This window comes from Blastococcus sp. TML/M2B (assembly GCF_016612865.1).
In the GTDB taxonomy this organism is placed as follows: domain Bacteria; phylum Actinomycetota; class Actinomycetes; order Mycobacteriales; family Geodermatophilaceae; genus Blastococcus.
Genome location: NZ_JAENZZ010000002.1, coordinates 736,158 through 791,292, shown reverse-complemented (window position 1 = coordinate 791,292; position 55,135 = coordinate 736,158). Strand labels below are relative to the sequence as shown.

Below are 55,135 nucleotides of genomic sequence, written 5' to 3'. Positions count from 1 at the left end.
CTCCGGCCGCGGGCGGCCCGGGATCACCGCCCCTGGGGCAGAAACGGCCCTTTCTGCCCCCGAGGAGGCGGGCAGAACGGGGGCGGCGGGGTCGGGTCGGAAAAAAGTTCGCGCGCCGTGTCGATCCCGCCCGCGCCCGATCGACGGAAGGGTGGAGGGGAGCTCGCGCCGGCCCACCGGGACCGGCCTCCACCTCCGCCGACAAGGGAGAACTCCGATGCGCTTCATGGTGATCGTCAAGGCGACCGAGGACAGCGAGCGGGGCGCGCTGCCCAGCCAGGAGATGCTCGAGGCGATGGGCGCCTACAACGAGGAGCTGGTCAAGGCCGGCGTCATGCTCGACGGCGACGGGCTGCGGCCCAGTTCCCACGGCGCCCGCGTGCGGTTCGACGACAAGGGCGAGGCCACCGTCGTCGACGGCCCGTTCACCGAGACCAAGGAGCTCGTCTCGGGCTACTGGATCTTCGACGTGTCCTCCAAGGAGGAGGCCGTGGAGTGGGCCCGCAAGGCGCCGTTCCGCGGCGGTGAGCTGGAGATCCGCCCGTTCTCCGTCGCGGAGGACTTCGGCGAGGCGTTCACCCCCGAGCTGCAGGAGAAGGAGAACCAGCTCCGGGAGCAGAACGCCCAGCGCCAGGCGTGAGCACCCCCGGGACGGCGTCGACGGCCGCGGACCTGCACCGCGTCGTCGACGCCGTCTGGCGCATGGAGTCGGCCCGCATCGTCGGCGCCCTGACCCGCGTCACCGGCGACGTCGGGCTGGCCGAGGAGCTGGCCCAAGGACGCGCTGGTCGCGGCGCTGGAGCAGTGGCCGGGGACCGGCGTCCCGGCGCGGCCCGGGGCGTGGCTCATGGCCACCGCCAAGCACCGGGCGGTCGACACCTTCCGGCGGGCGCAGAACCTGCGCCGCAAGACCGAGGAGCTGGGGCGCGGGCTGGTGCAGGAGGAGGGCGCCGAGGAGGACTGGGCCGCCGCGCTCGACGAGGTCGTGGAGGACGACGTCCTGCGGCTGGTGTTCATCGCCTGCCACCCGGTGCTCTCGCGCGAGGCCCGGGTGGCGCTCACCCTGCGGCTGGTCGGCGGGCTGACCACGGAGGAGATCGCGCGCGCCTTCCTCGTCCCGGAGACGACGCTGGCGCAGCGGATCGTGCGGGCGAAGCGGACCCTGACCGCCGCTCGGGTGCCGTTCGAGATGCCCACCGGCCCGGACTTCGCCGACCGGCTCTCCTCGGTGCTCGAGGTGCTCTACCTGGTCTTCAACGAGGGGTACGCGGCGACGGCGGGGGAGGACCTCGTCCGGCCGGCGCTCTGCGCGGAGGCGATGCGGCTCGGGCGCATCCTGGCCGGGCTGGTGCCGGAGGAGTCCGAGGTGCACGGCCTGGTCGCCCTCCTGGAGCTGCAGGCCTCCCGGCTGGCCGCGCGCACCGGACCGGACGGCGCGTCGGTGCTGCTCGCCGACCAGGACCGCAGCCGGTGGGACCGCGTGCTGGTCACCCGAGGGCTGGCGGCGCTGGACCGGGCGCACGGGACGGCGCGGGGCGGCCTCGGCCCCTACGCGCTGCAGGCGGAGATCGCGGCCTGCCACGCCCGGGCGCACAGCGTCGAGGAGACCGACTGGGCGGCGATCGCCGGGTCGTACGAGGCGCTCGCCGCGCTCACCCCCTCACCGGTGGTGGAGCTCAACCGAGCGGTGGCGGTGTCGCGCGCGTACGGGCCGGCGGCGGGGTTGGAGCTGGTCGACGCGTTGCTCGACGTCCCGGCGATGAGCGGGTACCACCTGCTGCCCGCCGTCCGCGGGGACCTGCTGGTGTCCCTGGGCCGGGCCGAGGAGGCCCGGGGCGAGTTCCAGCGGGCCGCGGGGCTGACGCGCAACGAGCGCGAGCGCGCCCTCCTGCTCGGCCGCGCCGCCGACTGCGGGGCACGGGCGGTGCCGCCCGGCGCCTGAGCGAACTCCCGGCCGGCGCCGGACCCGCGACCGCGCCCGACCGGCGCGCCCCCGGCCGTGCCTATCCTTAGGTGTGCCTTGCCTACCGGCGGGGTGCGGAGCCGATGCAGGAGGACCACGTCCGTGACCACGCCGCGCCGGGCGCTCCCCGGGCTGTTGACTGCTGCCGCCGTCGTCGCCGCCCTCGCGGGCTGCGGCGAGTCGGAGGCGTCGGGGGCCGACACGCTGACCGTGTACAGCGCGCAGCACGAGAGCCTGGTCCGCACGATGCTCGAGGGCTTCACCGACGAGACCGGCATCGAGCTGGAGTTCCGCGACGCCAACGACTCCGAGCTGGCCAACCAGATCGTCCAGGAGGGCGACGCCTCCCCGGCCGACGTCTTCCTCACCGAGAACAGCCCGGCGATCGACGTCGTCGACGACGAGGGCCTCCTCGAGCCGGTCGACCAGGCGACGCTGGACCAGGTGGAGGCGGCCTACCGGCCGGGGTCGGGCAACTGGGTCGGCTTCGCCGCCCGCTCGACCGCGCTGATCTACAACCCGGCCGAGATCGCCGAGGACGAGCTGCCGGCCTCGATGCTCGACCTGGCCGACCCCGCCTGGGAGGGGCGGGTCGCGATCGCCTCCGGCGGTGCGGACTTCCAGGCGATCGTCAGCGCGGTGCTCGCGCTGGAGGGCGAGGACGCGACGCGCGCCTGGCTGGAGGGCCTGCAGCGCAACGCGGAGGTCTACGCCAGCAACACCGCGATCATGAAGGCCGTCGACGAGGGCGAGGTCCCCCTCGGCATCACCTACCACTACTACTGGTTCCGCGACCAGGCGCAGAACGGCCTCATCGGCGACGACGCCCGGCTGCACTGGTTCCGCCATCAGGACCCCGGCGCCTTCGTCAGCGTCTCCGGAGCCGGCGTGCTCGCCTCCTCCGACCAGAAGGACGACGCACAGCGGCTGGTCGAGTGGCTGACCAGCAGTCAGGCCCAGGAGCGGCTGGCCGACAGCAGCGCGCTCGAGTACGCGGTCGGTGTGGGGGTGGCGTCGGCCGACGCCCTGCCGCCCCTGGCCGACCTCCAGGCACCCGCCGTCGACCCCGGGGCGCTCGACGCCCCGCTGGTCACCCGGCTGATGCAGGAAGCGGGCCTGCTCTGACCGCTCCTCCGCTGCCGGGCCCGGGCCCCGGGGCGCCGGTCCTCCCGGCGGCCCGGGGCTCGCGGGCGTCGGCATCGCCCCGCCGCCGGCTGCGCCGGTCGCCGGTGACCCTGGCGCTGGCCGTCGCCGTCGCCGCGCTGGCGCTGCTGCCGCTGGGCTACATCGCCTGGTACTGCGTGGACCTCGGCTGGGCCGGCATCCGCGAGCTCGTCCTCCGGCCCCGGGTGGGGGAGCTGCTCTGGAACACCGTCCGGCTGGTGGCCGGCACGGTGCTCGTCTGCGCCGTGCTGGGCCTGGGAGCCGCCTGGCTGGTCGAGCGCACCTCGGTCCCGGGCCGGCGCGTCTGGCACGTGCTGCTGGTCGCCCCGCTGGCCGTGCCGGCCTTCGTGAACAGCTACGCGTGGGTCTCGCTGCTGCCCGGCCTGGACACCTACGCCGGCGCGCTGCTCGTCGTCAGCCTGTCCTACTTCCCCTTCGTGTACCTACCGCTGGCCGCGGCCTTCCGCGGGCTGGACCCCGCGCTCGAGGAGACCGCCCGGGGGCTGGGGCTCTCGACGTGGTCGGTCTTCCTCCGGGTCCAGTTGCCGCAGCTGCGGGTCGCCCTGCTCGGCGGCAGCCTCCTGGTGGCCCTGCACCTGCTCGCCGAGTTCGGCGCGCTGCAGATGCTCCGCTACCCGACGTTCACGACCGCGATCTACGACCAGTACCGCGCCACGTTCAACGGACCGGGCGCCACGATGCTGGCCGGCGTCCTCGTCGTCCTCTGCCTGGTCCTGCTGCTCGCCGAGATCCGGCTGCGCGGGCACCGGGGCTACGCCCGCGCCGGCCGGGGTGCCCCGCGTCCGGTCCGGCCGGTGCGCCTGGGCCGCCTCACGCCGCCGGCGCTCGGCGGGCTCGCCGTCCTCGTCGGTCTCTCGCTCGTCGTGCCGCTGGGCAGCCTCGGCTACTGGGTGGCCCGCGGGGCCGGTGCGGCCCTGGACGGCGCGGCGCTGCTGACCACCACGGGGACGACGCTCGCCCTGGCCGCGGTGGCGGCGGCGCTGACCACCGCGATGGCGCTGCCCACGGGCTGGCTCGCCGTCCGGGCCCGGGGCCGCGTCTCGACCCTGCTGGAGCGCAGCACCTACGTCGGCAGCTCGGTGCCCGGCATCGTCGTCGGCCTGGCGCTGGTGACCCTCAGCATCCGGGCTACGCCCTGGCTCTACCAGACGGTGCCGGTGCTGCTGGTCGCCTACGCGATCCTGTTCCTGCCCCGCGCGATCGTCACCGTGCGCTCCGCGGTCGAGCAGTCCCCGGCCCTCTACGACGACGTCGCGGCCTCCCTCGGCGCCTCGGCGCCGGCGCGGCTGCGGCGGGTGACCCTGCCGCTGCTCGCCCCGGGCATCGGCGCGGGTGCGGCGCTCGTCTTCCTGGCGGTCGTCACGGAGCTGACCGCCACGCTGCTGCTGGCCCCCACCGGGACGACGACGCTGGCGACGGCGTTCTGGTCGGCGAGCAGCGCCCTCGACTACGGCGCGGCAGCGCCCTACGCGGTGGTCATGGTGCTGCTCTCGGCGCCGGCGACCGTCCTCCTGTCCCGAGACGCCCGACGAGGACTGACCCCATGAGCTCCCTGACCGTCACCGGCCTGACCAAGGCCTTCGGCGCCACCCCCGTCCTCCGGGGGGTCGACCTGCACGTGCCGACCGGAACCCTCACCGCGCTGCTCGGGCCCTCCGGGTGCGGCAAGACCACGCTGCTGCGGCTGGTCGCCGGCTTCGACGACCCGGACTCCGGCACCGTCGCCGTCGGCGACCGCGTGGTCGCCGGTGGACCCGGGCGCGGTGTGCCCGCCCGCCGCCGCGGCATCGGCTTCGTGCCGCAGGAGGGCGGTCTCTTCCCGCACCTCACGGTGGCGGGCAACATCGGGTTCGGTCTGCCCCGGCACGAACGCCGCGACGGGGGCCGGATCCGGTCGCTGCTCGAGATCGTCGGGCTGGACGCAGCGCTCGCGGCCCGCTCCCCGCACCAGCTCTCCGGTGGCCAGCAGCAGCGCGTGGCGCTCGCCCGGGCGCTCGCACCGGCGCCCTCCCTGGTGCTGCTCGACGAGCCGTTCTCCTCCCTCGACGCCGCGCTGCGCGAGGAGACCCGCGCCGCCGTCGCCACCGCCCTGGACGCCACCGGCGCCACCGCGGTGCTGGTCACCCACGACCAGGCCGAGGCGCTGTCGATGGCCGACCAGGTGGCCGTGCTGCGCGAGGGCCGGCTGGTGCAGCTGACCGATCCGCAGACCCTCTACCGCAGCCCGCAGGACCTCGACGTGGCCACCTTCGTGGGCGAGGCGGTCGTGCTCACCGCCGACCTCCGCGCGGGGACGGCGCACTGCGCCCTCGGGCCCGTGCCGGTCGACGGGGCGCCCGCGGACGGCCCGGCGCGGGTGCTGCTGCGGCCGGAGCAGCTCCGACTGTCGGCCCCGGGCCCGGTGCCGGGGGAGCTCCTGGCCCTCGTGGGCGCGGTCGACTTCTACGGCCACGACGCCCGGGTCGGGCTCACCCTCCCCGACGGCACGGCCGTGACCGCCCGGCTGGACGGCGCCGACCTGCCCGCGGCCGGTGCGCAGGTGGCGGTGACCGTGCGGGGCTCGGCGCTGGCCTTCCCGACGTCGGTGGGCACCGGGCAGCCGACGTCGGTGCCGGCCTGACGTCTGCGCCGCACCGCGCCGCACCCCTGCCGGGACCGGGGATTAGGAGAGCCTAAGCTCACGTCCCGTGGATCTCCTCCTCTTCACCGTCGACCCGTCCTGGGGGCGCGACGTGGTCGCCGCCGGAGCAGCCGGCATCGTCGTCGACTGGGAACGGCGGGGGAAGGCGCGACGCCAGCTCGGCGAGAACACGCAGATCAACGAGGACACCCCCGAGGACCTGACCCGCATGCGGTCCGCTGTCGACGGGCTGCTCGTGTGCCGGATCAACGGCTACGGCCCCTGGACGCCCGACGAGGTGGACGACGCCGTCGCACGCGGCGCGGACGAGATCCTGCTGCCGATGGTCCGCACGGTCGAGGAGGTGGACCGGACGCTCGACGTGGTCGCGGGCCGGTGCGGTCTCGGCATCCTCGTCGAGACGCAGCACGCCGTCGACCGGGCGGTCGACCTGGCCCGCCGGCCGCTGTCGCGGATCTACGTGGGGCTCAACGACCTGCGCATCGACCGCCGGTCCACCGAGCTGTTCCGCCCCCTCGTCGACGGCACCGTCGAGGCCGTGCGGGCGGCGACGGTCAGCCAGCCGTTCGGCGTGGGCGGCCTGACGCTGCCCGGCGGCGGGTTCCCGGTGAGCGCGGACCTGCTCGCCGCCGAGCTCGTCCGGACCGGCACCGAGTTCACCTTCCTCCGGCGGTCCTTCACCGCCGACATGGCCGGGCGGGACCCGTTCACCGAGGTCCCGCGGCTGCTCGGATCCCTCGCCGAGCTCCGCGGCAGCGCCCCGGCGGCCGTCGCCGAGAACCGGTCCCGGTTCGTCGAGGCCGTCGACGGGCGGCCGCTCGCGCTGGCGTCGGCCCCGCCCGCGTGAGGGCCGTCGTCACCGGTGCCGGCGGCTTCGTCGGCCGGCACCTCGTCCGGCGGCTGCAGCTCGACGGCTGGGACGTCGCGCCGTTGGGCCGCGAGCAGGTCGACCTCGCCGACCCCGTCGCCGCCGCGGCGGCAGTGCGGGCCGCGGATCCCGACGTGGTGTTCTCGCTGGCCGCCGGCCGCGCGAAGGCGACCGCTGCGGAGCGGGCCGCGACGGTGGCGGTGAACACCAGCCCCTGGCTGGTGGACGCGCTGCCCGACCGGTGCCGCACGGTGGTCCGGCTGGGCTCCTCCACGGAGTACGCCGCCTCGCCCGCGCCGCTGACCGAGCGGGCCGCCCTCGAGCCGAGGGGCTTCTTCGGCGCGACGAAGGCCGCCGGGTCCCTGCTGCTGCAGGCCGCCGCGGCCGAGCGCGGGATCCGCGCGGTGGTGCTCCGCGCCTTCCAGGTTTACGGCCCCGGCGACCACCCGACGCGGCTGGTCCCGGTCGTCCTCGAGGCGGCCCGCACCGGGGGCACCGTGGCGCTGCCCGCGCACGTCAGCCGGCGGGACTGGGTGTGGGTCGGCGACGTGGTGGACGCGTGCCTGCGTGCCGCCGGCCGGGAGGACCTGCCGCCGGGCGTCGTCCTCAACATCGGGACCGGGGTGCAGACCAGCACCGAGGAGCTCGTCGAGACCGCCGCCCGCGTGACCGGCCGGCCGATCGCCACGGCGCCCGGCGCGCACCCGGGCCGGCACTGGGACACCGCCGACTGGGTCTGCGACCCGACCGCCGCGCGGCGGCAGCTCGGGTGGGCACCGACCGTCGACCTCGCCGAGGGGCTGGCCCGCACCTGGGCGCGCTCGTGAGCACGCGGGTCGCCGTCGTCGCGCCGGTGTACGGGAACGAGGCCACCCTGCGCCCGCTGGCGGAGCGGCTGGCCGGTGCGCTGGTGGGCCGGGACTGGCGGCTGCGGCTGGTCGTCGACGCCTCGCCGGACGGCAGCGCCGCCGTCGCGGCCGCCCTGGAGGCGGAGGACCCCCGCATCGGCGTCACCGTCCTCGCGGTCAACGGCGGCCAGCACGCGGCGCTCGCCCGCGGCCTGGCCGACGAGGGGTCGGCCGAAGCCTGGGTCGTCCTGGACGCCGACCTCCAGGACCCGCCGGAGGCCGTGCCGCTGCTGCTGGACCGGCTGGCCCGGGGGGACGTCGCCGCGGTCTTCGCCGGCCGGCGGGGGCGCTACGAGTCGGCGGCCCGGCGGCTCACCGGCGGCCTGCACCGGTGGGTCGCGGCCCGGCTCACCGGCCTGCCGGCCGACGCCGGCGCCTTCTTCGCCATGGACCGGGCCGTGCGGGACGCCGTCGTCACCGCGGTGCGCGACGGCGGTGCCCCCAGCGTGGTGCTGGCGGTCGCCGCGGCCCGGCGGCCGGTCGCGAGCCTCCCCGTCGAGCGGGACACCCGCCCCGAGGGCCGGTCGGCCTGGACGACCCGCACGCGGCTGCGCCAGTCGGCCCGGTCGCTGCACTGGGCGCTGCTGGCCCGTCGCTGACCCGACCGGTCAGGTGCCGGCCTCCCAGCGCTGCAGCACCAGCCGGGTCTGCGTGCCGCGGAAGTCCTGCTCGTCGCCCAGCCGGAGCCCGGCGGCACGCAGGATCTCGTCGTCGTCGGTGGGCTCGGGTACGCCGTCGATGAGCCGCCGGACCAGCCAGACCCGGTCCGCGTCGGCCGGGGCATCGTCCGGCGGCAGGACCAGGTCGGCGCGCAGCCGTGGCGCGAGCACCCGCACGTAGTGGTCCAGCCCGATCGCCGAGCGCTGGTCGGCGGCGACCACCGGCTCGCCGGCGACCTGGGCCGCGGCGAGGGCGCGCACGAGGTCGTCGGCGCGCTCGCGGGGCTCGCGATCGAGCAGCGGGGTGCTGGCGAGCAGCGCGCACACCAGCAGCACCGCCGCCAACGGCGCCCGTCCCACGCGCGGCACGGCCAGGGCCCCGACCGCCGCCAAGACGGCGAGCCCGAGCAGCCCGGCCAGGAGGTACCGCGGGTGGTAGACGGGCCGGAGCAGCTCGGCGCCCACCAGGAGCAGCAGCGGGACGCAGGTCCACGCCAGCCCGAGCACCCGCAGCTCGCGGGTGCCCCGCACCGCACCCACCACCGCCAGTCCGACGACGAGCCACAGCAGGGGGGTGCGCCCGCCGGCCCAGGCCTCGACGGCGTAGCCCAGCAGGCGGCCGTCGGTGTCCCGGAGGTGCTCGGCGTTGCGCGACCCCGTGCCGTTGAGCAGGTTGACGCCGACCAGCAGGCCGACGGGCAGTGCGGCCGCCGCCCCCACCAGGACGACCGGCAGCGCCCGGCGCCCGCGCAGCACCACCGCGGCGACGACGAAGGCCGCCAGCACGGTCACGGCGTACCAGTGGGCCAGCCCCATGCCCGCGCCGGCGAGCCCGAGCAGCAGCAGCCCCCGCGGCGGCTCCTGCAGCCACCGGACGAGGCCGAGCGCCGTCGCCCCGGTCGCCAGCACGGCCAGCCCGTAGCTGCGGGCCTCGACCGACTGCTGGAGCAGCAGGGGGCCGGCCGCCATGAGCAGCCCGGCGAGGACGCCGGTGGCGGTGCCGCCCAGCCGGGCGACGGCGCGGGTGGCCAGGGCGAGGCCGCCGGCGGTGGCGACGAGGGACAGCACGCGGAGCGCGGTGTCGCTGCCGAGGCCGGGCACGGACATCCACGCGTGCACGACCACGTAGTACGGCGCGTTGTACGACGGGGGGACGCCGGCGAGGTAGCTGGTCACGCCCTCGCCGTCCCGGATGGCGGCCAGGATCTCGCCGAGCGGCCGGCGGCCCACCTCGGCGGTGAACAGCTCGTCGAACCAGAGCCCGTGCCCGGGGAGCAGCAGCAGGATCCCGAGCGCCAGCACCAGCGCCGGCGGCAGGAGCTCGGCGAGGGACCAGCGCGGCGACGGGCCGCGGTCGGCCTGCCGCGGCGTCGCGGGCGCGTCGGTCTCCCGGGTCGCCGTCACGGCCCGAGGCTAGGCGACGACCGGCCGTGCCCTGGACGGGGCAGGCGGTCGAGGAGGGCCCGGGCGAGGGCGACGGCGGCGGGGTCGACCGGGTCGCGTTCCGCGGCGGCGCGCAGCACCCCGGCCAGCGGCCCGGCGACAGCGGGGGAGAGCGCCGTGATCCACGCCGCCGACGCAGCCCGCGCCTCGGCCACGTGCTCGGTGCCGCCGTCCGGCAGGTGCGCGACGACCTCGGGTCGGGACGCCAGCAGCCCGGCCGGGCGCCAGTCGCCGGATGTCGTGCGGGCCGCCAGCTGCTCGAGCCGGTCGGCCGCCGCGCGGAGTGCGGTCGCGTCGTCCACCCGGGCATCGTGGCGGGTCGCGGTGGTGCCGGCTCGTGGGGGGTGGGCGGCGGCCGCGCGAGAGCCCCCACCTGGACCCGGAGCACGGGAGCGACGTGCTCGCCGGCACCCGGCGGATCCCCCGCCCCGGGCTCAGGCCGGCTCGCGGCGCATGGGCACGTGCGGGATGCCGTCCTCGTCGTAGCCCGGGCCGCTGCGCCGGAAGCCGAACTGCTCGTACCAGGACTCCAGGTGCGCCTGGGCGCCGAGCGTCATCGGGCCGTCGCCGTGGTCGGCGACCGCGAGCTCGATCAGCCGGGCGGCGAGCCCCTGGCCGCGGAAGGCCGGCGCGGTGACGACCCGGCCGACCGCCCGGCTCCCCCCGTCCTCCAGGACCCGGATCAGCGCCGCGACCTCGCCGTCGGCGGTCTCGAACCACAGGTGCTCGGTGCCCGGCTCCAGGTCGCGGCCGTCCAGCTCGGGATACGGGCAGGCCTGCTCCACGACGAAGACGTCGACCCGCAGCCGGAGCAACCGGTACACCTCGGACGGGGACAGCTCGGCGAACCGGGCCCGGCGCAGGACGGGGTCGCCGGAGGAGGACGTCATGCCCCATTGGTACCGGAGCCCCGACGGCCGGCCATCTGCGGTCGCCGCACCGCCTCATCCGCGTCCGGGGCGGGTCAGCTCCCCGGGTCGTCCTGCTCCTTGCGGGACCGCAGCCACAGCGGGACGGCGAGCCACCACCACGCGAGCAGCGCCGCCACGCCGGCCGACACCACCCAGGCCATGGTCCGGTCGAACAGGACGTCGACGACCAGCAGCAGCGCGGAGCAGACGGCGACGGCGAGCACCACCAGCCCGGCGAAGGCGGAGCGGTTGCTGCGGTGCAGCAGCGCCTCCTTGTCCTTCTGCCGGAACAGCACCCGGTGCTGCGCGGCGGGCGCGATGAGGAGGGCCGTGGCGACCGCGGCCGCGACGAGGGCGACCAGGTACACGTCGCGGTGGAAGTCGGTCAGCTCGTCGACCCCCGCGGAGAAGGGCACGACGAGCAGGAAGGCGAAGAGGAACTGGACACCGGGCAGAGCCACCCGGAGCTCGTTGAGCAGCTCCATGAGCTCGCGGTTGACCCGCTCCTGCCGGGTCTCGCCGTCCTGGGCCACCTGGTCCTCCTCGCGCCGGCCTACCGGCCCAGGGCCGTCGTCGCCTGATCCACCAGCTCGAAGTGGCCGACCGCCCAGAACGCCGCGCCGGCCGCGGCCAGGCCGCCGACGGTGACGGCCAGGGAGGTGGCCGGGTGCTGCCGGGCGTGCGCCCACGCGTCGGTGGCCTTGCGGCGGAAGGTGTCGAAGAACCGCCGGGCCCAGGCGAACTCCGTCGACCACACCCACAGGCCCAGCAGGACCGGCGGGATGGTCAGCGGGCCGGGCAGCACGGCCAGCGCCACCCCGAGGGCCACGCACAGCAGGCCCATCACGAACACGCCGATCCGCCAGGTCAGGGCGACCTGGCGGTTGGCGTGCACCCGCGCGCGGAACGAGCCGGGCCGCACCTCGCGGGGGCGGCCCAGCCCGTCGGTGCAGTCGGGGCAGCGGGTCGCGCCGCCGGTGGGAGCGGTGGGCGCGGAGGTCGTCGTCACGAGGGCAGGAGGTACCCGGGCCCGCCGCCGGTCACTCCCGTTGTGCGCGACCTTTCCGCCGGGTCAGCCGACGAGGGTGGTCAGCGCGGTGCGCAGGTCGGTGGCCGGCCGGCCGAGCAGCCGCTCGAGGTCGGTGGCCGGGACGTCGAGCTCGCCCGCGGCCGTGGCCAGTTCGAGGGCGAGCACGAAGCCCGCCGTCCCCTGGTCGAGACCGGCGGCCAGCAACCCGGCCTCGAAGTCGGCGGGGGAGAGGTCGCGGTAGGCGAGGTCGGTGCCGGTGACGTCGCCGAGCACGGCGGCCAGCTCGGACATGGTGAACGCCGGGCCGCCCAGCTCGTAGGTCGCCGAGGCGGGGGAGTCGGCCAGCAGAGCGGCGACGGCCGCCTCGGCGTAGTCGGCGCGGGGCGCCGCGGCCACCCGGCCCTCGCCGGCGGCGCCGACGATCGCGCCGGTCGCCCGGTACTGCGGCAGCTGGGCGGTGTAGTTCTCGACGTACCAGCTGTTGCGCAGCAGCACCGAGTCGATGCCGGAGGCGCGCAGCAGCTCCTCGGTGAACCGGTGCTCGACGGCCAGCGGGGTGCTGTTGGTGTCCGCGCGGGCGATGCTCGTGTACGCGATCCGCCGCACGCCGGTGGCCTGCGCGGCCTCCACGACGGTGCGGTGCTGGGCCTCGCGCTGCCCGGCCTCGCTGCCCGAGACGAAGAGCAGCCGGTCGACGCCGGTGAGCGCGGCCTTCACGGCTGCCGGGTCGCCGTAGTCGGCGACCCGCACCTGGACGCCACGGGCGGCGAGGTCCGCGACCTTCGCGGGGTCCCGGACGACGGCCACGACGTCGCCCGCGGGAACGCCGCGGTCGAGGAGCGCGGAGACGGCGAGACGGCCCAGGTGCCCGGTGGCGCCGGTGACGGCGGAGGTGGTCATGCGCGGGTCAAGCTGCGTCGGTACCCGGGCATTCCCGCCGCGCCCGGACGTCAGGTGCCGTAGCGCAGCACCGCCCGCTCGCGGGCCTTCGCCGCCTCGACCTCGCGGTCCTTGGGCGGGGCCGTCGTCACCAGCGATCCGAGCAGCCGCGCGGAGACCTCGGCGATCTCCTCGACGGCGCGGTCGAACGCCTCGGCGTTGGCGCGGGACGGCTTCGTCGTGCCGCTGATCTTGCGGACGTACTGCAGGGCCGCGGCACGGATCTCGTCGTCGGTCGCCGGTGGCTCGAAGTTGGAGAGCGGGCGGATGTTCCGGCACATGGCCGCGAGCGTAGGAGCGCGGCGTCAGCCCGGGAAGCCCGCGCGGTCCACCGTGCGGTGGTACCGGTCGCCGAGCTTCCCGCCCAGCACCGCGGCCAGCAGCGTGGCCACCAGGACGGCGCCGAGGGTGATGAGCGCGCCGGTGGTGGCGGTGCCCTCCTCGATCGGGATGCGCGGCAGGTCGAGCTGCTGGAGCACGTTGTACTGGGCACCCGCGACCGCGCCGGCACCCGCGAGCACGAGCACGACGACCAGGCCGATGAGCCAGACCGCGAACCCCTGGCGGGCGCCGTCGAACCGGGCCATCCGGCCCGCGACGTACCCACCGGCCAGGTAGGCGAGGAACAGGACGACGAGCGCGGCGATCGCGCCGCCGAGCCCGATCGTGGCCGCCTGCTCGGCGGCGTCGTCGGCGGAGTCGACCCCCGAGGCGAGCCCGAGGGCGACCCCGGCGGCGCCGAGGGCGGCGAGCAGCAGGACGGCGAGGCCGTTGGCCGACAGCCAGCCGAAGAACGCCGATCCCCACCGGATGCCGCCGAAGGAGGCGCGCTGGGCGGCGACGGTCTCCTGGACCGACGGGGGAGCGGCGTGCCGAGGGGCCGCCTCCGGCGCGGGCTGGACGCGGGTCTGCTCGCGCTCGGGCAGGGTGGGCTCGGTACCGGACGTCGTGGAGCCGGTCATGGTGTCTCCTCGCAGGACACGTGCGTCGATCCCCCCGGACGGCACTGCGGGTTGCCCCGCGGGCGGCAGCCAAACGGCACGGGGCCGCACGTCCCCCGGACGGGCGAACAGGACGGAGGCGGCATGACGGTGCTCCTGGTCGACGCGGCCAACGTCGTCGGCGCGCGCCCCGACGGGTGGTGGCGCGACCGCGCGGGCGCGGCGACCCGCCTGCTCGAACGGCTCGGCGGGCTCGTCGGGCGCACGGTGACCGGCCCGGACGGCGGGCCGCTGACGTGCACCGCGGTGGTCGCCGTCGTCGAGGGGCGGGCACGCGAGGCGGCCGGCCCGCCGGCGGTCGAGGTGGTGCGCGCGGCCGGCAGCGGCGACGACGCCCTCGCCGCCGAGGCGGCCGCGCTCGCCGCGGCCGGCCGGCCCGTGCTGGCGGTGACCGCAGACCGGGGGCTGCGCGCGCGGCTGCCCGGCACGGTCGCCGTCACCGGGCCGGGCTGGCTGCTGGCCCGCCTGGACGAGGCCGCGGGTTGACCCGGCGGAGGCGGGGGTAGCCCTGCGCGGACGCACCACCCCAGCCGAGGAGCTGAGACGTCCCCATGCCGATCCCATCCGACGACGCACCGCTGACCGTCCTGGTCACCGGCGCCTCCAGCGGCATCGGCCGTGCCACCGGCCTGGAGCTGGCCGGGCGGGGCGCGCAGCTGGTGCTGATGTCCCGCGACCGCGGTTCCCTCGAGGAGGCCGCCGCCGAGATGCGGGCAGCCGGAGCGGCCCAGGTCGTGGTCTGCGCCGGCGACGTCACCGACGAGGACCAGGTGCGCGCGGCGGTCACCGCGGCGACCGGCCGGTTCGGCCGGCTCGACGTGGTCGTGCACTCCGCGCAGGTGATGGCCTACGGCCGGATCGAGGACGTGCCGCGCGAGGTGTACGAGACCGTCGTCGACACGGCGCTGCACGGCACCGCCAACCTGGCCCGCGTGGTCCTCCCCGTCTTCAGGGAGCAGAAGGCCGGGCACCTGGCCGTCGTCAACTCACTGCTCGGCAACGTCACCGCGCCCACGATGGGGAGCTACGTCGCCGCCAAGTGGGGCCAGCTCGGCCTGGTCCGCACGCTGCAGCTGGAGACCCGCGACGAGCCCGGCATCTCCATCTCGATCGTGCAGCCCGGCGGTGTGAACACCCCCATCTACAGCCAGGCGGCGTCGTGGACCGGCAACACGGGCCGGCCGCCACCCCCGGTCTACTCGCCGTTCCGGGTCGCCCGCCGGGTGCTCACCACGCTGGACCGGCCGCGCCGCGTGGTGCAGGCCGGGGTGCTCAACCCCGTCGTCACCGCGGGGTTCCGGCTGCTGCCCGGGCTCTACGACGTGCTCGTCGGACCGCTGCTCCAGCAGCTGGCGGTGTCGAAGGAGGAGACCCCGCCGACGGCCGGGAACGTGCTGGAGTCCAAGCCCTCGGGCAACGCCACCGAGGGGCGCTGGCGCAGCCTCTGAGCGGCGCGTGCGACGCGCCGGTGAACTCTGCGTTCCAGGACGTCGCAGCCCGTTGCCCGACCCCGCCGGGCGGGTCCAGGCTGGCGTCCCCGACCGCGGGGGGCTGACCGGAGAGGCCCGCCATGACCGCCGAACCCACCGCCCGGTCCGCTCCCCACCACCACGCGGGGGTCGAGGCCGAGGCGGTGGAGGCCGGCTACCTGCAGGAGCGGCAGCTGCGCACCGGCACCGCCGGCTGGGTGCTGCTCGCCGGGCTGGGCGTGGCCGCGGTCATCTCCGGCGACTACGCCGGGTGGAACTTCGGCCTGGCCGAGGGCGGGTTCGGCGGGTTGCTCGTCGCCGTCGTCCTCATGGCGGTGATGTACGGGTCGATGGTGCTGGGGCTGGCCGAGCTCGGCTCCGCGCTGCCGACTGCCGGTGGCGGCTACACCTTCGCCCGGCGGGCGCTGGGCCCGTGGGGCGGCTACGCCACCGGGGTCGCGGTGCTCATCGAGTACGCGATCGCCCCGGCCGCGATCGCCACCTTCATCGGCGCCTACGTCGAGTCGCTCGGCCTGTTCGGCATCACCGACGGCTGGTGGGTCTACCTGGCCGCGTACGCGCTGTTCATCGGCGTGCACCTCATGGGCGTCGGCGAGGCGCTCAAGGTGATGATGGCGATCGCCGCGGTCGCCGTCGCGGGGCTGGTGCTCTACCTGATCGGGGCGATCCCGGCGTTCGACTCCTCGAACCTGCTCGACATCGCGCAGACCGATGCCGCCGGCGCCTCGGACTTCCCTGCCCTACGGGTGGATGGGCGTCTGGGCGGCCTTCCCCTTCGCCATCTGGTTCTTCCTCGCCGTGGAGTGCGTGCCGCTGGCGTCGGAGGAGGCGCGCGACCCGGCCCGCGCCCTGCCGCGGGGCATCACCGCCGCGATGGGCGTGCTGCTCGTGCTCGCCGTCCTCATGCTGGTGTTCACCTCCGGCGCCGGCGGCTCGGAGGCGATGTCGGCCAGCGGCAACCCGCCGGTCGAGGCGCTGGAGGTCGCCGGGGCGCCCGACGCCCTCTCCGACGTCGTCAACTACGCGGGGCTCTTCGGCCTGGTCGCGAGCTTCTTCTCGATCATCTACGCCTACTCACGGCAGACCTTCGCGCTGTCCCGGGCCGGCTACCTGCCGCGGCAGCTGTCGGTGACCAACAGCCGCAAGGCGCCGGTGCTGGCGCTGCTCGTGCCCGGCGCGATCGGGTTCGCGCTCTCGCTGACCGGCCAGGGCGCGATGCTGCTCAACATGGCCGTCTTCGGGGCGACGGTCTCCTACGTGCTGATGATGGTCAGCCACATCGTGCTGCGCCGGCGGGAGCCCGAGCTGGCCCGGCCGTACCGGACGCCGGGCGGGGTGGCGACGACGGGCGTGGCGCTGGTGCTCGCCGCGGCGGCGGTCGTGGCGACGTTCCTCGTCGACGTCGAGGCGGCGCTGTGGACGCTCGGCGCGTACGCGCTCTTCCTCGGCTACTTCGCCGTCTACAGCCGGCACCACCTCGTGGCGTCCGCGCCCGAGGAGGAGTTCGAGCTGCTGGCCGTCGCCGACGAGGAGGTCCGGTGACGATCCGGCGGACGACCCTGGGCGGGCACACCGTCGAGTTCCCGTCGCTGGTCGAGCTCATGGCGAAGGCCACCCCCGCGCGGTCCGGCGACGTGCTCGCCGGCTGCGCCGCGGAGTCCGCGGCCGAGCGGGTGGCGGCCCAGACGGTGCTCGCCGACCTGCCGCTGGCCACCTTCCTCGAGGAGCAGGTGGTCGGCTACGAGGAGGACGACGTCACGCGGCTGATCCTGGACACCCACGATGCGGCCGCGTTCGCGCCGGTCGCCTCGCTGACCGTGGGCGAGTTCCGCGACCGGCTGCTCGCCTGGGCGGCCGAGGGCGACGAGCCGGCGATCAGCGCGCTCGCACCCGGGCTCACGCCGGAGATGGTCGCGGCGACGTCGAAGCTGATGCGCAACGCCGACCTGATCGCCGTGGGCCGCCGCGCCCGCGTGGTCACCGGGCTGCGCTCGACCATCGGGCTGCCCGGCCGGCTGGCCTCCCGGCTGCAGCCCAACCACCCGACCGACGACCCGCTCGGCGTGACGGCGTCGGTGCTCGACGGGCTGCTGCACGGGAGCGGCGACGCCGTCATCGGCATCAACCCGGCCACCGACTCGCCGGCGCAGACGATCGCGCTGCTGGAGCTGCTCGACGCGGTGATCTCCCGGTACGGGATCCCGACGCAGTCCTGCGTCCTCGCGCACGTGACGACGACGCTGCGCGCGCTGGAGAAGGGCGCGCCGGTGGACCTGGTCTTCCAGTCGGTCGGCGGCACGCAGGGGGCCAACCGCGGGTTCGGCGTGACCCTCGACCTGCTCGCCGAGGCGCGGGCCGGTGCGCTGGAGCTGGGCCGGGGCACGGTGGGCCGCAACGTCACCTACTTCGAGACGGGGCAGGGCTCGGCGCTGTCGGCCGGGGCGCACCTGGGTGTGGGTGGGCGGCCGGTCGACCAGCAGACCCTGGAGTGCCGCGCGTACGCGGTGGCCCGGCACTTCGAGCCGCTGCTGGTGAACACCGTCGTCGGGTTCATCGGCCCGGAGTACCTCTACGACGGCAAGCAGGTGGCGCGGGCCGGGCTCGAGGACCACTTCTGCGGCAAGCTGCTCGGCCTGCCGATGGGCGTCGACGTCTGCTACACCAACCACGCCGAGGTCGACGCCGACGACACCGACGCGCTCATGCTGCTGCTCGGGGCCGCGGGCTGCTCGTTCGTCATCGCCGTCCCGGGCTCGGACGACGTGATGCTGCACTACCAGTCGCTGTCGTTCTCCGACGTCCTCACCACCCGGCAGGTGCTGGGGCTGCGGCCGGCGCCGGAGTTCGAGGCGTGGCTGGCGCGGATGGACCTGCTGGGCGACGACGGCCGGGTGCGCGAGCTGGCCCCCGACGCGCCCGCGGCCCGGGCGCTGCTCGCGGCGGCGACGTCGTGAGCACCGTCGAGCCCGACCCGTGGGCGGTGCTGCGCGGGGCGACGCGGGCCCGGGTGGCGCTCGGCCGGGCCGGGGACGGGCTGCCGACGACGCGGGAGCTGGAGTTCCGGCTGGCGCACGCCGTCGCCCGCGACGCGGTGCACACCGCCCTGGACCCGGCCGCGGTGCGGGCGGCGCTCGGCGACGGCGACGTCGTGGAGGTGCGCTCGGCCGCCGCGGACCGCGCCGAGTACCTCCAGCGACCCGACCTCGGCCGGCGGCTGGCCGAGGGCACCGAGCTGCCCGCGACCGGCGACGACCTGGGCATCGTGCTCGCCGACGGGCTCTCCCCGCGGGCCGTGCACGACCACGCGCCCGGCCTGGTCGCCGCGCTCCGGGAACGGCTGGACGGCTGGTCGGTGGCGCCGCTGGTGCTGGCCCACCAGGCGCGCGTCGGGCTGGGCGACGCGATCGGTGCGGCGCTCGGGGTGCGCGCCGTCGTCGTGCTGATCGGGGAGCGGCCGGGATTGTCGTCGGCGGACTCGCTGGGGGCCTACCTGACCTGGGAGCCGCGACCGGGGCGGGTGGACGCGGAGCGGAACTGCGTCTCCAACGTCCGCCCGCCGCACGGGCTGGGCTACGACCAGGCGGCACGGACGGTCGCGTCGCTGCTGGCCGGCGCCCGGGAGCTGGGTGCCTCCGGTGTGGCGCTCAAGGACGAGGCCGCACTGCCCGGCTGAGCGGCAGTCAGACCTGCGACAGGCCGCGGGCCACCTCTCCGGGGCGCTGCTGCTCGCCGGCGTAGGAGCTGATCGCGACGAGCACGCCGGTCAGCGCCGGGATGACCCACTGCAGGGTGTCCAGCTGCTGCTGCGCGGCGGCGACGTCGGCCTGGGCCAGCTTCGTCCGCTTGCTCGGCTTGGTGCCCGACTTCGACGGCACCGCCCCGGCGGCCGAGACGCGCTGGCCCAGCACTCGGCTGTACGCGGTGGCGCCGAGGGCCGCAGCCGTGACCAGGGTCTTGAGGGTGGACATTCCGGCGACGCCCTGCTGGGCGGCCACCCGCTGCCTGTTCGCGCGCAGCTGACCGACGCTGCCGACGAGGTGCGCACCGATGGCGGCGGCGTTGACCGGGGTCCACCGGTCCCAGCCGGCGTTGGCGACGCGTCCGGTGCCGGAGTCCGTGTCGGCCTCGCCCGCGGCGGCGTTCAGGGCGACCGCGTTGGCCAGCGTGCCGCCGAACCAGGCGGAGAGTCCGACGTCGTGCAGCGTGCGGGAGAGAGTGTTGCGGGCCATGGGGGCTCCAGAGCTGTGGACGATGGGTCCGCTGGAACTACCCGGGCGCGGGCGGGGCACACCGGTCGGGCCGATCGATCGGACCGGGCGGTACCGTTCGCGTCAGCCGTCACCGCCGGGCCGCGACTCCGGGATGTCCGGCGAGAGTTCGTCGTCCCGGGGTGGCGCCTTCCACTCCACGAGCAGCAGCGAGGCGTCGTCGCTGGTCCGGCCGCTGCGGGCCGCCGTCAGCGCGTGCGAGAGCCGGCGCACCGTCTCGGCGGCGGGCAGGCCTTCGACGCTGGTCTGCTCCAGCACCTCGCGCAGCCGCTTCTCGCCGAACTGCTCGCCACCGGCCAGCCGCTCCTCGACCACGCCGTCGGTGAAGAAGAGCAGCCGGTCGCCCTGCTCGAGGCGCTGGGACAGGACCCGCGGCTCTCCGGTGCCGAACCCGATGGGACGGCTGACCGGCCCGGTGAGCTCACCGATCACCCGGCCGTCGCGCACCCAGAGCGCCGGAGGGTGACCCGCGTTGACCCAGGTCAATTCCCCGGTCCGGGTGTCCAGCCGACCGAGGTGGGCGGTGGCGAAGCGACCGGGGAAGGTGGCCGCCACCGCGCGGTCCGCCTCGTCGTACAGCTCGGCCAGGGACAGGTCCCGGCGCCGGCCGTGCCGGTAGGTGGCCAGGACGACGGTGGCCATCGTCGCCGCCTCCAGGCCGTGCCCCATCGCGTCCAGCACCAGCAGGTGCAGCACGTGCTCGTTCAGGGCGTAGTCGAAGCTGTCGCCGCCCACCTCGTAGGCGGGCTCGAGCGCGCCGGAGAGGTCCACGTCCGGCGTCGTCATCGCCAGCGGCGGCAGGCTCTGGCGCTGCAGCTGCGCGGCGAGCCCGAGGTCCTGCCGCTCGCGCACGTGCGAGAAGGTGTCGGTGTAGGCGTTCTTCGTCACGACGAGGTCGGCGACCAGTCCCGCGACGCGCTGCGCGAGGCGCCGGTCGTGCTCGCCCAGCGTCGGCAGCGTGAAGGAGAGGACGCCGACCCGGTCGGACCCGTCGAGCATCGGCAGGTGCAGCCGGGTCCCGCCGGCCACCTCCACCTCGATCGGTTCGTCGGTCGAGAACGCCCGGCCGACGGTGCTGGAGTCGATGCGCTCGCTGGCGCCGGTCAGGCCGGGGCCCGCCACCACCTGCAGGCTCACCTGGTCGAGGTCCTGCAGGTGGATGCTCACGTCGCTCGCGCCGGCGTGCTGGAGCTCCTGGGCGACGAGCGGCCCGACCAGGCGCGGAGGGATGAGGTGCGCCCGGTCCAGGAGGGCGCCCATCAGCCGCTCGCCCACGCTCTCGCGGAGCTCGAGGTCGCCGGTCGTGTCGGTGAAGCCCATCAGCTCCGAGGTCTCCCGGCGCTGCTGGGACCCGTCGGCAGCCACAGAGGCTCCCTGCACGTGACGGGACGGGGTCAAACCAGGTCAGCCGCAGGGATCACCTCAGCGACGACGGAGCAGCCGCGCCACCCGGTGGCTGCGGCCGGCGACGAGCTCCCCGGTCGTCGGCTGCGGCTCCGGGTCCGGGAGGACGGAGAGCGCGGCGTGCCGCTCGTGCAGCCGGGTGCGCACGTCGTCCGGGGTGAGTGCCCGGCGCTGCCGCTCGTTGCGGGCGACCACGGCACCGGTCGCGGCGACACCGGCCAGGCCGGCCAGTCCGAGCAGCTTCCAGGGGCGCACGTCCGTAACGTAGCGCCTCGTGCCCACGCTCTCCCTCGACGAGGCGGTCGACCAGACCCGCACCGGTGACGTCTGGATCTTCCGCGGCTCCTCGGTGGCCGACCGGGCCATCCGGACGGTGACCAACGCCCCGGTCAACCACGTCGGGATGGCGGTGGTGATCGAGGACCTGCCGCCGCTGCTCTGGCACGCCGAGCTGGGTCGCTCGCTGCCGGATGTCTGGACCGGGGAGCACCAGCGCGGGGTGCAGCTGCACGACCTGCGCGACGCCGTGCTGACCTGGCGGCAGAAGTACGGCCAGCGCGCGTGGCTGCGCCAGCTGGTCGGCGTGGCCGACGACGGCGGCGTGACCCCGGAGATGGAGGACGCCGTGCTGCGCACCATCGCCCGGCTGGACGGCAAGCCGTTCCCGACCACCCGCGGGCTGGCCTCGGGCTGGATCCGGGGGCGGCTGCGCCGGCGCACCTCGGCCGAGGCGGTGTACTGCGCGGAGCTGGTCGCGGCGACCTACACCGCGATGGGGCTGCTGCCCGCCTCCCGCCCGCAGAACTGGTACGACCCAGGCACGTTCGCGTCGGAGGACCACCTCGAGCTGTTGCTCGGCGCGAAGCTGGGCGGGGAGATCGCCGTGGACGTCCCCGCGAGCTGAGTCAGCGACGCACCCGGTAGGTGCTCTGCACCATGCCGCCGGCGAACGACCTCGTGCCGACGTGCTCCAGCGGGATGTCGGCGGCCAGCTCGCCGAACGGGGTGAGCCCGGTGCCGATGAGCACGGGCACCCGCGAGAGCGTGAGGTCCGCGATCAGCCCGGCGCGCAGGAAGGCGTGCACCGTCCGGCCGCCGTCGACGTAGACCCGGCGGCACCCGGCCAGCGCCGCCACCGCGTCCTCCAGCGAGCGGTGCACGGTGATCCTCCCGTCGGCGTCGGCCGGGAGGGTCGTGCTGAGCACGTGCACCGGCCGGCCCTGGTACGGCCACTCCGCGAACGGGGCGATGAACTCGTAGGTGCTGCGGCCCATGACGAGGGCGTCGACCGAGGAGACGAACTCGCCGAAGCCGAAGTCGCCGCCCTCGCCGTCGTCCGGGGTGGGGGCGTCGCCGCCCCGGTCGGGTGCGCCGCCGCCGTCGGGCGCGTCGGCGCCGTCGAGGAAGGAGAGCGTGCCGTCGAGCCGGGCGATGAACCCGTCGACGCTCATGCCGAGGAAGACCGATCCGGGAAAGGGTGCGTCCATGCCGACAGCGTGCCGCGGGGGTACGACAACGCGGGCCGGTCAGCGCACCGCGCGGGCGGCGACCTCCCCGAGCCGGACGACGGTGTCGCCGTCCTGCTCGACGGCGTCGTCGTGGGTCACGCAGACGACCACCCGGCCGGCCAGCGCGGTGCGCAGGTCGGCGAGCAACGCCCGCGCGGTGGGCGGGTCGAGGTGCGCGGTCGGCTCGTCGAGCAGCACGACGTCCCGCCCGGCCAGCAGCGCACGGGCAGCGGCCAGCCGGCGGCGCTCCCCGCCGGAGAGCGCCGTCCCGCCGGCGCCGACCGGGGTGTCCAGGCCGTCGGGGAGGGACGCCAGCAGCGGGCCGAGGCCGGCCGCGGTGAGCGCCGCGGTCATCCGCGACTCGCCCGCCGCCCCGGCCAGCGCGCCGCGGGGTGCGGCGGTGGCCAGGTTGGCGCGGATGGTCGACGCGAAGACGTGCGCGTCCTGCGGGAGCCAGGCGAGGCCGGCGCGCACGTCGTCGCCGGCCAGCCGGGCGGTGTCGACGCCCGCGAGCTCGTAGCGGCCGGCCCGGGGCCGCAGCGCGGCCATGAGAACCGCGAGCAGCGTGGACTTGCCGGTGCCCGACGGGCCGCGCACGGCCAGCCAGCCCTCTCCGGCGCCGGTGCGGGCCGTCAGGTCGCGCAGCACGTCGGGCCCGCCCGGCCAACCTGCGGTCAGCTCCTCGACGGCGAGGTCGCGCACGGGGGTGGGGGCGGGCAGCGGCACCTCCGGCTGGGCCGGCAGCGGCGCGGCGACGACGGCGTCCAGGCGGGCCTGCGCGTCGGCGAGCGCGCCGCGCCGCTGCAGCGCGGGGACCAGCCCGCCCAGCGGCTCGGCCAGGGCGAGCGGCGCCAGCGCCAGCACCGCGAGCACCGGGCCGGTGACGCCGGAGGCGGACGCGGCGGCGGTGCCGACCACCGCGGCCAGCCCCGTCCCGAGGACGACGGCCCCGGTGCCCAGCGCGGCGGCCCGCTCGGCGGTGCGGGCCGAGCCGGCCTGCCGGTCGGCGACCGCGCCGAGGGCGGTGGCGGTGCGCTCGGCCAGCCCGTGCGCGCGCAGGTCGGTCGCGCCGTCGAGCAGGGTGGTCGTCTCCCGCAGCGCCTCGACCTGCAGGCCGCGGGCGGCGCGGGCCGCACCGGCGTCCACCCGGCGGTGCACCGCGAGCACGGCGAGGGCGGTGACCGCGAGGACCGCGCCGATCGCGGCGGCGGCCGCGGCGTCCACCAGGGCCAGCGCGGCGACGGTCGCTGCTGGGACGGTGGAGGCGACGACGAGCGCGGGGCGGACCCGCACGGTGAGGTCCTGCACGACGGCGACGTCGCCGACGACCCGGGCGAGCGCGGCGCCGGGGGAGCGGTCGGCGGCCAGCCCCTGGGCCGCCAGCGCGCGCCAGACGCGCACCCGGGTGGCGGCGGCCAGCCGCAGCGCGGCGTCGTGCGCGGCCAGTCGCTCCAGCCAGCGCAGCGCGGCCCGGGCGATGCCGAAGAAGCGGACGCCGGCCGTGGCCACCAGCAGGGTGAGCACCAGCGGCATCTCGGCGGCGCGGACGATCAACCAGCCGGACACCGCGGTGAGCGCGACGCCCGAGGCCGAGGAGAGCGCGCCCAGCAGCCCGGCCTTCGCCAGCGCCGCGCGCACCGGCCCGCCGTCGGCACCCCGCTCATCCGCGGCGGGATCGCCGATCTCGCCGCTTCCGGGCCCCTGGGGCGGCGAGATCGGCGATCTCGCCGGGCGGGGACGCGTGGCGGTGAGGGCGGAGGCGGCGGCGGGGGCTGCCGCGGGGGAGGGCAGGTCGACGGTGCGGTCGGCCAGCGCGGCGAGCACGGGGTCGTGGGTCGCCAGCAGCACGGTGACGGTGCCGCGCAGTCCCCGCAGCACCCCGGCGACGAGGGCCCGGGCGTCGTCGTCCAGGTGCGCGGTCGGCTCGTCGAGCAGCAGCAGCGAGGCGCCGCGGCGGATCCGCACCAGCGCCCGGGCCAGCGCCACCCGCTGCAGCTGCCCGGGGGAGAGGGATCCCGGTGCCCGGCCGGCGAGGTCGGCCGCGCCCACCCGCGCCAGCGCCTCGACGACGAACGCCTCGCCCACGACCTCGTCGGCCCCGGGCGCCGAGCCCGCGTGCCGGCGCAGCTCGTCGGCGACGGTCGCCCCGGTGGTGCGGGGGAACTGCGGGACGACGGCCACCGCGCCCACACCGCTCACCGACCCGTCCGCGACGGCGTCCGCGCCGAGCACCCCGGCCAGCGCGGCCAGCAGCGTCGACTTGCCGGAGCCGCTCGCGCCCGTCAGCGCCACCAGCTCGCCGGGCCGGACGGCGAGGTCGGTGGGCGGCAGCGCCGGGACGACCCGACCGGGGTAGCGCACGGTCAGCCCGCGGACGGCGACGTCGGCACCGCGCGGGTCGTCGTCGGCGGCCGGCGCCGGGACGGCGGGAACGGGCTCGGCGAGCACCGCGCGCGCCTCCGCGGCGGCGAGGGCGGCGTCCTCGGCGGCGTGGTGCGCCGAGCCGAGCGCGCGCAGCGGGGCGAACGCCTCGGGGGCGAGCAGCAGCGCGGTGAGCCCGAGCGCGAGGGCGAGGTCGCCGTGCACCAGCCGCAGGCCGACGGTCACCGCGACCAGGGCGACCGACAGGGTGGCGATCAGCTCGAGCACCAGCGCGGAGAGGAAGGCGATCCGCAGGGTGGCCATCGTGCGGGTGCGGTGCTCCTCGCCGAGCCGGGCGAGCGCGGCGGCCTGGTCGGCGGCGCGGCCCAGGCCGACCAGCACGGGCAGCCCGCGCACGAGCTCGGCGACGTGCGCGGCGATCCGGTCCAGCGCCCGGGCGGAGTCCGCGGTCGCGCTCTGCGTGTACTTCCCGACCAGCACCATGAACACCGGCACCAGCGGCAGGGTGACCGCGACCAGCACCGCCGAGAGCAGGTCGGTGGCGGCGAGGACCAGCAGCAGCGCCGGTGGCACCACGACCGTCTGCGCCAGCGCCGGCAGGTAGGTGGCCAGCGCCGGGCCGAGGTCGTGCAGCCGTGTCGTCGCGAGCACCGCCGCAGGCCCGGGCCCGCCCGCGGCGGCGACCGCGGCCGGGGAGCCGGCCAGCCGGTCGAGCAACGCGCGGCGGAGCCGGTCCTCGGCGCGGCGGGCGTCCCGGGCGGCCAGCACCTTGCCGAGGGCGCCGGCGGCCGCGCGCAGCACCGCGCCCGCGGCCGCCAGCGCCAAGGGGCCGGTCAGCGGGCCGTCGGCCGCTCCCGTGCCGCGGGCCACCGCGTGCGCCAGCCCCGCCGCCAGCAGCACCAGCCCCGCCGTCTGGACCAGGGCGGCGAGCGCGGCCCGGACCAGCGCCCCGGTCAGCCCCGAGACGCCGGCCAGCGCACCCAACGGCCCCCGCCCCCGAGGGGCAGACATGGCCATGTCCGCCCTCATGCGGGGACGACCCGGTCGGCCGGCTCCTCGTGCACCGGGTCGGCGGTGAGCCGCTTGCGGAAGACCCAGTAGGTCCACGTCTGGTACCCCAGGACGACGGGGAGCCCGACGCCGGCGGCCCAGGTCATGATCGTCAGCGTGTAGTCGCTGACCGACGCGTCGGCCACGGTGACGTCGAACGCGACGTCCACCGTGGAGGGGATGACCACGGGGTAGGCCGCACCGAAGATCGTCGCGGCCGAGGCGACCAGCACGACCGCCCACGCGGCGAACGCCGGGCCCTCGCGGTCCAGCCGGATCCGGGTCCAGGCGACGCCCACGGCCAGCGCGGCGACCAGCCACAGCACCGCGGTGACCGGCGTCCCGTAGCGCAGGTGGGTGATGCCCGCCCACGCCAGCAGCGGCAGCGCGGCCACCGGCGACCAGCGCAGCGCGAACGCCCGGGCGCGCATCCGCACGTCGCCGTCGACCTTGAGCGCGAGGAACAGCGCGCCGTGCACCAGCGAGAAGCCGAGGACGGCGACCGCGCCCAGCAGCGCCGGCCAGCTCAGCCCGGAGAACGCGCCGCCCACCCGGGTGCCGTCGGCGTCGACCGGCAGGCCCAGCGTGGTCGCGCCGAGCGCCGCGCCGATGCCCAGGGCGGCGATGAGCGAGCCGCCGGTGATGATCCGCGTCCACGTCGCGTCCCAGGCCTCGGTGTGGTGCGAGTGCCGCCACTCGAACGCGACCGCCCGGACGATCAGGCCGAACAGCACCAGCACGAACGGCAGGTACAGCGCGGGCAGCCAGGTGGCGTACCAGCCGGGGAAGGCGGCGAACACCGCACCGGCAGCGGTGATCAGCCAGACCTCGTTGCCGTCCCAGAGCGGGCCGATGCTGCGCAGCATGAGGTGCCGGTCGGCGGGCCTGCGGCCGAGCATGGGCAGCAGCGCGGCCACGCCGAAGTCGAAGCCCTCGAGCAGCAGGAAGCCGGTCCACAGCACCGCGACGGCGGCGAACCAGAGGGTCTGCAGGTCCATGTCAGCTCCTGGTGGGGCGGGGTGTCAGTAGGCGAACTGGAGGACGTCGTCGTCGCGCTCGCGGCGCGGGGTGCCGTCGTCGTCCGTGTCGTCGTCGGGCGGCCCGGGGGCGATGCCGGGCGTGGGGTGCGCGTCGCCGGTGGTCACGCCGGCCCGGACGAACCGGCCGATCAGCCACAGCTCGACCACCGCCAGCACGCCGTAGACGAGGGTCAGCCCGATCAGCGAGGTGAGGACCTCAGCGGCGCTGATGCCCGGCGAGACGGCCTGGGCGGTGAAGAACCAGACCTGGTCCTCGACCGGGACGTCGGGGTTCGGGTAGACGACGAAGGGCTGGCGGCCCATCTCGGTGAAGATCCAGCCCGAGGCGTTGGCCACGAACGGCGCGCCGACGGCGAGCAGCGAGCCGTAGACGCCGATGCGGGAGGTCGGCACGCGGCCGCGGCGGGTCGACCAGAGCGCGTAGGCGGCGACGGCGGCCGAGAGCCCGCCCATGCCGATCATCAGCCGGAAGTTCCAGTAGGTGACCGCGAGCACCGGCGCGTAGTCGATCGGCTCGCCGGCCAGCGACCCGAACGACGGGTCGTCGGGGTAGGTCTCGCCGTAGACGGCGGCGTACTCCTCCTGCAGCTCGTTGACGCCGGGGACGGGCGAGGAGAAGTCGCCGTGGGCCAGGTAGCTGAGGATGTACGGGACGGTGATCGAGTGGACGTCGTCGCACTCGTTCGAGCCGAACTTGCCGACTGCGAAGATCGAGAAGGACGCCGGCGCCTCGGTCTCGCAGAGCGCCTCGGCCGAGCTCATCTTGAGCGGCTGCTGCTCGTACATGAGCTTGCCCTGCCAGTCGCCGGTCAGCGCGGTCAGCGCGAAGGCGGCCAGCGACACCCAGCCGCCGAGCCGGACCGAGCGGCGCCAGACGCGGTGGTCGACCTCCTCGGCGGAGCGGCCGGCCAGGCGGCGCCGGCGCAGGTGCCACAGCCCGATGCCGACCAGCAGCGCGCCGGCGACCATGAGCGCGGCGACGATGGCGTGGCTGAAGGCGGCCAGCGCGGTGTTGTTGGTGAGCACCGCCCAGAAGTCGACCTGGAGCGGGCGGCCGGTGGCGTCGTCGACCTCGACGCCGACCGGGTGCTGCATCCACGAGTTGGCCGCGATGATGAAGTACGCGCTCACGATCGAGCCGATGACCGCCGCCCACAGCGCGGCCAGGTGCACCTTCTTCGGGATGCGGCCCCACCCGAAGATCCACAACCCCAGGAACGTGGACTCGAGGAAGAAGGCCAGCAGCGCCTCCAGCGCCAGCAGCGAGCCGAAGACGTCACCGACGAAGCGGGAGTACTCGCTCCAGGCCAGGCCGAACTGGAACTCCTGCACCAGGCCGGTGGCGACGCCGAGCACGAAGTTGATCAGGTAGATGCGGCCCCAGAAGCGGGTCATCCGCAGCCACGCGGGGTCGTCGGTGCGCACCCACATCGTGTGCATGACCGCGACCAGGATCCCCAGACCGATGGTCAGCGGGACCATCAGGAAGTGGTAGACGGTCGTGATCCCGAACTGCCAGCGCGCGATGTCCAGCGTGTCCAGGCCCAGCACATCCACGGCCCCTGCTCCTCGTCTCTCGGCGGCGACCGTCGTACGATCGACGCGTTCTTTCTACGCTGGGTAGAAGACGTTTTTCTACGACACGTAGAAGAACTGGGTGTGAGTCGGGCGACAGGGGGAGCGATGGCCTCGCTGGGTGAACTGGAGCGGGCCGTCATGGACCAGCTGTGGTCGGCGGACGGGCCGGTGGCGGCGACCGCGCTGCGCGACGGGCTGGCCGACCGCGGGGTCGCGCTGACCACCGTGCACACCGTGCTGACCCGGCTGGAGCAGAAGGGCTTCGTCGTCCACGACGACGCCCGGCCCCGGCGCTTCTCCGCGCGGGCGAGCCGCGAGGACCACGCCGCCGAGCTGATGCACGAGGTGCTCGGCCAGGCCGCCGACCGGCAGGCGGTGCTGGCGCGGTTCGTCGGCAGCGTGAACGACGACGAGGCGCGCCTGCTCCGGGAGCTGCTGGCCGGCGGTCGCTGATCCGGCTGCTGCCCACCGCTGCCCCGCCGACCGATGCTGCCCGTCACCGCGGCCGCCCTCGCCGTCCTCGCCACCCTCCTGGCGTGGCCGGTGCCGGCGCTGCTCGGCCGGGCCCGCTGGCCGGGGCGCGATCCGTTGGTGGCGCTGGTCTGCTGGCAGGCGATCGGGCTGGCCGGAGGGCTGTCCATCATCGGCGCGCTGCTCGTGCACGGCCTGGCGCCGTGGGGGCACTCGCTGCCGGAGGCGTGGTGGTCGTGGGTCCGGGGTGAGCCGGCCGGCAGCCCGGTGCGCGGCGACCACTGGGTGACCATGACGCTGGCCGCGGTGCTGGCCCTGCAGCTGGTCGGGGTGCTGGTGCTGTCCTGGGTCCGGACCGCCCGCGCCCGGCACCGCCACCGTGCGCTGCTGGAGCTGGTGGTCGAGCCCGGCGCCGCGCCCGACACCCGGCTGCTGGAGCACCCCGCGCCGGTCGCCTTCTGCATCCCGGGCGCCCGCCCGCTGCTCGTGCTCTCCTCGGGAATGGTGGCCGAGCTGGACGAGGCCGAGCTCGCCGCCGTGGTCGCGCACGAGCGGGCGCACCTGCGCGAGCACCACCACCTGCTGCTGCTGCCGTTCGTCGCGTGGGAGGCGGCGCTGCCGGTGCTGCCCGCCGCCGGGCGCGCGCACGGTGCCGTCCGCGAGCTGGTGGAGATGCGGGCCGACGACGTCGCGCTGCGTGCGCTGGCGGAGGGTGACCTCGACGGCGCCGACCCGCGGCGCACCCTGGCGCAGGCGGTCGTGGCGGCGGCGGGCCGCCCCGGTGCGGCCGAGGTGCCCGGTGGCGCGCTGGCGGTGACCGGGGGCGGGGTGCGGGCCCGGGTGGTGCGGCTGCTCGAACCGCCGGCGCCCCTGCCTCCGGCGGCGCGGGCCGGCGCGCTGCTGGGCGCCGTCCTGCTGCTGCTCCTGCCGACGGCGTTGCTGCTGCTACCGGCGCTGTGACCCGCGCTGTGACCCGCGCTTTGACCGGCGCTGTGACCGGCCCGGTGACCGGCGCTGGGGCCCGGCGAGCACCCGCGAGGCCACGGCGGAGCCGAGCGCGACCGCTGCGCTGACCCGGGCCGCCCGGCCGTACCGCGCCGAGGCGAGGAACGGCAGCAGGCTCGCGGCGTGCAGCAGGTCGATCCCGGCGCCGGCCCGGAGGAGCGCCGGTGCGGGGCGGGCGAGCACGGCGGCGTGCTGGGCCAGCATCCGGACGCCGAGGGCCCGCACCAGCCAGGCCCGGTCCCGCGGGAACGCCGGCGCGACCGCGTCGAGGACCTGCTGCGGGCGGGTCAGCAGGACGAGCCCTGCGGTGGCGCCGGTGGCGGCCAGGGGCCGGGCGCCACGCGGAACCGGAGAGCCGGGCGCGGAGGTCATGTCCCCGACGCTAGTGCTCTGAGTCATGGGGGACTCAGAGCACTAGCGCGCGGACGAGGACATGGCCGCGGGCGGAGCGGTGGGCACCGCCCCCACCGCGTCCCGGTTCTCGGGCAGCGGTGCGAACCCGCGCAGCCGCAGCGAGTTGGAGACGACGAACACCGAGCTGAAGGCCATGGCTGCGCCGGCGATCATCGGGTTGAGCAGGCCGGCCATCGCCAGCGGCAGCGCGGCGACGTTGTAGCCGAACGCCCAGAACAGGTTGCCCTTGATCGTGCCCAGCGTGCGGCGGGCCAGCCGGATGGCGTCGGTGGCGGCGCGCAGGTCGCCACGGACCAGGGTCAGGTCGCTGGCCTCGATCGCCACGTCGGTGCCGGTGCCCATGGCCAGCCCCAGGTCGGCCTGGGCGAGGGCGGCCGCGTCGTTGACGCCGTCGCCGACCATCGCCACGACCCGGCCCTCGGCCTGCAGCCGCCGCACGACGTCGACCTTCTCCTGCGGCAGCACCTCGGCGACCACCTCGTCGATGCCGACCTGCGCGGCCACGGTGCGGGCGGCGCGGGCGTTGTCGCCGGTGAGCAGGATCGGCGTCAGCCCCAGGGTGCGCAGCTGCGCGACCGCGGTGGCGGAGGTGGGCTTGACCGCGTCGGCGACGACGAGGACGCCGCGCGGGGCGCCGTCCCAGGCGACGGCCACCGCGGTGCTCCCGGCGGTCTCGGCGTCGTCCACCGCGCGCTGCAGCTCCGGGGTCAGCCCCGCGGACCACTCGGTGAGCAGCCGCGGCCGGCCGACGACGACCGCCGCGCCGTCCACGACGCCGTGCACGCCCAGGCCCTCGACGTTGGTGAACCCGTCGACGGCGGGCAGGTCGCCGCGCTCGGCGGCGGCAGCCGCCACCGCCCGCGCGATCGGGTGCTCCGAGGCCGCCTCGAGGGCGCCGGCCAGGCGCAGCAGCCGGTCGGCGTCCTCGCCCGCGGCCGGGACGACGTCCACCAGGGTCATCCGGCCGGTGGTCACCGTGCCGGTCTTGTCCAGGACGACGGTGTCCACCCGGCGGGTGCTCTCCAGCACCTCGGGGCCCTTGATGAGGATCCCGAGCTGTGCGCCGCGGCCGGTGCCCACCATGAGCGCGGTCGGCGTGGCCAGCCCCAGGGCGCAGGGGCAGGCGATGATCAGCACCGCGACGGCGGCGGTGAACGCGGCCGGCAGACCCGCGCCGGTGCCGATCCAGAAGCCGAGCGTGGCGACGGTCAGCGCCAGCACAACCGGCACGAACACCCCGGAGATCCGGTCGGCCAGCCGCTGCACCTCCGCCTTGCCGTTCTGCGCGTCCTCGACCAGCCGGGCCATCTGCGCCAGCTGGGTGGCCGAGCCGACCCGCGTCGCGCGCACGACCAGCCGACCGCCGGCGTTCACGGTGCCGCCGACGACGGCGTCGCCCGTACCGACCTCCACCGGCACGGACTCGCCGGTGAGCATCGAGGCGTCGACCGCCGAGGAACCCTCGGTGACCTCGCCGTCGGCGGCGAGCTTCTCGCCGGGGCGGACGACGAAGAGGTCGCCCACCGCGAGCTGGTCGACCGGCACCCGGCGCTCGGTGCCGCCGCGCAGCACCGAGACCTCCTTGGCGCCGAGCTCGAGCAGTGCCCGCAGCGCAGCGCCCGCCTGCCGCTTGGACCGCGCCTCGAACCAGCGCCCCGCCAGCAGGAACGTGGTCACCCCGGCGGCGGCCTCGAGGTAGATGTTGCCGCTGCCGTCGGAGCGCTCGATGGTCAGCTCGAAGGGGTGCACCATGCCCGGCACGCCGGCGGTGCCCCAGAACAGCGCGTAGACCGACCAGCCGAAGGCGGCCAGCGTGCCGAGCGAGACGAGGGTGTCCATCGTCGCGGCGCCGTGCCGCAGGTTGGTCCAGGCGGCCCGGTGGAACGGCAGGCCGCCCCACACGACGACGGGCGCGGCGAGGGTGAGCGAGAGCCACTGCCAGTACTCGAACTGCCAGGCCGGCACCATCGCCAGCACGACCACCGGCACGCTGAGCAGCGCGCTCACGATCAGCCGGGTGCGCAGCGCCCGGGCCGGGTCGTCGGCGGCCGGGTCGGCCTCCCGGGTCGCGGGCGGCTCGGGCAGCGCCGCGGTGTAGCCGGTCTTCTCGACGGTGGCGATCAGGTCCTCGGTGGTGACGTCGCCGGTCACGGTGACCCGCGCCTTCTCGGTGGCGTAGTTGACCGTGGCGGTGACGCCGTCGAGCTTGTTGAGCTTCTTCTCGACGCGGGCGGCGCAGGAGGCGCAGGTCATCCCGCCGATGAGCAGCTCGACGTCCGCGGGGGAGGTCTGCGTCATGGGGTGTGCTCCTCGTGCGACGGGACGGGCGCGCCGTCCGACGGCGCCGGTGCGTGCTCGGTGGGGGAGACCTCCGCGGGTGCCGGCCCCACCGGGCCGATCGGGCCGACGGCCGAGCCGACGCCGACCGCCGCCCCGAAGACGGCGAGCAGCCCGACGCCGAACGCGGCGAGCTTCAGGCGGGTGTCCATGGCGGTGCGGCTCCCCGGGTGGCCTGGTCAGCCGGCCACGGAGTAGCCGGCCTCCTCCACGGCGGCGCGGACGGCGGCCTCGTCGACCGGCGCGTCGCTGGTCACGGTCAGGCCACCGGACTCGAGGTCGACGTCGACGGAGCCGACGCCCGGGACGGCCGAGACCTCCTCGGTGACGGCGCTGACGCAGTGGCCGCAGGTCATGCCGACGACGGTGTAGCTGGTGGTGGTCACGGGGGTGTCCTTCCGGATCGGGGGTGCCTGGCGGGGGTGCCTGGAGAGGTGCCTGGAGAGGGTGACCGGACGGGTCAGGAACGGACGAGGCGCGCGATCGCCTCGGTGGCCTCGCGGACCTTCTCGTCGGCCTCGCGGCCGCCGGTCCGCGCGGCGGCGACCACGCAGTGGCTGAGGTGCTCCTCGAGCAGGCCGAGGGAGACGGCCTGGAGTGCCTTGGTCATGGCCGAGACCTGGGTGAGGATGTCGATGCAGTACTTCTCGTCCTCGACCATGCGCTGGAGGCCGCGGGCCTGGCCCTCGATCCGCCGCAGCCGCTTGAGGTACTCGTCCTTGCGGTGGATGTAGCCGTGCTGGTGGCTCGCGTGCGTGCACTCGGCGGACGCCGTCCCGGACGGCTGCTCGACGGTGGTCACCGGGACCCCTCCTGACCGGGCGGCTCGGATGTCGCCCGAATGGAACTATACCCCCCTAGGGTTCCTGTGCAAGGAGTTCCGCAGCTCGTCCAGAGCGGTCAGCGCGGCGGCGAGCCGGTCCTGCAGGTCCAGGATCGTCCCGGCCGAGGCGAGCGAGTGCCCGTCGTCGAGCAGGCTCCGGAGTCGCGCCGCCACCGCGAGCTGGGCGCGCGAGTAGCGGCGGTGCCCGCCGGCCGAGCGGTGCGGCTGGAGGGTGCCCGCGAGGTCCAGGCTGCGCAGGAACGCGGCCTGGACGCCGAGCAGCTCCGCGGCCTGGCTCATCGTGAGCGCCGGGAAGTCGGGGTCGTCCAGGCGGCGCAGCCGGTTGCCGGCGTCGGTCATCGCCGTCCTCCTCGGGTCGGGGTCTGCGCGGGGCGGGAAACGGGAGAGGGGCCGGACCCGCCGGGTCCGGCCCCTCCGGTCGCCGTCGTCAGCTGGTGACGGCCTTCTGGTCCGCGGGTGACGCGTCGCCCTCGATGGTGCGCCCCTCGACGGCCTGGGGCGTGTCGGCACGGGTGACGGTGATCTTGCGGGCCCGGGCCTTCTCGGCGATCGGGATGCTCACCGTGAGCACGCCGTCGTGGTAGCTGGCCTCGAGCCGGTCGGTGTCCAGGCTGCGGCCGAGGACGAGCTGCCGCGTGTAGCTGCCGTACGGCCGCTCGGCGGCCACCCACTCGGCGTTCTCCAGGTGCGGGACCGAGCGCTCGGCGCTGATCGTGAGCGTGGTGCCCTCGACCGAGAGGTCGATCGAGCCGGGGTCGACGCCGGGCAGGTCGAAGTGGGCGACGAAGTTGTCGCCGACCTTGTAGGCGTCCATCGGCATGCCCGACAGGGGGCGGGCGGTCATCGAGCCGGAGCGACCGGCCAGCTGGTCCAGTGCGCGGAAGGCGGCGGACGTGGCGGCGAACGGGTCGTAGGCGGTCAGCATCATGGTGATACCTCCACAGGAAGTGCTGGTCTGCTCGCTGCCCGAGGAAGAACCTCTAGTGGCGACTGGAGATTACCTCGCTCGTGCGCTCTAGTAAACGTCCAGCGCGCAAGATTGTTCCCGGGCGCGCGGTTCCGGAACCCGTGCGTGGAGGCGTACCCGCCGGGGAACATGCGGCGCCATGGGAGAGACCACGGAGCAGGGCGGACGTGGGGGCGGGGCCGAGCCGGAGGTGCGCGCGGCGACGGCGGGGGACGTCGTGACGCTGACCCTGGACGGCGAACTGACCGACGCGGCGCGGCGCCCGCTGGTGCGCGAGCTGACCGAGGCGCTGCTGTCGGGCCGGCCGGTGCGCCGGGTGGAGCTGCAGCTGGGCGGCGTCCCCTTCATGAACTCCGCCGGCATGGCCGTCCTCGTGCAGCTGCAGCGCATGGCCGCACCCCGCGGCGTCGAGGTCGCGCTGGTGACGCCGTCGACCGCCGTCACCCGTCCGCTGCAGCTCAGCGGCCTGTGGCACCGGTTCCCGGTCCTGGACGAGAACGGCGCCGAGGACGTCGCGCAGGGCGGCTCCTAGCCTGACCGGGTGCCTCCCAGCCACCCGCACAGCCACGGACCCGACCCGGACGCCCCGCCGCCGAGCCCGGAGGCGCTGGGGCGCCGACGGCGCGCGGTGTGGCTGATGCTCCTGCTGCTGGTGCCCGTCGGCCTCGCCACGGTGATCGGCCTGCTCGTGCTGTGGCCCGACGGCGGCCCCACGCGGGCGTCCCAGGCGGCCGCGCAGGCGCTGCCGCCGGGCACCACCTACCCCGACGGCCGGGTGGTCTCGGTGCAGACCGAGGAGTGCGGGGTCGAGGCCACCGCGCTGTGCGCCACCGCGGTCGTCGAGGTCCTCGACGGCCCGGGTGAGGGCGACTACGTGCAGATCGGGCTGGACGAGGTCGTGGTCGCCAACGGGGTGGCCGAGGGCGACGTGCTCGTGCTCAGCCGGGACGCCGGCGCCGACGGCGGAGCCCTCTACAACTTCAGCGACTTCGCCCGCGACACCCCGATCGTCACCCTGGCCGTCGCCTTCGCCCTCGTCGTCGGGCTGGTCGCCCGGTGGCGCGGCCTGGCCTCGCTGGTCGGGCTGGCGTTCGCGTTCTTCGTGCTGCTGGAGTTCGTGCTGCCCGGGCTGCTCGGTGACTCTCCGCCGGGCCTGGTCACGCTGGTCGGCTCCGCGGCGATCATGTTCGTCGTCCTCTACCTGGCGCACGGGTTCACCGCGCGGACGACGACGGCGCTGGTCGGCACGCTGTTCGGGCTGGCCCTGGTCGCGGTCATGGGTGCCCTCTCCGTCGCCGCGGCCCGGCTGACCGGGCTCACCAGCGAGGAGACGGTGACGCTGCAGGGCTACGACCCGACGCTGGACTTCTCCGGCCTGGTGATGGCCGGCATCGTCGTGGCCGGCCTCGGCGTGCTCAACGACGTCACGATCACCCAGGCCTCCGCGGTCTGGCAGCTGCACGAGGTCGACCCGTCGATGACCTGGCGGGAGCTCTACAGCCGCGGGATGGCGGTGGGGCGCGACCACATCGCGTCGACCGTCTACACGATCGTCTTCGCCTACGCGGGCGCCGCGCTCCCGCTGCTGCTGCTGTTCGAGCTGTACTCGCAGCCGTGGGAGGTCGTGCTCACCTCCTCGGCGCTGTCGGAGGAGGTCATCCGCACGCTGGTCGGCGCGATCGCGCTCGTGCTCGCCGTCCCCGTGACGACGGCGGTCGGCGCCTTCTTCGCCAAGGCCGCCGACACCTCCGCGGGCACCGCGACCGAGCGCCGGGTGACCGCCCTGCGCAGCCGCTTCGCCCGATGAGTCAGGCTGTCGGCGTGACCTCCGACCTGCTCGCCGCCGCCTCCGCCGCTCCCGGCTTCATGCCCGACGACGAGGGCCGTGCCCTCTACGAGGCCGCCCGCAGCCTCGCCGTCCCCGGTCCGCTGCTCGAGGTGGGCAGCTGGATGGGGCGCTCGGCGCTGTACCTGGCCGCGGCCGCCCGCGAGACCGGGCGCACCGTGATCACCGTCGACCACCACCGCGGCTCCGAGGAGCACCAGCCCGGCTGGGAGTACCACGACCCGTCGCTGGTCGACCCCGCCGTCGGGCTGATCGACACCCTGCCCCGGTTTCGGAACACCATCGCCACCGCCGGCGCCGAGGACGTCGTGGTCGCGATCGTGACCCGCTCGGAGGTGCTCGCGCCGCTGTGGAGCACGCCGCTGGCGCTGCTGTTCCTCGACGGCAGCCACACCGAGGAGTCCGCGCGCCGGGACCAGGACGCCTGGGTCGCCAAGCTCGCCGTCGGCGGCACGCTGGCCATCCACGACGTCTTCCCCGACCCGGCCGACGGCGGGCAGGCGCCCTACGGCGTCTACACGCGGGTGCTGGAGTCCGGGGAGTTCACCGAGCTCCCCGGTGTCGGGTCGATGCGGCTGCTCCGCCGGGACCGATGACCGATCCGCTCTCGGCCGAGCGGGCCGCCGCGCTGGCCCAGATCGAGGCGCTGACCCGCGAGTTCGACGAGGTGGTGGCCGCCTCCAAGGCGTCCAACGCCGACGACGAGCACGATCCCGAGGGCGCCACCATCGCCTTCGAGCGGCAGCAGGTGGCCGCCCTGCTGGACCAGGCGCGGCGCCGGCTGGCCGACGTCGACGCCGCGGTCACCGCGGTGGAGGCCGGCACCTACGGCCGCTGCGAGAGCTGCGGCCGGCCGATCGCGGCGGAGCGCCTCGCCGCGCGGCCCGCGGCCCGCACCTGCATCGACTGCGCCCGCTGATCCCCGCGAGATCTGCACACTCGGGGCAATCGCTGCCCTGAACACCCCGAGTGTGCAGATCTCGTGGAAGAAAACGCAGCGGATGTCGAGGACGCGCGATCGGCTCCGTCCCCGGGGTGCACGCGGCCAGAATGGGCCGCACGTCCCGAGGAGAAGACGATGGCCAAGTACCTGCTGCTCAAGCACTACCGCGGTGGTCCGACCGCGCCCGGCTTCGAGCCGATGGACCGGTGGAGTCCGGAGGAGATCACCGCGCACATCCGGTACATGGACGAGTTCGCCGACCGACTGCGGGAGAACGGCGAGTTCGTCGGCGAGCAGGCGCTCGCGCCCGACGGCCTGTGGGTCCGGTACGACGGGGAGGGGCGGCCGCCGGTCACCGACGGCCCGTTCGCCGAGACCAAGGACCTGATCGCCGGCTTCATGGTCATCGACGTGGACGGCCCCGAGCGGGCGATCGAGCTGGCGGGTGAGCTGTCGGCGGCGCCGGGCAAGGACGGGAAGCCGATCCACGAGTGGCTCGAGGTCCGGCCGCTCTACGGCGAGCCGTCCCTCGTCTCGGAGTGACCGCGCCCGTCGACGAGGCCGTGCTGCGCGGCCTCGTCCCGGGCGTCCTGGGCGTCCTCGTCCGCCGCGGAGCCGACTTCGCGGCGGCCGAGGACGCCGTCCAGGAGGCGCTCGTCGAGGCGCTCCGGACCTGGCCGGCCGAACCGCCGCGGGACCCGAAGGGCTGGCTGGTCGCGGTGGCGTGGCGCCGGTTCCTCGACGCGACGCGGTCCGAGGCAGCGCGTCGACGACGCGAGGAGCGGGTCGAGGAGGAGCCCGCGCCCGGCCCGGTGCCCGAGGTCGACGACACCCTGCACCTGTACTTCCTGTGCGCCCACCCGGCGCTGTCGCCGTCCTCGGCGGTGGCGCTGACGCTGCGCGCCGTCGGCGGCCTGACCACGCGGCAGATCGCGGAGGCCTACCTGGTGCCCGAGGCGACGATGGCGCAGCGGATCAGCCGCGCCAAGCGCACGATCGCGGGGGCGCGGCTGGACCGGCCCGGCGACGTCGGGACCGTGCTGCGGGTGCTCTACCTGGTGTTCAACGAGGGGTACTCCGGGGACGTCGACCTGGTCGCCGAGGCGATCCGGCTGACCCGGCAGCTCCTGACGGTGACCGACCACCCGGAGGTGGCCGGGCTGCTCGCGCTGATGCTGCTGCACGCGGCCCGGCGGCCGGCCCGGACGGCGCCCGACGGGAGCCTGGTGCCGCTCGCGCAGCAGGACCGCAGCCGCTGGGACACCGCGGCGATCACCGAGGGCGTGCAGCTGCTGCAGACGGCGCTGTCGCGGGACCGGCTGGGGGAGTACCAGGCGCAGGCCGCGATCGCCGCGCTGCACGCCGACGCCCGCACCGCGGCGGAGACCGACTGGGTGCAGGTCGTCGGGTGGTACGACGAGCTGGTCGCGCTGACCGGCAACCCGGTCGCCCGGCTCAACCGGGCGGTCGCGGTGGGCGAGGCCGACGGGCCCCGGGCGGGCCTGGCGGCGCTGGCCGACCTGGACCCCGGGCTGCCGCGCTACGCGGCGGTCGCCGCCCACCTGCACGAGCGGGACGGCGATCCGGCCACCGCGGCCCGGCTCTACGCCGACGCGGCGCGCGCGGCGACGAACCGGGCCGAGCGCGACCACCTCGTCCGCCAGGCCGCCCGGCTGAACGCTCAGCTCACGTAGCGGCGGGCGGTGGAGCGGCGCTGCGCCTGCTCGAGCGCGGCGAACCGGGCCTCGGCGTGCGGGGGGAGCACCCGTCGCTCGCGCAGCACCCAGGGCAGCCCGCGGGCGGCGTCGACCAGGGCCAGCGCGGTGGTCCGGTCGCGCGGCACGGTGCGCAGCAGGTGCAGCGTGCGGCGCAGCGCCGGACGCACCGGACGGCGCAGCCACGTCGTCCAGAGCGTGTTGCGGATGCCGTCGCGGCGGCGCCGGTGCGGATCGCGGGCGCGGCTGGCCTCGTGGTGCACGGTGAGCCCGGGCAGGTAGCACAGCTCCCACCCGCGGGCGGCGAGGTCGCCGGCCATCAGCTCCTTCTCACCGCCCAGCCACAACCGCGCGGAGAACCCGCCCACCTCGTCGAACGCGGCGCGGCGCAGGACGGAAGCGCCGGCCAGGAACGAGCCCAGCGCGGGGCCGGGCAGCCAGTCGGCGCCGCGGACGGGGGAGTCGCGCAGCTCGGGCACGATCGGGTCCTCGTGGCCGCCGGGCTCGACCAGGATCCGGGCCGTGACGACGGCGAGCCGCGGGTGGGCGTCCAGGGTGTCCGCCGCGGTGCGCAGGGATCCGGGCTCCCACCACGTGTCGTCGTCGGAGAAGGCGACGTAGGGGGTGCTCAGCCGGGCGACGCCGAGGTTGCGGCCCACCGCGCCCAGGTTCTCCGGGCTGGCGATCAGCTCGACCGCGGGGAAGCCGCCTCGGACCGCCGCGGCCGTGCCGTCGGTCGAGCCGTTGTCGACGACCACGACGTGCGGCCGCTCCGGCAGGGCGAGCAGCCGCTCCAGCGCGAGGAGCAGCTCGTCCCGGCGCTGGTGGGTGATGACGACGACGCCCACCCGCGGGTCGGCCGTCACGCCGACCCCAGCAGCCGCAGGTCGGCGCGCACCCGGGGCGGCACGGGCTGCCGCCGGCGCAGGGCGGCCGGCACGTCCGGCAGGGCGCGGGCCAGGCCGGTGAGCCCCGGGCGGCCGGCGCGGACCGCGTCGCGGAGCACCGCCCCGACGTCCGCGGCGGGCAGCCGCATGGCCGCGGTGAGCAGCCGGCTGCGCCAGATGCCGGCCTGCCGGCGGTGGGGGGCGTCCCGCCGCGCCGACGGGTGGTGGTGCACGGTCACTGCGTCGACGTAGGCCATCGACCACCCGGCGGTCGCGAAGTCGAGGGCCAGCCGTTCCTCCTCCCCGGGGAAGCGGACGACGGGGTCGAAGCCGCCGACCGCCTCGAACGCCTCGGTGCGCACCAGGGCGGCGCACGCGACGAAGCCGAGCAGCGCCGGCCCCGGCAGGTTCCCGCGGGGGAGCGGGCTGCCGGCCATCGCGGCGCACACCGGGTCCAGCCGCTCCTCGGGCCCGACCAGGATCCGGGCGTTGAGGACGGCGAGCCGCGAGTGCGCGCGCATGACCGCCACCGCGCGGGCGAGGTCGCCGGGCGCCCACCAGGAGTCGTCGTCGGCGAACGCGACGAACGGGGTGCGGGCCCGGGCGGCGCCCAGCGTGCGGGCCCGGGCGCCCACGTTGCGCTCCAGCGGCAGCACGGTGACCCCGGGGTGGGCGGCGCGCACCGCAGCCACCGTGCCGTCGCTCGAGCCGTTGTCCACGAGGACCACCGGCGCCTCGTGCCGGGGCAGGGTGACCAGCAGGTCGGCGCGCCGGTTCCGGCTGGCGACGACCACGGTGACGTCGGCCGCGGTGACGTCGGCCGCGGTCGAGGGGGCGCTGGGCTCGGTCACGGGGTGACCGTGCCCGCACCTCCCCGGAGCCAATCGGCGGTGCGCGCGTCGACGGTGCCGGCGCCCGGGAGCGCGGCCGGGTCGGCGAACAGGCCCGAGGCAGGGGTGGCCCCGGACAGCGCGTCGGCGGCCAGCAGCACGGCCGCCGCGGTCCACGTGGTGCGCTCGATCGGCCAGCGGGCGTCGTCGGCGAAGACGTAGCCCGTCCAGTAGGACCCGTCGTCGTCGCGCAGGTGCTGCATGGCCGCGACCTGCTCGAGGGCGGCGTCCCGCTGCCCGGCGACCACCAGCGCCAGTGCCAGCTCGCAGGTCTCGGCGCCGGTCACCCAGGGGCGGTCGGAGACGCAGCGCGCCCCGAGCCCGGGGACGACGAAGGTGTCCCAGCCCGCCGCCAGCCGGTCGCGGGCCTGCTCGCCGGTCACCGCGCCGCCGAGGATCGGGTAGTACCAGTCCATCGAGTACCGGGACCGGTCGGCGAAGGCCTCGGGGCGGGTGCGCAGCGCGGTGCCGAGGTCGGTGACCGCCAGCTCCCAGTCCGGCTGCGGCTCGCCGACGAGGCCGGCCAGCGCGATCCCGCAGCGCAGCGCCTGGAACAGGCTGGCGTTGCCGGTGAGCAGCGCCAGCGGGTCGGGGGTGCGGTCGGGGCGCAGCGCCCAGCCGATCGCGCCGCCGTCGAGCTGCATGGCCACGACCAGGTCCAGTCCGCGCCGCACCACCGGCCAGAGCTCGTCGACGAGCTGCTCGTCGGCGGTGATCAGCCAGCGGTGCCACAGGCCGACGGCGAGGTAGCCGGCGTGGTTGCTCTCCACGTCGGCGGACACCTCCGCGCCGTCGCGGTACTCGGACGCCCAGGAGCCGTCGGGCCGCTGGGCGGCGGCCAGCCAGCGGTAGGCCGCGGCGGCGCGCTCGTGCTCGCCGCCCAGGTCGAGGGCCATGGCGGCCTCGACGGAGTCCCACGGGTCGAGCTGGCCGCCGCGGAACCACGGCAGCGCGCCGTCGGCGAGCTGCTCACCGGCGATCCAGGCGACCGTCGTCCGCACCTGGTCGCCGGTCAGCACTCCCGGCAGCTCGGGCAGCAGCCGCTCAGCCGACGGCAACGGCCGGCTCCGCGTCGGCGGGGGCGGAGCCGCGCGCCGTCGCCGGCTTGTCGGCGTAGATCGCGAGGCTCTTGCCGATCACCGGGTCCAGCACCTTCTCGGCGGTGCGGGTCAGCCAGCGGCCGGTGCATGAGGTCCCAGACCAGGAGCTTGTGGTACCCGCGGACGGCGGCGTTGTCCTTCTCCACCCCGACGGCGCACTTGAGCCACCAGAACGGCGCGTGCAGGGCGTGCGCGTGGTGGCTGGCGCCGGGGACCAGCCCGACCGAGGCGAGCCGCTCGCGCAGCTGGCCGCGGCGGTAGATGCGGATGTGCCCGCCCTCGTTGGCGTGGTACTCGTCCGACAGCGCCCAGCAGATCCGCTCGGGGCCGTAGCGCGGCACGGTGATGACCATCCGGCCGCCGGGCTTGAGCACCCGGAAGATCTCGGCCATCGCCGTGACGTCGTCCGGGATGTGCTCGAACACCTCCGAGGCCATGACCCGGTCGACGCTCGCGTCGGGGAAGGGCAGGTGCAGCAGGTCGCCGCGGACCACCTCGAAGCGGGCGGGCGTGCCGTCGGGCCGCAGCCCCGCCTCGCCGGCCTCGCCGATGGCGCCCAGCCAGCGCTTGGTGGTCTCCACCTCGGAGACGCCCCAGTCGACGGCGACGACGTCGGCACCGCGCCGGTAGGCCTCGAACGCGTGCCGGCCCTCGCCGCAGCCGAGGTCGAGGACGCGCATCCCCGGCCGCAGGTCGAGCAGGTCGTAGTCGACGGTCAGCAAGGACGTCCCTTCCGTTCCAGGGTCTGCGCGTACCAGTCGGCGGTGCGCTCGGCGGTGGCCCGCCAGGTGTAGTTGTCGAGGACCCGGCGCCGGCCGGCGCGGCCCAGCTGCTCGCCGAGGGACGGCGAGTCGAGCACCAGCTTCAGCGCGGCGGTGAGCTCGCCGACGTCGCCGGCCTTCACCCGCAGCCCGGCCTTGGTGCCGACGACCTCCGGCAGCGCGCCGGCGTCGGTGGTGACCAGCGGGGCGCCGCAGGCCATCGCCTCGATCGCGGGCAGCGAGAAGCCCTCGTAGAGCGAGGGGATGGCCACCACGGTGGCCCGCTGCATGAGCCCGATGAGCTCCTCCTCGGGCACCGAGCCGGTGAACCGGACGGCGTCGCGCAGGCCCAGCCGGTCGCGGGTGGTCTCGGCCGGCCCGCCGGGCCGGGCGCTGCCGACGACGGTGAGCGTCACCGGCCGCTCGGTGCGCAGCTTGGCCAGCGCCTCGAGCAGGTGCACCAGCCCCTTGAGCGGCACGTCGGCGCTGGTGACGACCAGGATCGAGTCGCTGTCGCGGGGCCGGCCCTCGGGCGGCGGCCGGAACGTGTCCGGGTCGATGCCGTTGGGGATCAGGTCGATCCGGGACGACGGCAGCCCCATGTGCTTCTCGATGTCGACCCGGGAGGTCTCCGACACCGTGGTCACGGCGTCCAGGCGCTGCACGACCTTGGCCTGCATGCGGGTGAAGGCGTACCAGCGGCGCAGCGTCAGCTTCTTGCGCAGCGACGGGGCGGCGGCCAGCTCCAGCTCGCGGTCGATGGCGATCGGGTGGTGCACCGTCGCGACCGTGGGCATCCCGGCCTTCGTCAGCTGCAGCAGGCCGTAGCCCAGCGACTGGTTGTCGTGGACGACGTCGAACTCGTCGGCCCGCGGGAGCAGGTGCCGGGCGGCGCGCAGGGTGAAGGTGAGCGGCTCGGGGAAGCCGGCGGCGCACATGGTGGCCCACTCGGCGACGTCGACCCAGTCGCGGAACTCCGAGGGCCGCGGCATCCGGAAGGGGTCGGGCTCGCGGTAGAGGTCGAGGCTGGGCAGCTTCGTCAGCGGGACGCCGGGGTCCAGCACCGGGTAGGGCTGGCCGCTGAAGACCTCGACGCGGTGGCCCAGCTCGGCCAGCTCGCGGGAGAGCGCGCGGACGTAGACGCCCTGGCCGCCCCCGTGCGGCTTGCTCCGGTAGGACAGCAGTGCAACGCGCAACGACCGTCCCATGCACCGGACTCTAACGAGGCCACCCGGCGTGTCCCGCCACCAGCCGCGCCCGGACCCCCGTCCGGGTGGGCGGCGCACCTGCGATCGTGGTCCCCATGATCCGTCACGTCGTCACCTTCACGTGGTCACCGACGGCCTCCCCGGAACAGGTGGCCGCCACGATCGAGGCCCTGCGCGGTCTGCGGCACGAGGTCGGCGGGATGAGCTACCTGGTCGTCGCGGAGGACGCCGGGCTCTCCGACGGCAACGCCTCCGCGGTGCTGATCGCCGACTTCCCGGACGCCGAGGCGTTCTACCGCTACGCCCAGGACCCGGTGCACCTGTCGGTCATCGCCGAGTTCGTGCGGCCGATCCTGCGCTCGCGGGTCGCGGTCCAGTACGTGGCCTGAGGCGCCCGGCCCGGCCCCGCGGACGGCGTGCCCGTGCGCGGCCCGGCGGTTACGGTCGGTGCATGTCGATCACGTCCTCGCCCCGCCTGCGCGGCTTCCTGGCCGCCGGTCTCCTGTCCACCGCGGTCCTGACCGGGTGCGGCGGGGACGACGCCGAGGCCGACGCGGGCGCCGGGTCGGGCAGCAGCAGCAAGGCGGAGGAGGCCATCGCCAAGGAGGACGCCGACCCCGTGGTCGACCTGGCGTCGGGCCTGCTGCCCGCGGAGGCGTTCGGTCCCGACGCGGTCGTCGCGTCGGTGTCGCCGGAGGAGCTGCAGAAGGGGGCGGGCCTGGCCGCCTCGTTCGACGACGTCGAGATCATGCCCGATGCGTGCAACAGCGCGGTGCAGGGCACCCAGCCCGACCTCGAGGACTTCGAGGACATCGCCGCGGTCAGCGCGACCCAGGGGACGTCCGCCGTCGTGGAGATGCTGGTCCGCGGCGGCCCGACGCGCGGAACGGTGGAGGCCCTCGCCGGCGCCGCCGAGCGCTGCCCCGAGGCGCAGGTCACCTCGCCGGACATCGGCTCGGCCACCGTCCGATTCCAGGACCTGCCCGTCGCCGACCTGGGGGACGGCGCCGCGGCGCTGCGCTACACCACCGTCGTCGCGCTGCCCGACGGCACGGAGCTGGCGGTGCCGGCGCTGCTGGGCGCCGTCGAGGACGGAGACCGGCTGGTCGTGCTCACGCAGCTGGCGGTCGACCCGACCGGCGCGGCCACCCCCGAGCTGGACGACGCGGCGTTCACCGCGCTGCTCGAGCAGGCGTACCGGGCGCAGTCCGACGCGCTGGACTGACGCTCTTCGGCGGCCCGTCCACAGGCCGGGGCGCTCTCCACAGATCGTCCCGGACGGCTCCGCGGGCCGGTTCCCGCGGCCAGGGTCGGGGGCATGCCCCTCCCCGGCCCGGCAGACCCGGCCCCCTCGTTCCCGCCCGCCTTCCCCGACGGCACCGGCCCGCCCGTGACCGTGCGGATCGGCGACCCCGGCGAGCTCGCCGCGGGGCTGCCCCAGCTGCTCGGCTACCACCCGCACGAGTCCGTGGTGCTGGTCGCCCTGGCCGGGGAGTCCGGGCGCCGCGTCGGCCTGACCGTGCGCGCGGACCTGCCGCCGCCGGGCCAGGCCCGCGCCCTGGCCGCGGTGCTGGCGCGCAGCCTGGCCACCGACCGGCCCCGCGGGGCGCTGCTGATGGTGGTCTCGGAGGCGCCGGACGACGCCTCGCCCCTGCTGCCGCCCGGTCCCGGCGGGGAACCCGGCACCGACCTGCCGCACCGGCTGCTGGTGCACGAGCTGGTGCTGGCGCTGGACGCGGTGGGCATCCCGCTGGGGTCGGCGGTCCTGGTGCGCGACGGCCGCTGGTGGGACTTCGACTGCCCCGACCCGTGCTGCGACCCGTGGGGTGGCACGCCGCTGCCGACCGGCGTCGGCCAGCTGGCGGTGGCCGCCGTGGCTGCGGGCAAGGTGGTGGCGCCCACCCGCGACGCGCTGGCGGACCGGCTCGCGCCGGTGGCCGGCGCGGCCGGGGTGGCGGTGGAGCGGGCGGTCCTGCGCGTGGCCGGCGAGGGGCGGGCCGATGTGTCCACGGCCTGGGGGCGGATCCGCGCAGCGGTCACCCGCGCCCGGCCGGGGCCCGACCAGGAGGTGCCGGACGACGAGGAGCTGGCCCGGCTCGTGTGGAGCCTGTGGCAGCCCGACGTCCGGGACCGGGCCGTCCTGCTCTGCCTGGAGGACGGGGCGGGCGCCGAGGCGCTGTGGTCGGAGTGCACCCGGCGCGCGCCGTCGCCGCTCGACGGCTTCCCCGCCGCCCTGGTGGCGATCTGCGCCTACCTGCGCGGCGACGGCGCCCTGGCCAACACCGCGCTGGACCGGGCGCTGGACAGCGATCCGGGCAACCCGCTGGCCCGCCTGATCGCCGACGCCCTCTCGATCTGCGTCTCGCCCCGGCAGCTGCGCGCGATGCTGCACGAGGCGGGCGCCACCACCGCGGCGGAGCTGCCGGGTGCGGCGGGGAGCTGACGGGCCGGCCGGTGCGCACCGGCCGGTCCGCTCACAGCAGGGCGGGCCGCTGCCAGGGCTCGCCCAGCACGTGCTCGGCGAGGAACGCCAGCACCGTCTCGTACCAGACCGACGAGTTGCCGGGGGTCAGCACCCAGTGGTTCTCGTCGGGGAAGTAGAGGAACTTCGAGGGCACGGCCCGCTTCTGCAGGGCGTACCAGAGGTGCAGGGCCTCGCCGACCGGGACGCGGTAGTCCTTGTCGCCGTGGATGACCAGCATCGGCGTCCGCAGGGCGTCGGCGTAGCGGTGCGGGGAGTTCTGCTCGTAGCGGCGCGGCTCGGTGAGCGCGTCGCCCCATTCCTTCTCCCAGTAGTACGCGGCGTCCGTCGTCGAGGTGAACGAGTCGAGGTGCCAGAGGCCGGCGTGGCTGACGACGGCGCGGAAGCGGTCGGTCTGCGTGGCGATCCAGTTGGCCATGTAGCCGCCGAACGAGCCGCCCATCGCCGCGGTCCGGGTGGCGTCGATGTCCGGGCGCTGCTCGGCGGCGTCCACCGCGGCCATGAGGTCGGTGTAGGGGGCCTCGCCCCAGGTGCCCCATCCCCGGCGCACGAAGTCCTGCCCGAACCCCTGGGAGAGGGCCGGGTTGGGCAGCAGCACGGCGTAGCCGCGGGCGGCGAGCACCCAGGGGCACCACCGCCACGACCACGAGTTCCAGCTCATCAGCGGGCCCCCGTGGATCCACAGCACCAGCGGGGCCGGGGAGTCGGCGGAGGTGCCCTCGGGCAGCACCAGCCACGACTGCACGCGGGTGCCGTCGGCGGCGGTGGCCTCCACCTCGTGCAGCGTGCCGGGCAGGGCGTCGATCGCGCCGGGGCTCGGCAGGGGCGACGGTTCCTGGCCGGTGGCCTCCGGGTCCAGGCGCACCGGCAGCGGCGGGGAGTCGTAGGCCGAGCGGAGCGCGTACAGCGCGCTGCCGTCCCGGGCGACCTGCAGGTGGCTGTAGGCGCCGTCGGCGGTGAGCCGGACCGGGGCGCCGCCGTCCACGGGCACCCGGAAGACGGCGTGCCGGCCGTCGTCGTCGGCCAGGAAGTAGACCGCCCGGCCGTCGGCCGAGAACTGCGGTGCGCTGGGCCACCGGTCGAACCCGGCGGTGAGGTCGCGGACCCCGCCGTCGGCCACGTCGACCAGCAGCAGCGTGTAGTCCGGTGGCTCGGCGTAGCTGGACAGCGCCTCCCGGACGCAGACCAGCGCGGAGCCGTCGGGGGAGAAGGAGGCGCCGTAGACGTCGGCCAGCGGGTCGTCCACGAGGACCCGCGTGCCGCTGCCGTCGGTCGCGGTGAGCACCACCCGGTTGCGGTGGCCGGCCGGGCCGTCGGGCACCTCTTCGGAGCGGGCCAGCAGGCGCCCGTCGGGGGAGAGGGTGAACTCCTCGCCGGCGCCGTTCGGCGGCGTCGCGTCAGGAGTCAGGTCCCGCAGCGCGGGGGGCTCGCCGTCCTCGTCCTCGGCCAGCGGGCCGGCCCAGAACAGGTGCGGGGACGCCGGGCCCAGGTCGGAGTCCCAGTGCCGGACGGGGTAGCTCTCGTGCAGCACGGCGGTGACGCCGGCGTCGGCCCGCGCCTTGCGGCGCTCCTCGTCGGCGGCGGCCTCCGCGCCGCCGGGCAGCGTGGCGGAGGCGACCACGACGTCGCCGGTGCCGGTCGCCACCGCGACCCCCGAGATGCCGCCGGGCCGGGTGAGCAGCGGCCGGGCCTCGCCGGCGCCGGCGGGCAGGCTCCACAGCGCCGGCTTCGGGTCACCCGCCTCGGCGGCGGTGGGGTCGGGGCGGGTGGAGGTGAACAGCAGCGAGCCGTCGGGGGCCCACACCGGCGCGGACTCGCCGGGCGCGCTGCGGGTCAGCCGGCGGGCCGGCCGCTGCCCCGCGGGGTCGACCTCCCAGAGGGCCGACTGCCACTTCTTGCCGGCCGGGTCCAGCGTGGCGACCGAGATCGCCAGCCGGGTGCCGTCGACGGAGAGCGCCAGCGCGCCGATCCGGGGCAGCGCCGCGACGTCGGCCGGCCGGGAGAACGGCGTGCGCGCAGGCTCGGGAGCCGTCGGCTCCGTCGCCGCGGCGTCGGCGGGCGGAGCGTCGTCGGCCGGCGAGGCAGAGCCCGGGGCGTGGGGGCCCGTCGGATCGGTGGGGTCGGACGGGCTCACCGGGACCTGCTCTCAGGAGGGGTCGACGTCGGCCCCACCGTAGTGAGCGCTCGCCCCGCCCGGGCTCGCACCCGGGCGGGGCCGCACTCAGAGCAGCGGAGCGGCCTCCAGCGGGGTGAGCTCCTCGTCGACCGCGCTCACGAACATGTGCCGGGCCACGTCCAGGGGGAGCGGGTAGTCGTCCAGGACCACCGACCCCTCGACCAGCCGGGCCCGCATGGTGACGCCGGGGCGCACGCCGTGGTCGGCCAGCGACCGCAGCAGCGTCGCGTCCTCCTGGAGCTGCTCGCTGATCCGACGGATCACGACCGGACGCCCCTCGGGGGTCGCGGTCGTGGAGAGCACGGTGAGCGCGTCGAGCACCGCGGAGGTCTCGCCGCCCAGCGGCTCGTCCCCGCGCAGCGCCTCCAGGCCCGGGATCGGGTTGCCGAACGGCGAGACGCTGGGGTTGCCGAGCAGGGCGAGCAGCCGGCGCTCGACCGCCTCGCTCATGACGTGCTCCCAGCGGCAGGCCTCCTCGTGGACGTCGGCGTAGAGCGTGTCTGCTAACTGCGGACCCGGTGGTGGATGATCATGCAGGCGAGGAGGACGCCGCCCAGGTAGGTGGTGGCGTACTTGTCGTATCGGGTGGCGATGGCGCGCCACTGCTTGAGCCGGCCGAAGCCGCGTTCGACGGTGTTGCGGTCCTTGTAGCGCTCCGGATCGCAGGCAGGTGGCCGGCCTCCGGCCGAGCCCTTCGCCTTGCGGCGGGCGATCTGGTCGCTGCGTTCGGGAATGGTGTGAGCGATCCTTTTCGCCCGTAGGTGCGCCCGGGTGCTGGGGTGGGAGTACGCCTTGTCGGCCAGCAGCCGGAAGGCGCCGGTGTCGCCGCGGTCGTGGGCTTCCAACAGCGGGATCAGCTGCGGGTTGTCACCGGCCTGGCCCGGTGAGAGCAGCACCGTCAGCGGGCAGCAGTACCGGTCGGTCAGCGCGTGGATCTTGGTGCTCAGCCCGCCGCGGGAACGACCCAGAGCGTGATCGGCGGGCTCGTTGGTCAGGTTCTTGTCATTCGACAGGGCCCCCTGTGTGGCCCTCGTGCCGCGCGCCGGCGGAGTGCTGATGGGCACGGGCGATGGTCGAGTCGACCGACAACAGGCTGCGCAGCTGCTCGTCGCGCTCGGGGGCTGCGGCGCGAACCGCGGCGAACATGCGCAGGTAGGTGCCGTCGTCAGACCACCGACGGTGGCGCTCCCACACCGACTGCCAGGCCCCGAAGTGCTCGGGCAGGTCACGCCACGGCGACCCCGTGCGAAACCTCCAACTGATCCCCTCCAGCGTCAGCCGGTGGTCATTCCACGGCCGCCCTTGATGGCCGCCTGCCGGCAGCACCGGCTCGATCAGCTCCCACAACTCGTCTGGAATCTCGTCCGCGCGCAGCATTCGTCGAGCGTCGCCTGCGAACCCTCAGATCTTTGGCAGACACGCTCTAGTCCAGCCCGATGACGTCGACCAGGAGGCACTCGGCGAGCCGGTGCTTGCGCATCACCGCCGTCGCCAGCTGGCGGCCCTCGTCGGAGAGCTGGAGGTGCCGGTCGCCCTCCACCGTCAGCAGGCCGTCGCGCTCCATGCGGGCCACCGTCTGGCTCACGGTGGGACCGCTCTGGTGGAGACGCTCCGCGATCCGGGCCCGCAGAGGGGTGATGCCCTCCTCCTCGAGCTCGAAGATGGTGCGGAGGTACATCTCCGTGGTGTCGATCAGGTCGTTCACAGGTACTCCTCCGGGTCGGCGGCCAGTCTACGGGCGCTGCGCCACCCGTCCGGGTCCCGCGACGCGGGTCGCAGGGGGCGCGTCACCCGGTCGGCGCCGGTAGCGTCGCCCCTGCCGGCGGTCGGGCGCCGGCGTGCGTCCGGGCAGGCCAGCTGCACGAGGAGGTGCGATGAGCGACTCGGTCACCGTCGTGTGGGACGAGAGCCTGCTGGGCTACACGATGGGCGGCGAGCACCCGCTGCACCCGGTGCGGCTGGACCTCACCATGCGCCTGGCCGACACCCTCGGCGTGCTGTCCAGCGACCGGGTGCGGGTGGAGCGCCCCGCCCCGGCCGGCGAGGAGCTGCTCACGCTGGTGCACGACCCGGAGTACCTCGAGGCGGTGCGCCGCGCGCCCGCGGACCCGGCGGTGGGCCACGGCCTGGGCACCTCGGACAACCCGATCTTCCCCGACATGTACGACGCCGCCGCGCTGATCACCGGCGGCTCGGTGATGGCCGCCCAGCAGATCCACAGCGGCGCCGCGCAGCACGTCGTGAACATCGCCGGCGGGCTGCACCACGCCATGCGCGACGCCGCGTCGGGGTTCTGCATCTTCAACGACGCCGCCGTGGCCATCGCCTGGCTGCTCGGGCAGGGCTACGAGCGGATCGCCTACGTCGACCTCGACGTCCACCACGGCGACGGCGTCCAGGCCGCCTTCTACGACGACCCGCGGGTGCTCACCGTGAGCATCCACCAGACCCCGCTCACCCTCTGGCCGGGCACCGGCTTCCCCGAGGAGACAGGGGACGCCGAGAAGGCATCGGGCAGCGCGGTCAACCTGGCGCTGCCCAACGGCACCGAGGACTCCGCCTGGCTGCGGGCCTTCAGCGCCGTCGTCCCCAGCGTGCTGCGGGCCTTCCAGCCGCAGATCCTGGTCACCCAGTGCGGCTGCGACGCCCACCACGAGGACCCCCTCGCGGACCTCGGGCTCACCATCGACGGGCAGCGCGCCAGCTACCGGCTGATGCACGAGCTGGCCCACGAGATCTGCGACGGCAGGTGGATCGCGCTCGGCGGCGGGGGCTACGGCCTGGTCCGCGCCGTGCCGCGCGCCTGGACGCACCTCATCGCCGAGGCGGTGGGCGCCCCGCTGGACCCGGCCACCGAGATCCCGCAGTCCTGGCGGGACGACGTCGTGTCCCGGGGGCTGCGCGCCCGGCCACCCACGCACATGACCGAGGGCGGCTACACCGGTTTCGCCCGCTGGGACGCGTTCACCGAGAACCGGGTGGACCGGGCGATCCTGCGCACCCGCCGGGCCAGCTTCCCGCTGTTCGGCCTCGACCCGGACGACCCCCGTGACTGACGATCCGCGACCGGCTCCCGGGACGCGGCCGGAGGACGGCGTGACCCCTGAGGAGAACACCCCGCAGCCGCCGCCGGGCTGGGAGGCCGACATCGTGGCCGCCGACGGCGGCACCGTGCACCTGCGGCCGATCACCCCCGAGGACGCCGACGGGCTGGTCGGGCTCATGGACCGCAGCAGCGACCAGACGCGGTACTACCGGTTCTTCGGGCCGATGAAGCGGCTCTCGGACAAGGAGCTGCACCGGTTCACCCACGTCGACCACGACGCCCGGGTCGCCTTCGTCGTGCTGCTCGGCGACCAGGTCATCGGGGTGGGCCGCTACGACCGCTACCCCGGCACCGACGACGCCGAGGTCGCCTTCCTCATCGAGGACGCCCACCAGCGCCGCGGTCTGGGCTCGGTGCTCCTGGAGCACCTCGCCGCCGCCGGCCGCGAGCGGGGCATCAAGCGGTTCGTCGCTGAGGTGCTGGCGCAGAACAGCTCGATGGTCCGGGTCTTCCAGGACGCCGGCTACAAGTCCAAGCGCTCCTACGAGGACGGCGTCGTCCACCTCACCTTCCCGATCGAGCAGACCGAGGACGCGCTGGCCGTCGCCTACGAGCGCGAGCAGCGCAGCGAGTCCCGGTCGATCGCCCGGCTGCTCACGCCGTCGTCGGTCGCGGTCGTGGGTGCCAGCAACGACCCGGGCAAGATCGGCAACGCGCTGCTGCGGCACCTGCTCGACTACGGCTTCGCCGGCCCGGTCTACCCGGTGAACCCCTCGGCCCGGCACGTGCGCGGCGTCCCCGCCTACGCCGACATCGAGTCCATCCCCGACGACGTGGACCTGGCGGTGCTCGCCGTGCCCGCCGACGAGGTGGAGGGCGTGGTCGAGGCCTGCCGCCGCAAGCGGGTGCGCGGGCTGGTCGTCGTCTCCGGCGGGTTCGGTGAGACCGGCCCGGAGGGCCGGGCGGTGGAGCGCCGCCTGGTCGCCTCGGCCCGGGCGTCGGGCATGCGGGTCGTGGGCCCGAACTGCCTGGGCATCGTCAACACCGACCCCGCGGTGCGGCTGAACTCCTCGCTGGCGCCGATGGTCCCGGGGCGCGGCCGGGTGGGCTTCTTCGCCCAGTCCGGTGCGCTCGGCGTCGCGCTGCTGGAGCGGGCGCGCAGCCGCGGCATCGGGCTGTCCACCTTCGTCTCCGCCGGCAACCGCGCCGACGTCAGCGGCAACGACCTGCTCCAGTACTGGGCGACCGACCCCGGTACCGAGGTCGTGCTGCTGCACCTGGAGAGCTTCGGCAACCCGCGCAAGTTCGCCCGCCTGGCCCGCACGGTCGGCCGCACCAAGCCGGTGGTCGCGGTGAAGAGCGGCCGGCACGTCGGCGTGACGCCGGGCCTGGCCGGCACGTCGGTGGCGGTCCCCGAGCAGTCGGTCGCGGCGCTGTTCGCCTCCGCCGGCGTCATCCGCGTGGAGACCGTGGCCCAGCTGTTCGACGTCGGCACCCTGCTGGCCCACCAGCCGCTGCCGGCCGGCGACCGGGTGGCCATCGTCGGCAACTCCACCGCCATCGGGGTGCTCGTCGCCGACGCGGTCCTCGAGGAGGGGCTGCAGCTGGCCCACCGCGAGCCGGTCGACATCGGCGTGAACGGCACGCCCGAGCAGTTCGCCGCCGCGCTGCAGGCCGCGGTCGACGACGACGGCGTCGACGCGGTCATCGCGGTGTTCCTGCCGCCGCTGATGGCGGGCTCGCACGAGTTCGGCCCGGCCCTGCGCGAGGTGGCCGCGGGTGCGACCAAGCCGGTGGTGGCCAGCTTCCTGTCGACCGAGGGGGTGCCGCCGGAGCTCGCCGTCCTCGACGAGCACGGCATGCCGGCCCGCGGTTCGGTGCCCTCGTACAGCACCCCGGAGCGCGCGGTGATCGCGCTGGCCAAGGCGAGCGAGTACGCGCGCTGGCGACGCCGCCCCGTCGGCGACGTGCCCGACCTGCCGGACGTGGACGAGGAGGCCGGTCGCGCGGTGGTGGCGCGGGCGCTGGCCTCGGCCCCGGCCGGCCGCGAGCTGGACGACGACGAGCTGATCGCGCTGCTCGGCGCGTACGGGGTGCCGCTGCTGCGCACCCGCACGGTCACCGACCCCGAGTCCGCGGTCGCCGCCGCGGCCGAGGTCGGCTACCCGGTGGTGCTCAAGTCGACCGCGCCGTGGCTGCGGCACCGGTCCGATCTCGGCGGCGTGCGGCTGGACCTGGTGGACGCCGACGACGTGCGCGCGGCGTACGCGGCCATCCCCTCCGGCGACCCGGTGATCGTGCAGGAGATGGCCGCCCCGGGCGTGGCCACGGTCGTGGAGATCGTCGACGACCCGTCGTTCGGCGCGCTGGTCAGCTTCGGCGTCGGGGGCGTGGCCACCGAGCTGCTCGGTGACCGCGCGTTCCGCACCCTGCCGCTCACCGACCTGGACGCCGCCGAGCTGGTGCGGGGCCCGCGCGCCTGGCCGCTGCTGGACGGCTGGCGGGGTTCGGAGCCGGTGGACACCGCCGCGCTGGAGGACCTGCTGCTGCGCGTCGCCCGGCTCGCCGACGACCTGCCCGAGGTGCTGCGGCTGACCCTCGAGCCGGTGATCGTCGGCCCGGCCAACCCCTGGCACGGCGGCCGGTCGCTGGTGGTCGCCGGCGGCACCGCCCGCGTCGGCCCGCCGACCGCGCGCATCGACCCCGGCCCCCGCCGGATGCGGTCCGCCATGTGATCGGTCGTCCTCCGGACGACACCGCGGCCACGAACGCAGGAGCGCCGGTCACCGTTCGGTGACCGGCGCTCCCGTCTGCAACTCAGGCGAGGTAGTCGCGCAGCGCGTCGGCGCGCTCCGGGTCGCGGAGCTTGGCCATCGTCTCGCGCTCGATCTGGCGCACCCGCTCGCGGGACAGACCGAACTGCTTGCCGATCTGCTCCAGCGTGCGCGGCTGCGAGCCGTCGAGGCCGAAGCGCAGGATGACGACATCCCGCTCCCGGTCCTCGAGGGTGTTCAGCACGGTGCGGACGTCGCCCTTCATCATCTGGAAGGCGACGGCGTCCTCGGCGACGGCGGCGTCGGCGTCCTCGATGAAGTCACCGAGCCGCGACTCCTCGTCGGCACCGACGGTCTGGTCCAGGCTGACCAGGTCGCGGCTGTGCTCGAGCAGCTCGACCACCCGCTCCTCGGTCATGTCCAGCTCGAGGCCGATCTCCTCGGCAGTGGGCTCGCGCTCCAGCTCCTGGTGCATCCGGCGGCGGGTGCGGACCACCTTGTTCACCTGCTCGGCGAGGTGGACGGGCAGCCGGATGGTGCGCCCGGAGTCGGCCATGGCCCGGGTGATGGCCTGCCGGATCCACCAGGTGGCGTAGGTCGAGAACTTGAAGCCCTTGGTGTAGTCGAACTTCTCCACCGCCCGGATGAGGCCGACGTTGCCCTCCTGGATGAGGTCCAGGAACGTCATGCCGTGGCCGGTGTAGCGCTTGGCCACCGAGACGACGAGGCGGAGGTTGGCCTCCAGCAGGTGCGCCTTCGCGGCCTTGCCGTCGACGGCGAGGATCTTGTAGTCGCGCTTCTTGGCGGCCGAGATCGTCGGCTTCTCGGCGAGCAGGCGCTCGGCGTAGAGGCCGGCCTCGATGCGCTTGGCCAGCTCGACCTCCTGCTCGGCGGTCAGCAGCGCGGTCTTGCCGATGGTGTTGAGGTACACCCGCACGAGGTCGGTCGACACCAGGCCGGTGGTGTCGGGCTCACGGCGCGGGGTGCGGGAGCGCACCTCG

General features: G+C 75.7%; 57 protein-coding genes and 3 pseudogenes (1 of these 60 running past the window's edge). 28 read left to right on the top strand and 32 right to left on the bottom strand.

The features are described 5' to 3' along the window. Positions 1-217 precede the first annotated feature (217 nt). From JKP75_RS12410 to JKP75_RS12375, 8 genes are all read left to right on the top strand, one after another. Complete coding sequence (locus JKP75_RS12410) at positions 218-640, top strand: YciI family protein (RefSeq protein WP_200490937.1); 423 nt, start codon at positions 218-220, stop codon at positions 638-640. 207 nt (positions 641-847) lie between these two features. Next, positions 848-1,942 carry an RNA polymerase sigma factor gene (locus tag JKP75_RS12405; RefSeq protein WP_242473309.1) on the top strand — a complete coding sequence of 365 codons (1,095 nt, stop codon included), beginning with the start codon at positions 848-850 and terminating at the stop codon, positions 1,940-1,942. Between the two features lie 123 nt (positions 1,943-2,065). After that, complete coding sequence (locus JKP75_RS12400; protein WP_200490938.1) at positions 2,066-3,088, top strand: iron ABC transporter substrate-binding protein; 1,023 nt, start codon at positions 2,066-2,068, stop codon at positions 3,086-3,088. 104 nt (positions 3,089-3,192) lie between these two features. Continuing rightward, positions 3,193-4,695: an iron ABC transporter permease gene (locus tag JKP75_RS12395; RefSeq protein WP_200490939.1), complete on the top strand. Its 1,503-nt coding sequence runs from the start codon at positions 3,193-3,195 to the stop codon at positions 4,693-4,695. Beyond that, positions 4,692-5,768 (top strand): ABC transporter ATP-binding protein, encoded by a 1,077-nt coding sequence (locus JKP75_RS12390; protein WP_200490940.1) that lies wholly within the window; start codon positions 4,692-4,694, stop codon positions 5,766-5,768. Before JKP75_RS12395 ends, JKP75_RS12390 begins: the two co-directional genes overlap by 4 nt. 67 nt (positions 5,769-5,835) lie before the next feature. Beyond that, positions 5,836-6,636 carry an aldolase gene (locus JKP75_RS24000; RefSeq protein ID WP_200493123.1) on the top strand — a complete coding sequence of 267 codons (801 nt, stop codon included), beginning with the start codon at positions 5,836-5,838 and terminating at the stop codon, positions 6,634-6,636. Then, complete coding sequence (locus JKP75_RS23995) at positions 6,633-7,484, top strand: NAD(P)-dependent oxidoreductase (RefSeq protein WP_200490941.1); 852 nt, start codon at positions 6,633-6,635, stop codon at positions 7,482-7,484. Before JKP75_RS24000 ends, JKP75_RS23995 begins: the two co-directional genes overlap by 4 nt. Further along, the gene (locus JKP75_RS12375; protein WP_200490942.1) at positions 7,481-8,164 is read left to right on the top strand and encodes a glycosyltransferase; all 684 of its coding nucleotides are present in this window, start codon (positions 7,481-7,483) and stop codon (positions 8,162-8,164) included. Before JKP75_RS23995 ends, JKP75_RS12375 begins: the two co-directional genes overlap by 4 nt. 9 nt (positions 8,165-8,173) lie before the next feature. Here JKP75_RS12375 and JKP75_RS12370 read toward each other — a convergent pair whose 3' ends face one another. From JKP75_RS12370 to JKP75_RS12335, 8 genes are all read right to left on the bottom strand, one after another. After that, the gene (locus JKP75_RS12370; RefSeq protein ID WP_200490943.1) at positions 8,174-9,628 is read right to left on the bottom strand and encodes a glycosyltransferase family 39 protein; all 1,455 of its coding nucleotides are present in this window, start codon (positions 9,626-9,628) and stop codon (positions 8,174-8,176) included. Beyond that, on the bottom strand, positions 9,625-9,969 hold the full coding sequence (locus JKP75_RS12365) for a hypothetical protein (RefSeq protein WP_200490944.1): 345 nt from the start codon (positions 9,967-9,969) through the stop codon (positions 9,625-9,627). The genes JKP75_RS12370 and JKP75_RS12365 overlap by 4 nt, the downstream gene beginning before the upstream one ends. Before the next feature lie 132 nt (positions 9,970-10,101). Next, positions 10,102-10,557 carry a GNAT family N-acetyltransferase gene (locus JKP75_RS12360; RefSeq protein WP_200490945.1) on the bottom strand — a complete coding sequence of 152 codons (456 nt, stop codon included), beginning with the start codon at positions 10,555-10,557 and terminating at the stop codon, positions 10,102-10,104. 74 nt (positions 10,558-10,631) lie between these two features. Then, entirely contained in the window at positions 10,632-11,111 is a 480-nt protein-coding gene (locus JKP75_RS12355) for a DUF6328 family protein (RefSeq protein WP_200493122.1), read from the bottom strand. 20 nt (positions 11,112-11,131) lie between these two features. Beyond that, positions 11,132-11,587 (bottom strand): PGPGW domain-containing protein, encoded by a 456-nt coding sequence (locus JKP75_RS21380; RefSeq protein ID WP_200490948.1) that lies wholly within the window; start codon positions 11,585-11,587, stop codon positions 11,132-11,134. Positions 11,588-11,650: 63 nt separating this feature from the next. Further along, entirely contained in the window at positions 11,651-12,508 is an 858-nt protein-coding gene (locus JKP75_RS12345) for an SDR family oxidoreductase (protein ID WP_200490949.1), read from the bottom strand. 50 nt (positions 12,509-12,558) lie between these two features. Continuing rightward, positions 12,559-12,828 (bottom strand): DUF2277 domain-containing protein, encoded by a 270-nt coding sequence (locus JKP75_RS12340; protein WP_200490950.1) that lies wholly within the window; start codon positions 12,826-12,828, stop codon positions 12,559-12,561. Positions 12,829-12,852: 24 nt separating this feature from the next. Then, the gene (locus JKP75_RS12335; protein WP_242471274.1) at positions 12,853-13,509 is read right to left on the bottom strand and encodes a hypothetical protein; all 657 of its coding nucleotides are present in this window, start codon (positions 13,507-13,509) and stop codon (positions 12,853-12,855) included. 123 nt (positions 13,510-13,632) lie between these two features. Between JKP75_RS12335 and JKP75_RS12330 the strand changes: the two genes are divergently transcribed. From JKP75_RS12330 to eutC, 6 genes and pseudogenes are all read left to right on the top strand, one after another. Next, positions 13,633-14,034 (top strand): hypothetical protein, encoded by a 402-nt coding sequence (locus JKP75_RS12330; RefSeq protein WP_200490951.1) that lies wholly within the window; start codon positions 13,633-13,635, stop codon positions 14,032-14,034. Between the two features lie 65 nt (positions 14,035-14,099). Continuing rightward, positions 14,100-14,996, top strand: a complete 897-nt coding sequence (locus tag JKP75_RS12325; protein ID WP_200490952.1) for an SDR family oxidoreductase — start codon at positions 14,100-14,102, stop codon at positions 14,994-14,996. 122 nt (positions 14,997-15,118) lie between these two features. Further along, positions 15,119-15,658: pseudogene (locus JKP75_RS22885) on the top strand (ethanolamine permease); the annotation flags it as partial. A gap of 130 nt (positions 15,659-15,788) precedes the next feature. Next, positions 15,789-16,580, top strand: coding sequence for an amino acid permease (locus JKP75_RS22880; RefSeq protein WP_255523357.1), 792 nt, complete (start codon positions 15,789-15,791; stop codon positions 16,578-16,580). Further along, on the top strand, positions 16,577-17,992 hold the full coding sequence (locus JKP75_RS12315) for an ethanolamine ammonia-lyase subunit EutB (RefSeq protein ID WP_309230001.1): 1,416 nt from the start codon (positions 16,577-16,579) through the stop codon (positions 17,990-17,992). The genes JKP75_RS22880 and JKP75_RS12315 overlap by 4 nt, the downstream gene beginning before the upstream one ends. Beyond that, positions 17,989-18,711 (top strand): ethanolamine ammonia-lyase subunit EutC, encoded by a 723-nt coding sequence (gene eutC, locus JKP75_RS12310; RefSeq protein WP_200490954.1) that lies wholly within the window; start codon positions 17,989-17,991, stop codon positions 18,709-18,711. Before JKP75_RS12315 ends, eutC begins: the two co-directional genes overlap by 4 nt. A gap of 7 nt (positions 18,712-18,718) precedes the next feature. Here the strand turns inward: eutC and JKP75_RS12305 are convergent, their stop codons facing one another. The 3 genes from JKP75_RS12305 to JKP75_RS12295 all read right to left on the bottom strand — a co-directional run bounded on the left by JKP75_RS12305 (position 18,719) and on the right by JKP75_RS12295 (position 20,965). Further along, entirely contained in the window at positions 18,719-19,267 is a 549-nt protein-coding gene (locus JKP75_RS12305; RefSeq protein WP_200490955.1) for a hypothetical protein, read from the bottom strand. A 102-nt stretch (positions 19,268-19,369) separates the two neighbouring features. After that, complete coding sequence (locus tag JKP75_RS12300; RefSeq protein WP_309229792.1) at positions 19,370-20,671, bottom strand: PP2C family protein-serine/threonine phosphatase; 1,302 nt, start codon at positions 20,669-20,671, stop codon at positions 19,370-19,372. A gap of 57 nt (positions 20,672-20,728) precedes the next feature. Further along, positions 20,729-20,965, bottom strand: a complete 237-nt coding sequence (locus JKP75_RS12295) for a hypothetical protein (RefSeq protein WP_200490956.1) — start codon at positions 20,963-20,965, stop codon at positions 20,729-20,731. 19 nt (positions 20,966-20,984) lie between these two features. On the opposite strand from JKP75_RS12295, the gene JKP75_RS12290 reads away from it, so the two are divergent. Further along, on the top strand, positions 20,985-21,614 hold the full coding sequence (locus JKP75_RS12290) for a hypothetical protein (protein WP_200490957.1): 630 nt from the start codon (positions 20,985-20,987) through the stop codon (positions 21,612-21,614). Position 21,615: 1 nt separating this feature from the next. Here JKP75_RS12290 and JKP75_RS12285 read toward each other — a convergent pair whose 3' ends face one another. From JKP75_RS12285 to JKP75_RS12270, 4 genes are read right to left on the bottom strand one after another with little or no spacing between them, the layout of a single operon-like run. Further along, on the bottom strand, positions 21,616-22,197 hold the full coding sequence (locus tag JKP75_RS12285; RefSeq protein ID WP_200490958.1) for a dihydrofolate reductase family protein: 582 nt from the start codon (positions 22,195-22,197) through the stop codon (positions 21,616-21,618). Between the two features lie 39 nt (positions 22,198-22,236). Next, positions 22,237-25,611, bottom strand: coding sequence for a thiol reductant ABC exporter subunit CydC (gene cydC, locus JKP75_RS12280; protein WP_200493121.1), 3,375 nt, complete (start codon positions 25,609-25,611; stop codon positions 22,237-22,239). Between the two features lie 14 nt (positions 25,612-25,625). Next, entirely contained in the window at positions 25,626-26,648 is a 1,023-nt protein-coding gene (gene cydB, locus JKP75_RS12275) for a cytochrome d ubiquinol oxidase subunit II (RefSeq protein WP_200493120.1), read from the bottom strand. A 24-nt stretch (positions 26,649-26,672) separates the two neighbouring features. Further along, positions 26,673-28,247 (bottom strand): cytochrome ubiquinol oxidase subunit I, encoded by a 1,575-nt coding sequence (locus JKP75_RS12270; RefSeq protein ID WP_309229791.1) that lies wholly within the window; start codon positions 28,245-28,247, stop codon positions 26,673-26,675. A 126-nt stretch (positions 28,248-28,373) separates the two neighbouring features. Here JKP75_RS12270 and JKP75_RS12265 point away from each other — a divergent pair, with 126 nt between their 5' ends. Together JKP75_RS12265 and JKP75_RS12260 are read left to right on the top strand one after the other, a co-directional pair. Further along, positions 28,374-28,721, top strand: a complete 348-nt coding sequence (locus tag JKP75_RS12265; RefSeq protein ID WP_200490961.1) for a BlaI/MecI/CopY family transcriptional regulator — start codon at positions 28,374-28,376, stop codon at positions 28,719-28,721. Between the two features lie 33 nt (positions 28,722-28,754). Continuing rightward, positions 28,755-29,699: a M56 family metallopeptidase gene (locus tag JKP75_RS12260; protein ID WP_200490962.1), complete on the top strand. Its 945-nt coding sequence runs from the start codon at positions 28,755-28,757 to the stop codon at positions 29,697-29,699. Here the strand turns inward: JKP75_RS12260 and JKP75_RS12255 are convergent. The 7 genes from JKP75_RS12255 to JKP75_RS12225 form a co-directional block, all read right to left on the bottom strand. Beyond that, positions 29,685-30,116, bottom strand: a complete 432-nt coding sequence (locus JKP75_RS12255; protein ID WP_200490963.1) for a hypothetical protein — start codon at positions 30,114-30,116, stop codon at positions 29,685-29,687. The genes JKP75_RS12260 and JKP75_RS12255 overlap by 15 nt on opposite strands. Before the next feature lie 42 nt (positions 30,117-30,158). Further along, entirely contained in the window at positions 30,159-32,456 is a 2,298-nt protein-coding gene (locus JKP75_RS12250) for a cation-translocating P-type ATPase (RefSeq protein ID WP_200490964.1), read from the bottom strand. After that, positions 32,453-32,647 (bottom strand): hypothetical protein, encoded by a 195-nt coding sequence (locus tag JKP75_RS12245; RefSeq protein ID WP_200490965.1) that lies wholly within the window; start codon positions 32,645-32,647, stop codon positions 32,453-32,455. Before JKP75_RS12245 ends, JKP75_RS12250 begins: the two co-directional genes overlap by 4 nt. Positions 32,648-32,674: 27 nt before the next feature. Then, on the bottom strand, positions 32,675-32,881 hold the full coding sequence (locus JKP75_RS12240) for a heavy-metal-associated domain-containing protein (RefSeq protein ID WP_200490966.1): 207 nt from the start codon (positions 32,879-32,881) through the stop codon (positions 32,675-32,677). A 74-nt stretch (positions 32,882-32,955) separates the two neighbouring features. Next, positions 32,956-33,225 (bottom strand): metal-sensitive transcriptional regulator, encoded by a 270-nt coding sequence (locus tag JKP75_RS12235; protein ID WP_200491403.1) that lies wholly within the window; start codon positions 33,223-33,225, stop codon positions 32,956-32,958. Between the two features lie 117 nt (positions 33,226-33,342). Continuing rightward, positions 33,343-33,678: a MerR family transcriptional regulator gene (locus JKP75_RS12230; RefSeq protein WP_200490967.1), complete on the bottom strand. Its 336-nt coding sequence runs from the start codon at positions 33,676-33,678 to the stop codon at positions 33,343-33,345. A gap of 88 nt (positions 33,679-33,766) precedes the next feature. Then, a complete protein-coding gene (locus JKP75_RS12225; RefSeq protein ID WP_200490968.1) occupies positions 33,767-34,267 on the bottom strand; it encodes an Hsp20/alpha crystallin family protein in 501 nt (166 codons plus the stop codon). Positions 34,268-34,445: 178 nt separating this feature from the next. Between JKP75_RS12225 and JKP75_RS12220 the strand changes: the two genes are divergently transcribed. From JKP75_RS12220 to JKP75_RS12195, 6 genes are all read left to right on the top strand, one after another. Continuing rightward, positions 34,446-34,838 carry an STAS domain-containing protein gene (locus JKP75_RS12220; protein ID WP_200490969.1) on the top strand — a complete coding sequence of 131 codons (393 nt, stop codon included), beginning with the start codon at positions 34,446-34,448 and terminating at the stop codon, positions 34,836-34,838. A gap of 9 nt (positions 34,839-34,847) precedes the next feature. Further along, complete coding sequence (locus JKP75_RS12215) at positions 34,848-36,113, top strand: YibE/F family protein (RefSeq protein ID WP_200493119.1); 1,266 nt, start codon at positions 34,848-34,850, stop codon at positions 36,111-36,113. A 14-nt stretch (positions 36,114-36,127) separates the two neighbouring features. Next, complete coding sequence (locus JKP75_RS12210) at positions 36,128-36,748, top strand: class I SAM-dependent methyltransferase (protein WP_309229789.1); 621 nt, start codon at positions 36,128-36,130, stop codon at positions 36,746-36,748. Then, complete coding sequence (locus tag JKP75_RS12205) at positions 36,745-37,071, top strand: TraR/DksA C4-type zinc finger protein (RefSeq protein WP_200490970.1); 327 nt, start codon at positions 36,745-36,747, stop codon at positions 37,069-37,071. The genes JKP75_RS12210 and JKP75_RS12205 overlap by 4 nt, the downstream gene beginning before the upstream one ends. A 159-nt stretch (positions 37,072-37,230) precedes the next feature. Further along, positions 37,231-37,638 (top strand): YciI family protein, encoded by a 408-nt coding sequence (locus tag JKP75_RS12200; protein ID WP_200490971.1) that lies wholly within the window; start codon positions 37,231-37,233, stop codon positions 37,636-37,638. Next, a complete protein-coding gene (locus JKP75_RS12195) occupies positions 37,635-38,789 on the top strand; it encodes an RNA polymerase sigma factor (RefSeq protein WP_200490972.1) in 1,155 nt (384 codons plus the stop codon). Before JKP75_RS12200 ends, JKP75_RS12195 begins: the two co-directional genes overlap by 4 nt. On the opposite strand, the gene JKP75_RS12190 is transcribed toward JKP75_RS12195, so the two are convergent. The 5 genes from JKP75_RS12190 to JKP75_RS12170 are packed head-to-tail and all read right to left on the bottom strand — an operon-like array spanning position 38,777 to position 43,656. Further along, positions 38,777-39,676 (bottom strand): glycosyltransferase, encoded by a 900-nt coding sequence (locus tag JKP75_RS12190; protein WP_200490973.1) that lies wholly within the window; start codon positions 39,674-39,676, stop codon positions 38,777-38,779. The two genes, JKP75_RS12195 and JKP75_RS12190, sit on opposite strands and share 13 nt — an antisense overlap. Continuing rightward, complete coding sequence (locus tag JKP75_RS23990; RefSeq protein WP_200490974.1) at positions 39,673-40,548, bottom strand: glycosyltransferase; 876 nt, start codon at positions 40,546-40,548, stop codon at positions 39,673-39,675. Before JKP75_RS23990 ends, JKP75_RS12190 begins: the two co-directional genes overlap by 4 nt. After that, positions 40,545-41,645, bottom strand: coding sequence for a prenyltransferase (locus tag JKP75_RS12180; protein ID WP_242471276.1), 1,101 nt, complete (start codon positions 41,643-41,645; stop codon positions 40,545-40,547). The genes JKP75_RS23990 and JKP75_RS12180 overlap by 4 nt, the downstream gene beginning before the upstream one ends. Next, complete coding sequence (locus tag JKP75_RS12175) at positions 41,600-42,409, bottom strand: class I SAM-dependent methyltransferase (RefSeq protein ID WP_242473308.1); 810 nt, start codon at positions 42,407-42,409, stop codon at positions 41,600-41,602. The genes JKP75_RS12180 and JKP75_RS12175 overlap by 46 nt, the downstream gene beginning before the upstream one ends. Then, positions 42,403-43,656, bottom strand: coding sequence for a glycosyltransferase family 4 protein (locus JKP75_RS12170; RefSeq protein WP_200490976.1), 1,254 nt, complete (start codon positions 43,654-43,656; stop codon positions 42,403-42,405). Before JKP75_RS12170 ends, JKP75_RS12175 begins: the two co-directional genes overlap by 7 nt. A 95-nt stretch (positions 43,657-43,751) precedes the next feature. Between JKP75_RS12170 and JKP75_RS12165 the strand changes: the two genes are divergently transcribed. The 3 genes from JKP75_RS12165 to JKP75_RS12155 all read left to right on the top strand — a co-directional run bounded on the left by JKP75_RS12165 (position 43,752) and on the right by JKP75_RS12155 (position 46,099). Next, positions 43,752-44,045, top strand: coding sequence for a Dabb family protein (locus tag JKP75_RS12165; RefSeq protein ID WP_200490977.1), 294 nt, complete (start codon positions 43,752-43,754; stop codon positions 44,043-44,045). Between the two features lie 62 nt (positions 44,046-44,107). Continuing rightward, positions 44,108-44,881: a hypothetical protein gene (locus JKP75_RS12160; protein ID WP_200490978.1), complete on the top strand. Its 774-nt coding sequence runs from the start codon at positions 44,108-44,110 to the stop codon at positions 44,879-44,881. Positions 44,882-44,974: 93 nt separating this feature from the next. Beyond that, complete coding sequence (locus JKP75_RS12155; protein WP_200490979.1) at positions 44,975-46,099, top strand: DUF4192 domain-containing protein; 1,125 nt, start codon at positions 44,975-44,977, stop codon at positions 46,097-46,099. Between the two features lie 31 nt (positions 46,100-46,130). On the opposite strand, the gene JKP75_RS23985 is transcribed toward JKP75_RS12155, so the two are convergent. The 4 genes and pseudogenes from JKP75_RS23985 to JKP75_RS12135 form a co-directional block, all read right to left on the bottom strand. Further along, the gene (locus JKP75_RS23985) at positions 46,131-48,272 is read right to left on the bottom strand and encodes a S9 family peptidase (protein WP_200490980.1); all 2,142 of its coding nucleotides are present in this window, start codon (positions 48,270-48,272) and stop codon (positions 46,131-46,133) included. 87 nt (positions 48,273-48,359) lie between these two features. Then, positions 48,360-48,917, bottom strand: a complete 558-nt coding sequence (locus JKP75_RS12145) for a metal-dependent transcriptional regulator (RefSeq protein ID WP_309229788.1) — start codon at positions 48,915-48,917, stop codon at positions 48,360-48,362. Next, a pseudogene (locus JKP75_RS12140) lies at positions 48,818-49,691 on the bottom strand (IS5 family transposase). The gene JKP75_RS12145 and the pseudogene JKP75_RS12140 overlap by 100 nt, the downstream one beginning before the upstream one ends. A gap of 52 nt (positions 49,692-49,743) precedes the next feature. Then, positions 49,744-50,019, bottom strand: a pseudogene (locus JKP75_RS12135) (metal-dependent transcriptional regulator); the annotation flags it as partial. 169 nt (positions 50,020-50,188) lie between these two features. On the opposite strand from JKP75_RS12135, the gene JKP75_RS12130 reads away from it, so the two are divergent. Continuing rightward, positions 50,189-51,370, top strand: a complete 1,182-nt coding sequence (locus tag JKP75_RS12130; protein ID WP_200490982.1) for an acetoin utilization protein AcuC — start codon at positions 50,189-50,191, stop codon at positions 51,368-51,370. Positions 51,371-51,410: 40 nt separating this feature from the next. Next, a complete protein-coding gene (locus JKP75_RS12125; protein ID WP_200490983.1) occupies positions 51,411-54,095 on the top strand; it encodes a bifunctional GNAT family N-acetyltransferase/acetate--CoA ligase family protein in 2,685 nt (894 codons plus the stop codon). An 82-nt stretch (positions 54,096-54,177) separates the two neighbouring features. On the opposite strand, the gene sigB is transcribed toward JKP75_RS12125, so the two are convergent. Beyond that, positions 54,178-55,135, bottom strand: the 3' portion of a protein-coding gene (sigB, locus tag JKP75_RS12120; RefSeq protein WP_200490984.1) for an RNA polymerase sigma factor SigB. 35 nt of this gene lie beyond the right edge of the window; only the last 958 of its 993 coding nucleotides appear in the window; the start codon falls outside the window, past its right edge; its stop codon occupies positions 54,178-54,180.

What these genes read in the sequence shown, in the direction of transcription:
- JKP75_RS12225 (WP_200490968.1), bottom strand. Translation starts at nt 34,267, where the DNA reads ATGATGCTGACCGCCTACGACCCGTTCGCCGCCACGTCCGCCGCCTTC.
- JKP75_RS12170 (WP_200490976.1), bottom strand. Translation starts at nt 43,656, where the DNA reads ATGGGACGGTCGTTGCGCGTTGCACTGCTGTCCTACCGGAGCAAGCCG.
- JKP75_RS12335 (WP_242471274.1), bottom strand. Translation starts at nt 13,509, where the DNA reads ATGACCGGCTCCACGACGTCCGGTACCGAGCCCACCCTGCCCGAGCGC.
- cydC (WP_200493121.1), bottom strand. Translation starts at nt 25,611, where the DNA reads ATGTCTGCCCCTCGGGGGCGGGGGCCGTTGGGTGCGCTGGCCGGCGTC.
- JKP75_RS12200 (WP_200490971.1), top strand. Translation starts at nt 37,231, where the DNA reads ATGGCCAAGTACCTGCTGCTCAAGCACTACCGCGGTGGTCCGACCGCG.
- JKP75_RS12220 (WP_200490969.1), top strand. Translation starts at nt 34,446, where the DNA reads ATGGGAGAGACCACGGAGCAGGGCGGACGTGGGGGCGGGGCCGAGCCG.
- JKP75_RS12155 (WP_200490979.1), top strand. Translation starts at nt 44,975, where the DNA reads ATGCCCCTCCCCGGCCCGGCAGACCCGGCCCCCTCGTTCCCGCCCGCC.
- JKP75_RS12245 (WP_200490965.1), bottom strand. Translation starts at nt 32,647, where the DNA reads ATGGACACCCGCCTGAAGCTCGCCGCGTTCGGCGTCGGGCTGCTCGCC.
- JKP75_RS12230 (WP_200490967.1), bottom strand. Translation starts at nt 33,678, where the DNA reads ATGACCGACGCCGGCAACCGGCTGCGCCGCCTGGACGACCCCGACTTC.
- JKP75_RS12340 (WP_200490950.1), bottom strand. Translation starts at nt 12,828, where the DNA reads ATGTGCCGGAACATCCGCCCGCTCTCCAACTTCGAGCCACCGGCGACC.
- JKP75_RS12130 (WP_200490982.1), top strand. Translation starts at nt 50,189, where the DNA reads ATGAGCGACTCGGTCACCGTCGTGTGGGACGAGAGCCTGCTGGGCTAC.
- JKP75_RS12345 (WP_200490949.1), bottom strand. Translation starts at nt 12,508, where the DNA reads ATGACCACCTCCGCCGTCACCGGCGCCACCGGGCACCTGGGCCGTCTC.
- JKP75_RS12410 (WP_200490937.1), top strand. Translation starts at nt 218, where the DNA reads ATGCGCTTCATGGTGATCGTCAAGGCGACCGAGGACAGCGAGCGGGGC.
- JKP75_RS12205 (WP_200490970.1), top strand. Translation starts at nt 36,745, where the DNA reads ATGACCGATCCGCTCTCGGCCGAGCGGGCCGCCGCGCTGGCCCAGATC.
- JKP75_RS12325 (WP_200490952.1), top strand. Translation starts at nt 14,100, where the DNA reads ATGCCGATCCCATCCGACGACGCACCGCTGACCGTCCTGGTCACCGGC.
- JKP75_RS22880 (WP_255523357.1), top strand. Translation starts at nt 15,789, where the DNA reads ATGGGCGTCTGGGCGGCCTTCCCCTTCGCCATCTGGTTCTTCCTCGCC.
- JKP75_RS12360 (WP_200490945.1), bottom strand. Translation starts at nt 10,557, where the DNA reads ATGACGTCCTCCTCCGGCGACCCCGTCCTGCGCCGGGCCCGGTTCGCC.
- JKP75_RS12165 (WP_200490977.1), top strand. Translation starts at nt 43,752, where the DNA reads ATGATCCGTCACGTCGTCACCTTCACGTGGTCACCGACGGCCTCCCCG.
- JKP75_RS12260 (WP_200490962.1), top strand. Translation starts at nt 28,755, where the DNA reads ATGCTGCCCGTCACCGCGGCCGCCCTCGCCGTCCTCGCCACCCTCCTG.
- JKP75_RS12250 (WP_200490964.1), bottom strand. Translation starts at nt 32,456, where the DNA reads ATGACGCAGACCTCCCCCGCGGACGTCGAGCTGCTCATCGGCGGGATG.
- cydB (WP_200493120.1), bottom strand. Translation starts at nt 26,648, where the DNA reads ATGGACCTGCAGACCCTCTGGTTCGCCGCCGTCGCGGTGCTGTGGACC.
- JKP75_RS12305 (WP_200490955.1), bottom strand. Translation starts at nt 19,267, where the DNA reads ATGGCCCGCAACACTCTCTCCCGCACGCTGCACGACGTCGGACTCTCC.
- JKP75_RS12160 (WP_200490978.1), top strand. Translation starts at nt 44,108, where the DNA reads ATGTCGATCACGTCCTCGCCCCGCCTGCGCGGCTTCCTGGCCGCCGGT.
- JKP75_RS12405 (WP_242473309.1), top strand. Translation starts at nt 848, where the DNA reads ATGGCCACCGCCAAGCACCGGGCGGTCGACACCTTCCGGCGGGCGCAG.
- JKP75_RS12390 (WP_200490940.1), top strand. Translation starts at nt 4,692, where the DNA reads ATGAGCTCCCTGACCGTCACCGGCCTGACCAAGGCCTTCGGCGCCACC.
- JKP75_RS12330 (WP_200490951.1), top strand. Translation starts at nt 13,633, where the DNA reads ATGACGGTGCTCCTGGTCGACGCGGCCAACGTCGTCGGCGCGCGCCCC.
- JKP75_RS12255 (WP_200490963.1), bottom strand. Translation starts at nt 30,116, where the DNA reads ATGACCTCCGCGCCCGGCTCTCCGGTTCCGCGTGGCGCCCGGCCCCTG.
- JKP75_RS12285 (WP_200490958.1), bottom strand. Translation starts at nt 22,197, where the DNA reads ATGGACGCACCCTTTCCCGGATCGGTCTTCCTCGGCATGAGCGTCGAC.
- JKP75_RS12265 (WP_200490961.1), top strand. Translation starts at nt 28,374, where the DNA reads ATGGCCTCGCTGGGTGAACTGGAGCGGGCCGTCATGGACCAGCTGTGG.